Annotated in this window: 44 protein-coding genes and 1 tRNA gene (1 of these 45 cut by a window edge); 25 read left to right on the top strand and 20 right to left on the bottom strand. The window is 28.9% G+C overall.

Going from position 1 to position 41,701, the window contains the following annotated elements; all coding sequences use genetic code 11:
* Window positions 1–31: 31 nt before the first annotated feature.
* The 9 genes from L8W40_RS02040 to rpsU all read right to left on the bottom strand — a co-directional run bounded on the left by L8W40_RS02040 (window position 32) and on the right by rpsU (window position 6,867).
* Window positions 32–451, bottom strand: coding sequence for a PepSY-like domain-containing protein (locus L8W40_RS02040; protein ID WP_263664536.1), 420 nt, complete (start codon window positions 449–451; stop codon window positions 32–34).
* Window positions 452–511: 60 nt separating this feature from the next.
* A complete protein-coding gene (locus tag L8W40_RS02035; protein WP_220566935.1) occupies window positions 512–2,224 on the bottom strand; it encodes an ATP-binding protein in 1,713 nt (570 codons plus the stop codon).
* Between the two features lie 8 nt (window positions 2,225–2,232).
* Complete coding sequence (locus tag L8W40_RS02030; RefSeq protein WP_263664535.1) at window positions 2,233–2,712, bottom strand: hypothetical protein; 480 nt, start codon at window positions 2,710–2,712, stop codon at window positions 2,233–2,235.
* Entirely contained in the window at window positions 2,709–3,200 is a 492-nt protein-coding gene (locus tag L8W40_RS02025) for a YajQ family cyclic di-GMP-binding protein (protein WP_133319059.1), read from the bottom strand. Before L8W40_RS02025 ends, L8W40_RS02030 begins: the two co-directional genes overlap by 4 nt.
* The gene (locus L8W40_RS02020; protein ID WP_263664534.1) at window positions 3,190–4,122 is read right to left on the bottom strand and encodes a D-2-hydroxyacid dehydrogenase; all 933 of its coding nucleotides are present in this window, start codon (window positions 4,120–4,122) and stop codon (window positions 3,190–3,192) included. Before L8W40_RS02020 ends, L8W40_RS02025 begins: the two co-directional genes overlap by 11 nt.
* A 3-nt stretch (window positions 4,123–4,125) precedes the next feature.
* Window positions 4,126–5,298: a glutathionylspermidine synthase family protein gene (locus L8W40_RS02015; RefSeq protein ID WP_258107722.1), complete on the bottom strand. Its 1,173-nt coding sequence runs from the start codon at window positions 5,296–5,298 to the stop codon at window positions 4,126–4,128.
* 11 nt (window positions 5,299–5,309) lie between these two features.
* Window positions 5,310–5,930: a UPF0323 family lipoprotein gene (locus tag L8W40_RS02010; protein ID WP_133319062.1), complete on the bottom strand. Its 621-nt coding sequence runs from the start codon at window positions 5,928–5,930 to the stop codon at window positions 5,310–5,312.
* A 76-nt stretch (window positions 5,931–6,006) separates the two neighbouring features.
* Window positions 6,007–6,612, bottom strand: a complete 606-nt coding sequence (locus tag L8W40_RS02005) for a LysE family transporter (RefSeq protein ID WP_263659242.1) — start codon at window positions 6,610–6,612, stop codon at window positions 6,007–6,009.
* Between the two features lie 42 nt (window positions 6,613–6,654).
* The gene (gene rpsU / locus L8W40_RS02000) at window positions 6,655–6,867 is read right to left on the bottom strand and encodes a 30S ribosomal protein S21 (RefSeq protein WP_002780697.1); all 213 of its coding nucleotides are present in this window, start codon (window positions 6,865–6,867) and stop codon (window positions 6,655–6,657) included.
* 185 nt (window positions 6,868–7,052) lie between these two features.
* Here rpsU and ccoG point away from each other — a divergent pair, with 185 nt between their 5' ends.
* The 5 genes from ccoG (at window position 7,053) to L8W40_RS01975 (ending at window position 14,789) form a co-directional block, all read left to right on the top strand.
* The gene (gene ccoG, locus L8W40_RS01995; protein WP_263664533.1) at window positions 7,053–8,426 is read left to right on the top strand and encodes a cytochrome c oxidase accessory protein CcoG; all 1,374 of its coding nucleotides are present in this window, start codon (window positions 7,053–7,055) and stop codon (window positions 8,424–8,426) included.
* Between the two features lies 1 nt (window position 8,427).
* On the top strand, window positions 8,428–9,051 hold the full coding sequence (locus L8W40_RS01990; RefSeq protein ID WP_133319065.1) for a TetR/AcrR family transcriptional regulator: 624 nt from the start codon (window positions 8,428–8,430) through the stop codon (window positions 9,049–9,051).
* Between the two features lie 83 nt (window positions 9,052–9,134).
* On the top strand, window positions 9,135–10,232 hold the full coding sequence (locus L8W40_RS01985) for an efflux RND transporter periplasmic adaptor subunit (RefSeq protein ID WP_263664532.1): 1,098 nt from the start codon (window positions 9,135–9,137) through the stop codon (window positions 10,230–10,232).
* On the top strand, window positions 10,232–13,354 hold the full coding sequence (locus L8W40_RS01980) for an efflux RND transporter permease subunit (protein WP_220566942.1): 3,123 nt from the start codon (window positions 10,232–10,234) through the stop codon (window positions 13,352–13,354). Before L8W40_RS01985 ends, L8W40_RS01980 begins: the two co-directional genes overlap by 1 nt.
* Window positions 13,347–14,789: an efflux transporter outer membrane subunit gene (locus tag L8W40_RS01975; RefSeq protein ID WP_263664531.1), complete on the top strand. Its 1,443-nt coding sequence runs from the start codon at window positions 13,347–13,349 to the stop codon at window positions 14,787–14,789. Before L8W40_RS01980 ends, L8W40_RS01975 begins: the two co-directional genes overlap by 8 nt.
* A 17-nt stretch (window positions 14,790–14,806) precedes the next feature.
* Here L8W40_RS01975 and L8W40_RS01970 read toward each other — a convergent pair whose 3' ends face one another.
* Window positions 14,807–14,998: a mini-MOMP protein gene (locus L8W40_RS01970; protein WP_263659238.1), complete on the bottom strand. Its 192-nt coding sequence runs from the start codon at window positions 14,996–14,998 to the stop codon at window positions 14,807–14,809.
* 75 nt (window positions 14,999–15,073) lie between these two features.
* On the opposite strand from L8W40_RS01970, the gene L8W40_RS01965 reads away from it, so the two are divergent.
* Entirely contained in the window at window positions 15,074–16,411 is a 1,338-nt protein-coding gene (locus L8W40_RS01965) for a coproporphyrinogen III oxidase family protein (RefSeq protein WP_263664530.1), read from the top strand.
* 21 nt (window positions 16,412–16,432) lie between these two features.
* Here the strand turns inward: L8W40_RS01965 and hemJ are convergent, their stop codons facing one another.
* Genes hemJ through glmM form a run of 3 tightly spaced genes read right to left on the bottom strand, consistent with a single transcriptional unit; the run spans window position 16,433 to window position 18,661 of the window.
* Window positions 16,433–16,882, bottom strand: coding sequence for a protoporphyrinogen oxidase HemJ (gene hemJ, locus L8W40_RS01960; RefSeq protein WP_039629243.1), 450 nt, complete (start codon window positions 16,880–16,882; stop codon window positions 16,433–16,435).
* Window positions 16,876–17,331: a signal peptidase II gene (lspA, locus tag L8W40_RS01955; RefSeq protein WP_220555579.1), complete on the bottom strand. Its 456-nt coding sequence runs from the start codon at window positions 17,329–17,331 to the stop codon at window positions 16,876–16,878. The genes hemJ and lspA overlap by 7 nt, the downstream gene beginning before the upstream one ends.
* Window positions 17,324–18,661, bottom strand: a complete 1,338-nt coding sequence (glmM, locus tag L8W40_RS01950) for a phosphoglucosamine mutase (RefSeq protein WP_039629248.1) — start codon at window positions 18,659–18,661, stop codon at window positions 17,324–17,326. Before glmM ends, lspA begins: the two co-directional genes overlap by 8 nt.
* Window positions 18,662–18,793: 132 nt before the next feature.
* Here glmM and L8W40_RS01945 point away from each other — a divergent pair, with 132 nt between their 5' ends.
* The 3 genes from L8W40_RS01945 (at window position 18,794) to L8W40_RS01935 (ending at window position 21,279) form a co-directional block, all read left to right on the top strand.
* Window positions 18,794–19,969, top strand: coding sequence for a DUF945 family protein (locus L8W40_RS01945; protein ID WP_133319072.1), 1,176 nt, complete (start codon window positions 18,794–18,796; stop codon window positions 19,967–19,969).
* Complete coding sequence (locus tag L8W40_RS01940) at window positions 19,966–21,156, top strand: replication-associated recombination protein A (protein ID WP_263664529.1); 1,191 nt, start codon at window positions 19,966–19,968, stop codon at window positions 21,154–21,156. Before L8W40_RS01945 ends, L8W40_RS01940 begins: the two co-directional genes overlap by 4 nt.
* A gap of 47 nt (window positions 21,157–21,203) precedes the next feature.
* Window positions 21,204–21,279 (top strand) — tRNA-Val (locus tag L8W40_RS01935).
* A gap of 25 nt (window positions 21,280–21,304) precedes the next feature.
* Here L8W40_RS01935 and L8W40_RS01930 read toward each other — a convergent pair.
* Window positions 21,305–21,925 (bottom strand): DUF305 domain-containing protein, encoded by a 621-nt coding sequence (locus L8W40_RS01930; RefSeq protein ID WP_263664528.1) that lies wholly within the window; start codon window positions 21,923–21,925, stop codon window positions 21,305–21,307.
* A gap of 122 nt (window positions 21,926–22,047) precedes the next feature.
* Between L8W40_RS01930 and L8W40_RS01925 the strand changes: the two genes are divergently transcribed.
* A complete protein-coding gene (locus L8W40_RS01925; protein WP_133319079.1) occupies window positions 22,048–22,680 on the top strand; it encodes a hypothetical protein in 633 nt (210 codons plus the stop codon).
* Window positions 22,681–22,682: 2 nt separating this feature from the next.
* On the opposite strand, the gene ruvC is transcribed toward L8W40_RS01925, so the two are convergent.
* Window positions 22,683–23,159 (bottom strand): crossover junction endodeoxyribonuclease RuvC, encoded by a 477-nt coding sequence (gene ruvC / locus L8W40_RS01920; RefSeq protein ID WP_263660419.1) that lies wholly within the window; start codon window positions 23,157–23,159, stop codon window positions 22,683–22,685.
* Between the two features lie 122 nt (window positions 23,160–23,281).
* Here ruvC and dnaA point away from each other — a divergent pair, with 122 nt between their 5' ends.
* The 12 genes from dnaA (at window position 23,282) to L8W40_RS01860 (ending at window position 34,875) form a co-directional block, all read left to right on the top strand.
* Entirely contained in the window at window positions 23,282–24,610 is a 1,329-nt protein-coding gene (dnaA, locus tag L8W40_RS01915; protein ID WP_220566951.1) for a chromosomal replication initiator protein DnaA, read from the top strand.
* Window positions 24,611–24,742: 132 nt separating this feature from the next.
* The gene (gene dnaN, locus L8W40_RS01910) at window positions 24,743–25,810 is read left to right on the top strand and encodes a DNA polymerase III subunit beta (RefSeq protein ID WP_263664527.1); all 1,068 of its coding nucleotides are present in this window, start codon (window positions 24,743–24,745) and stop codon (window positions 25,808–25,810) included.
* Window positions 25,811–25,819: 9 nt separating this feature from the next.
* Window positions 25,820–28,138: a DNA topoisomerase (ATP-hydrolyzing) subunit B gene (gyrB, locus tag L8W40_RS01905; RefSeq protein ID WP_263664526.1), complete on the top strand. Its 2,319-nt coding sequence runs from the start codon at window positions 25,820–25,822 to the stop codon at window positions 28,136–28,138.
* Between the two features lie 520 nt (window positions 28,139–28,658).
* Window positions 28,659–29,330: an urease subunit beta gene (gene ureB, locus L8W40_RS01900; RefSeq protein WP_263662726.1), complete on the top strand. Its 672-nt coding sequence runs from the start codon at window positions 28,659–28,661 to the stop codon at window positions 29,328–29,330.
* Complete coding sequence (ureC, locus tag L8W40_RS01895; protein ID WP_263662725.1) at window positions 29,327–31,024, top strand: urease subunit alpha; 1,698 nt, start codon at window positions 29,327–29,329, stop codon at window positions 31,022–31,024. The genes ureB and ureC overlap by 4 nt, the downstream gene beginning before the upstream one ends.
* Window positions 31,024–31,491 (top strand): urease accessory protein UreE, encoded by a 468-nt coding sequence (locus tag L8W40_RS01890; protein WP_263662724.1) that lies wholly within the window; start codon window positions 31,024–31,026, stop codon window positions 31,489–31,491. Before ureC ends, L8W40_RS01890 begins: the two co-directional genes overlap by 1 nt.
* A gap of 2 nt (window positions 31,492–31,493) precedes the next feature.
* The gene (locus tag L8W40_RS01885; protein ID WP_263662723.1) at window positions 31,494–32,162 is read left to right on the top strand and encodes an urease accessory protein UreF; all 669 of its coding nucleotides are present in this window, start codon (window positions 31,494–31,496) and stop codon (window positions 32,160–32,162) included.
* A 10-nt stretch (window positions 32,163–32,172) separates the two neighbouring features.
* Window positions 32,173–32,772, top strand: coding sequence for an urease accessory protein UreG (ureG, locus tag L8W40_RS01880; protein WP_039617044.1), 600 nt, complete (start codon window positions 32,173–32,175; stop codon window positions 32,770–32,772).
* A 1-nt stretch (window position 32,773) separates the two neighbouring features.
* Complete coding sequence (locus L8W40_RS01875) at window positions 32,774–33,526, top strand: urease accessory protein UreD (protein ID WP_220566958.1); 753 nt, start codon at window positions 32,774–32,776, stop codon at window positions 33,524–33,526.
* Window positions 33,527–33,572: 46 nt separating this feature from the next.
* Window positions 33,573–33,959, top strand: coding sequence for a preQ(1) synthase (gene queF / locus L8W40_RS01870; protein ID WP_039617048.1), 387 nt, complete (start codon window positions 33,573–33,575; stop codon window positions 33,957–33,959).
* Window positions 33,960–34,011: 52 nt separating this feature from the next.
* Window positions 34,012–34,656 carry a porin family protein gene (locus L8W40_RS01865; protein ID WP_263661396.1) on the top strand — a complete coding sequence of 215 codons (645 nt, stop codon included), beginning with the start codon at window positions 34,012–34,014 and terminating at the stop codon, window positions 34,654–34,656.
* 9 nt (window positions 34,657–34,665) lie between these two features.
* Window positions 34,666–34,875, top strand: a complete 210-nt coding sequence (locus tag L8W40_RS01860) for an alkylphosphonate utilization protein (protein ID WP_039617052.1) — start codon at window positions 34,666–34,668, stop codon at window positions 34,873–34,875.
* A gap of 14 nt (window positions 34,876–34,889) precedes the next feature.
* Here L8W40_RS01860 and thyX read toward each other — a convergent pair whose 3' ends face one another.
* Window positions 34,890–35,522 carry an FAD-dependent thymidylate synthase gene (gene thyX, locus L8W40_RS01855; protein ID WP_039617054.1) on the bottom strand — a complete coding sequence of 211 codons (633 nt, stop codon included), beginning with the start codon at window positions 35,520–35,522 and terminating at the stop codon, window positions 34,890–34,892.
* Window positions 35,523–35,622: 100 nt separating this feature from the next.
* Between thyX and L8W40_RS01850 the strand changes: the two genes are divergently transcribed.
* The 3 genes from L8W40_RS01850 to L8W40_RS01840 all read left to right on the top strand — a co-directional run bounded on the left by L8W40_RS01850 (window position 35,623) and on the right by L8W40_RS01840 (window position 39,468).
* A complete protein-coding gene (locus L8W40_RS01850) occupies window positions 35,623–37,260 on the top strand; it encodes a CTP synthase (protein WP_263664525.1) in 1,638 nt (545 codons plus the stop codon).
* Entirely contained in the window at window positions 37,250–38,821 is a 1,572-nt protein-coding gene (gene recJ, locus L8W40_RS01845; RefSeq protein WP_263659219.1) for a single-stranded-DNA-specific exonuclease RecJ, read from the top strand. The genes L8W40_RS01850 and recJ overlap by 11 nt, the downstream gene beginning before the upstream one ends.
* A gap of 68 nt (window positions 38,822–38,889) precedes the next feature.
* Window positions 38,890–39,468 (top strand): lytic transglycosylase domain-containing protein, encoded by a 579-nt coding sequence (locus tag L8W40_RS01840; protein ID WP_220566962.1) that lies wholly within the window; start codon window positions 38,890–38,892, stop codon window positions 39,466–39,468.
* Between the two features lie 8 nt (window positions 39,469–39,476).
* On the opposite strand, the gene prfA is transcribed toward L8W40_RS01840, so the two are convergent.
* The 4 genes from prfA to L8W40_RS01820 form a co-directional block, all read right to left on the bottom strand.
* On the bottom strand, window positions 39,477–40,544 hold the full coding sequence (prfA, locus tag L8W40_RS01835) for a peptide chain release factor 1 (RefSeq protein WP_133319093.1): 1,068 nt from the start codon (window positions 40,542–40,544) through the stop codon (window positions 39,477–39,479).
* Between the two features lie 3 nt (window positions 40,545–40,547).
* On the bottom strand, window positions 40,548–40,811 hold the full coding sequence (gene rpsT, locus L8W40_RS01830) for a 30S ribosomal protein S20 (RefSeq protein WP_039617063.1): 264 nt from the start codon (window positions 40,809–40,811) through the stop codon (window positions 40,548–40,550).
* 89 nt (window positions 40,812–40,900) lie between these two features.
* Window positions 40,901–41,662, bottom strand: a complete 762-nt coding sequence (locus L8W40_RS01825; RefSeq protein WP_263659218.1) for a pseudouridine synthase — start codon at window positions 41,660–41,662, stop codon at window positions 40,901–40,903.
* 9 nt (window positions 41,663–41,671) lie between these two features.
* On the bottom strand, window positions 41,672–41,701 hold the end of the coding sequence (locus L8W40_RS01820; protein WP_412175451.1) for a ribonuclease J. It continues 1,929 nt past the right edge of the window; 30 of the gene's 1,959 nt are visible here — the last part of the coding sequence; its start codon lies off the right edge, out of view — the gene reads right to left on this strand; it ends in the stop codon at window positions 41,672–41,674.

The raw sequence follows: 41,701 nt of genomic DNA, 5'->3' as shown, positions 1-41,701 counted from the left end.
GTGTTAATTGCTAAGCTGGGGTTGGTGATTATTAATCGTCGAATTTTTGGCCTAAAATATTACCTTTAAAATCTGTATAAATTTCCATCATATTGTTTGTTCTAAATTTATAGCCATTTATTTTTTTATCTACTTCTACAATAGCTGCATTTGGTTGTACTGCTTGTACTTTTGCAATAATTTCTTTTGGGATAAATCCTGTTGGAATGCCTTTGTATTTACCATCAACTTCTTTCCAGTCTCCATTGATGATAAAATCAATTTCAGTCCCATCGACTAAATTTACTTCATAAGAATCTACATCTTGTTTTACATAACCTACATTTACACCTTTAAAATGAGTGTTTAAAAACTCTTGAGCTTTTTGAGGTAGAGCATTTGGACTTACAACCATATCTGCAAATATAGAACTTGCACAAACTAAACTAGCTAACATTAATTTTATTTTCATTTTTTCTCCTTTAAATAAAAGTAAAAAATGATATTAACTGCTTGTGAAATTTATGTGAATTTAATTTTTAAAACCAACTATTTTATTTTTATCAAATGAAGATTCTATTTCTTTTTCTATTGTATGTAAAAAATCACTCATTTTAAAAACACCGTCCTTAGAAATAGCTGCTTTCAAAGCTGTATTTTTAACTACCATAGCAATTTGAGCTCCACTTAACTCATACAAAGCAAGGTTTTTTAAATCAAAATTATCATCAAATTTAGCATTTTTAGGTAAAGCTTTTTGCCATATCATCAAGCGTTGTTCGTAATTTGGCTTTTTAAATTCTATTTTATACTCAAATCTTCTTGAAAAAGCCACATCTAAACTTTCTAAAAAATTAGTCGTAGCTATGATAACTCCGCTAAAACGCTCAATTTGTTCTAGAAAAATATTTTGCATTTGATTGTGCATTTTATCAGCACCGCCACTACTTTCTACCCTAGTACTTAAAAATTGATCAGCTTCATTTAAAAGCAAAATAGGACTTTGTTTGCTTGTTTGACAAAGCTCTTTATAAGTATCAAAAATTTTTCTTACATTTTGTTCACTCTCGCCTACATATTTGCTTAAAATTTTAGAACAATCAAAACTCAAAATAGATTTTTTCATAGCTTTTGCCATACTTAGCGCACTCATAGTCTTACCCGTGCCAGCAGGACCATAGAAAATTATCTTAGCTTCTATGTTTTTATTTGTTTTTATACCCCATTTATTTAATCTTTCCAAAACCTTTTTATCTTGTTGTTTTAATATACTTTCCAATAGATCTTTAGTGCTTTGGGGCATAATAACATCATCTATATTAATATTTGGCTCAATTAGCTCAAAAATATCTTGTTCTTTAACTAAATTTTGAAGTTTAATTTTTTTATTCTTCTTTGGTTCTTTAAAATTAATAATTCTTTGTAAAATATCATCACTTAAATAAAAAATCTTAGTTATATCACCCAAAGAATTAACAAATTCATCATATTCTAAAAGATTTGAACTAAGTAGCTTAGAATCTTCTTCTAGTAAGACTTTGTTTTCTTGTTTTTGAACATCATCTTCGCTAATTAAATGAAGTAAAAAATTAAAATCTCTACTATAAGAATTTTCAGTATTTAGCAAATACTCTTCTTTTAATAAACTAATAAATATCAAACATTCTTTATCGTTTAAAGCATACTCTTTAAAAATATCTGCCAAAACATTAGAAATTTTACTCTTTTTTAAACGCTCTTTAATATATGCTTCAAATATAGCTATATCTTTTTTAATATTCTTACTTTGAGAGCTTTTAGCAAAAAAACGCAATCTTTGATATAGCTCGATTTTAAAAAATTCATCTTTTAAATATGCAATATGATCTTCATAAATTTGATCTTGCATAAAATCTTGTATAGTTTTATTTTCTAAAATTTGTAAAAAAACCTCACTTAAACTTAACTCGCATTGTAACAAATTTAAAAATAAACTTGAGTTTTTACTCGATTTAAAATCAGAAAAAATTTGAATAATAAAACCTTTTTCTATAAGATTTTTAAGATCTTTTAAATGATCTAAATACTCATATTCATCATTTTTAAAAACTTCACTAAGAAGATTATAGGCATTAATGCTTACATTTGCTTGTAAATAATTTTTACACAAATGCTTTAAAATTAAAATTTCATCTTCACTGCATTGTAAGTTTTTATAAATATTGCTTTTAAAAGTATCATTAAGAAAAAGTTTTAAATCTTTCATATTTTCCTTTATATTGATTTTATGCTAAATTTAATTTTAGATTTTTTGTCACTAAAACTCATATTTTTATCACAAACCTCATAAAAAATATCATAATTTTTGCTTATAATATTTTGAGTAAAACCACAAGAAGTGATTTGCTTATTTTTCCCATAAAAAATAGGTTTTTTGTAAATTAAATCTTGCAAAAAATCATCATAATATTCATTATTAAAAAATCTTTTATTAAAAAAAGTTTTTGCATAACATACACCATTAATGCAAATTTTATCCATGATTTTTAACTCAAGTAAAGCCTTAGAGGCACTATAAAGTTCTAAACTTGTAAAATTTTTTCCCTCATATAAAAAGCCATAATCAGCAAATCTAAATTGAGGGGTTTTTAAAACAATATAAGCACTTTGTGATTGTGTTTTACTTTTTAAAGCACAAGAGCTTAAAAAAACACACACAAAACACAAAAAAACTATTTGAAGTAACTTTATCATTTAAGGTTTTTAAAACTAAGATTAAGTTCTAAATTGAGCTCTTTTACTATTTTCATCACGCTTTGTAAATCATCAATTTGCTTACCAACTACGCGAATTTCATTGCCTCTAATACTTGAAGTTACCTTTAGCTTACTATCTTTTATAGCTTTATTAATCTTCTTAGCACTATCAGCATCAATAGCATCATTAACTTTTAAATTCAATCTAAAATTTGCTCCACTCTCCCTGTTTAACTCTTTAATACCATTAGGGTTAATCCCTCTTTTGATAAGTTTTGAAATAACAATATCTTTTAGCACTTCAATTTTTGCTTCACTTGAACAAGTAAGCTTATAAATACTTTCTTTTTCATTTAGCTCTATTTCACTTTTAATGCCTTTTAAATCATATCTGCTATCAAGCTCTTTTTTAGCTTGCTCTAAAGCATTTTTTAGCTCTTGTTTGTCAATTTCCCCACTAATGTCAAAACTATGTTCATTTGCCATTTTCTATAAACTCCTTAAGACTATTAAATACGATTTGGACTAAATTTTGTATGGATTCTTCACTAGCCCATGCAACATGTGGAGTGATAATTAAATTTTCTTTATTTTTTATATTAAGCAAAGGATGATTTTCAACCATAGGTTCTACTTCAAGCACATCAAGCCCTACTCTAATATTTTTTTCATCCATAATTTGAGCTAAATCTACTTCATTAATAATCCCACCACGACCTACATTAATTAAAATGGCCTCATCTTTTAAAAGCATTAATTCTTTCTTGCTTAATAAATTTTTTGTTTTTTCATTTAAAGGTGCATGGATACTTATCACATCAGAAGTTTTTAAAAGCTCTTCAAGGCTTACTTTCTCATATGTATCATCATTATTAACCCCTGAGGTAGAATAATAACAAACATTTGCTCCAAATATTTGCGAAGCCTTAGCTACTTCTTTACCTATAACTCCAAGCCCTATAATACCATGTTTTTTTCCTGTTAGAGTATGTAAAGTTCTACTAAAATCAGTGAATATTGGGCTTTTTACCCAAAGCCCTTGTTTGGTCCATCCATCATAATATGGGATTTGATTTAAAAAAGCAAAAAGCAAAGCAAATGTATGACTTAAAACACTTTTGGTAGAATACCCAGCTGCATTTTTTACTATTATACCTTTAGAATTTGCATAAGCTACATCTATATTATTTACCCCTGTGCCAAGCTGCAAAATGAGCTTTAAATTAGTGTTATCTATAACTTCTTGATCAATGATGACTTTATTTATCATCACAACTTGTGCATCAGATATTCTTGAGATAACCTCATCTTTAGATGTAAGTTCATAACTTATAAATTCCCCAATACTTTCAAAAGCTGTTAAATCAGCTCCACCTAAAGTAGCAGCGTCTAAACATACTATTTTCATTTTTTATCCTTTAACAATGTGCCCTACAAATTTAGAATAATTATCAAGCACCAAACCACCTTTTCTAAAACCTAAACCACAACCCTCATAAGCAAAGAAAACTCCTGCTTGATAATAATCATTTTCATTTTGATTAAACTCAGCAAATTCTTGATACACAAAACGATTGTTTTGATAATCTCCACTTGTTTCAAAACTTATATCTCCATTAGCTTCTATAATAGAAACATTTGCTCCTTCTCTACCAAAAACAGGCTTTTTAACACATTTTTTACCCACTAAAGGTTCATCACTTGTTTCAAGCAATAAAGGATGATTTGGATAAAGCTCCCATAAAATTTTCATTATACCCTTGCTTTGAAAAAGTAAAGTATAAGCAGGATTTAAAATAATTGCTTTTTGATTTTGCATAATTTGAGTTAAGAGCATAGCAAGTTCACCCTCTTCTATAGCTATACTTTCCCAAGGAATGAGTTTGAAAAAATACTCAAAATTTACATCATTTTTAAAAATTCCTTCGGGTGAAAATTCTACCTCATCAATATAAGAAAATTCACTCTCAAAACCAGCTTCACTAGCAATATGTGCTAAAAGTTTTGTTGTGATCATATCCTCATCACTACCTGCAATTGAAGAAAACAATATTTTCCAACCTTCATAATATTTTTCAAATTCACTTACATCTTCTTCTAAGGTTATAAGTCTTTTAAAATTATCTCTTAAAGCTTCATATATATTATTAAATTGCGAGCTTTCATCTAGGTTGTTTTGCTTTAAAATAGCCCATTGCAAAATAGCACTTTCAAATAAAGATGTTGGAGTATCAGCATTAAATTCTATTAGTTTTATAGGCTTACCATCAAGCCCACCTGCTAAGTCAAACCTACCATATAAATGCCAATGCACATCATTTTCCCAACTCATCTTAATCGCATCAACCAAATTAAAAGGAATTCCAAGCTCGTCAAAACGATCATTATCAATCACTTCTTGCGCAGCAGCTACAAACATATCATAAAGCTCATTAACTGCTTCGTAGTATGCATTTGCTTCATCTTCCCTTACGCAAACTAAATTAGAATCTAAATAATCACTTCCATCATTATCCGTATGCCATGAAAAACCTATTTGCTCTAAATAAGATTTTTCTAAAGGATTTACTTTTAAAAAATTCATTTTTTCACCTTTTAAGAGCCAAAAGAATTTGTAGAGCTTGAAGTAGCTTTAGAGCCACCACCAAAAAAGCCTGATTTTTTTGCATTTGATCCTGAAGTAGCACTTGTACTTGCTTTATTAAAGCTATTTACACTTCTTTGATAAGCACTTTGATTTGAAAATGCTCCTCTTTGTTGATTTGCAAAATTTTGATTGTTAAAAAGCTTTGAACCTATCCAACTTCCCAAAATAGCTCCAGCTGCACTCGCAAGCAATGTCTCGCCTAAAGAAAGCCCCCCGCTACTCATTTGGGCATTGTTTGGATTTGTTAAATTTGAAGTACCATTGTCTATTTTAGCGGCTTCTTCTTGGATTAATTTATCCATTTCTTCTTTGCTTAAAACCCTTTCAGTTCCATCAAGTTGTTTTAAGACTACCCTAGTTTCATCACTTGGAAATTGATCTTTGATTTTGTATTGATTTGGAGCGGTTTCTTCAATAATAACAAAGGCCCCTTGAGTATTTGCCGCTTGACTTAAAGCGTTATTGCTAGAATCATTTGTATTATTACTACATGCACTTAAAGCACCTGCACTAATTGCAGCAATACCACTTATCATACTAAGTTTGAGTATAGTTTTAATGTGTTTCATAATCTTTCCTATAAAAATTTATAAATTTAACTTAATAAGATTTTAACAAAAAAAGTATTAATAAAAATTAATTGTTTTAGTTTATCATAGTCATTAAATTACTACTTAAAATAAACACAGCAAAAGCAAAAAATATAAAAGCACTTAGATAATCAATAAGTTTTAAATTCTTTTGATAAATTCTTACCATAAATGGTTTAGAAAATAATAAAGAAATCAAAGAAAAATAAATTATAGTTTCTAAAATCAAAACAAATATCAAGACTATCAGCATCCATCGCATTTGTGTAAAATCAAAACTTGCAAAAACACTGGCGAAATAAAAAATTGCTTTAGGATTAGATAAATTTGTAATCATTCCACTTAAAAATGCAGATATATAAGTTTTTTGAACTTTAATTTTATCATTTTTTGTATTCTTGTAAATCTTAAAAGATAAATACAAAAGATAAAATGCTCCAAAACTTGATAGTATAATTTGTAAAAATGGGAATTTATGAAAAACGACATTTAATCCGAGTATAGAAAGTATAATCCATATACTAACAGCTAAACTTACTCCCAAGCTTGCCTTTAAAGCACTTTTAACCCCTTCTCTTAATGCATATGAACTTACTAAGAAAAAATCAGGTCCTGGTAAAATAAGTCCGAAAAAATGAATAATTATAATCCAAAAAAACATAAATATTTTAACGAAGAAAGCCGATTTCTCGGCTTTTTGGTATTAGAGTCTTGACTCGTAGCGTCTAAGCATATAAAGTCTTTTAAGCATTTTTTTGCGTGCTGAAATTTTTTGTTTTTTGCGAATTTCAGTCATAGGCTCAAAAAATCTTCTAGCGCGAACTTCAGTAACAACTAGATTTCTATCTACTTGCTTTTTGAATTTTCTATACGCTTCATCAAAAGACTCATTAGGATGTACCTTGATTCCTGGCACGACCCTCACCACCTTTCTTTAAATAAATTTTAAAATAAAGATTATATCATAATTTTCTTGAAAATAAAACTTATTTTTGTAATAATTATATAAATAAAAATTAAATATAAATTATTAATTAAGACAAAGTTTGATTTAATTTTTCTAATACTACAATATAAAGAAATATTTCTAAGGAAAATAAAATGAATGCTCACATCACAAACTATACTAAAAAAAGATATATAGCTTATATCATTTCTATGATCATTTTTATAGCACTACCTTTTATAAAAATAAATGGAAATCATTTCTTTTTATTAAGCTTTGATCATAAAAAACTTAATTTATTTTTTATCGCTTTTGATACTCAAGAGCTGTATTTAATGCCTTTTGTTATCATGGGTATGTTTTTAACTATACTTTTTGTTACTACTTTAGCAGGAAGAATTTGGTGTGCTTGGAGCTGTCCTCAAACTATTGCTAGAGTTATTTATAGAGATCTTTTGCAAACAAAAATCTTTAAAATTCATAAAAGCACAGCAAATAAACAAAAGCAAGTCAGTGGATTTTTCGTCAAAAAAGCTTTAAGTATTGTGATTTTTTATCTTTTTTCATTGTTAATGATGAGTGCATTTTTATGGTATTTTGTACCACCTGAAGATTTTTTTACATACATTCAAAATCCTGCTGATCATTTATTGCTTTTAGGGATTTTATTTTGTGCTTCTTTGGCTTTTACTTTTGATATAGTATATTTGGGTGAAAAATTTTGTGTTTATGTATGTCCTTATGCAAGAATTCAATCTGTAATGTTTGATAATAACACCGTTCAAGTAGTATATGATGATAAAAGAGGAGGTATGATTTATGATGGACATACCAAACTTTATCAAAAGCCACCACAAGGTGAATGTATAGGATGTGAAGCCTGTGTAAAAATTTGTCCTACACATATAGATATACGCCAAGGAATGCAACTTGAGTGTATTAATTGTCTTGAATGTGCCGATGCTTGTTCAAAAGTTCAAGCCAAATTTAATCGTCCTAGCTTAATTAATTGGACTAGTGCAAAAGCTATTGAAACAAGGGAAAAAGTAAAATATTTTAGATTTAGAACTATTGGATATTTAGTTGTTTTGTGTGGTGTTTTTGTGGCTTTAGTTTTAATGGGAAGTAAAAAAGAAAATATGCTTTTAAATATCAACCGTTCTAGTGAGCTTTATCAAATCAGAAAAACCCATGATGGAGAATTAATTATTAGTAATGCTTATGTATTTTTATTTCAAAACACCGATAATAAAACTCATGAGTATTATTTTGATGTGAAATTACAAGGCATTGAAGATGGCTTAGAAATCATTAGACCTAAAAAATCTTTTAAACTAAAAGCTGGCGAAAAAGATAAACATATAGTTGTTTTAAAAGCTACTAAAAAACTAGCCGATAATGATAGAAAAGACACTGTAATACCATTAACCATCAAAGCCTATGCACTTGATGATAAAAATATTGTCATATTACGCGAGAGTAATTTTGTATATCCTAAAAATTCTATCATAGAGCATAAAAAATACTAAAATGAAAAAAAGAATTTCTTCAAAATCTCAAGCAAGGCTTGAAAAAATCAAACAAATCGCTGCGGAGTCATTTTTAAAAAATGGCTACGAAGCAACTAATCTTAAAGATATTATCAAACAAGCTGGTGGATCTTTTTCTTGCGTATATGAGCATTTTAAAAGTAAAGAAGGTTTATTTGAAGCGGTTTTAAATGATTTTGCAGAAAATCATTTTTTAGCTATTTTGAAAAAAAATATGCGACTTTCACCTGATGCTAATTTAGAAGAATTCTTATATCAATTTGCAAAAGCTTATTTAGGGATTTTTAACGACACCAAAACTATAGCTATAGTAAGACTTTTGTATTCTGAAATTTATAATGAAAAATTTGATTTTGGAAAATGGTTTAAAGGAAGCAATAGAAAAGAAGTAGAATATGTTCTTCGAAAAAGATTTGAAGAAGAAAATGAAATTTTAGCTCAAAATGCTGAATTTTTAAGTTATACTTTTTGCGCTATGCTTAGAGGGACATTTTTTATACAAAGCACTTTTGAAAATAAAGTTTCAATGAATAAAAAAGAACAACAAAGCCACGCAAAAAAAATCGTAAAGCTTTTTACTCAAGGTCTTGTTAATTTTAATTAACTAAAGATTGATAAAATAGTATTTATTAATTTTGTAATATAAATTACTTTTTATTTAGCTAAATAAATAACTTAAGGAAACAAATGAAAACAAAACTTTTAACTCTAGCTTGCGCTTCTCTTATCTTTATAGCATGTTCAGATGATAAGAATGCACAAGTTAAACAACTCCCTCCTCAACCTGTTAGTATTATGACTATGCAAAGTGCTAATTTACCTTTAGAATTTACTTATCCTGCGAGATTAAGTACTGAATTAGATGTAGTAGTCAAACCTAAAGTAAGCGGTGAAATCAAAGCAAAATACTTCAAAAGTGGTCAAGCTGTAAAAAAAGGCGATAAGCTTTTTCTTATAGAACCTGACAAATACCAAGCAAGTGTAAATATGGCTTATGGAGAAGCTTTGGTAGCAAGAGCTAATTTTGATGATGCTGAAAAAAATTTTAAAAGAGATAGTATTTTAATAGAAAAAAATGCTATTTCACAAAAAGAATTTGATGCAAGTTTAGCTAAATTTAACTCCACAAAAGCTAATCTAGAAAGCGCTAGAGCAAAACTTGCTAATGCAAGATTAGACTTAAAATACACCATAGTAAGTGCTCCTTTTGATGGAATTTTAGGTGATGCATTAATGGATGTGGGTGATTATGTAAATGCTTCATCTACTGAACTTGTACGCATTACAAACATTAACCCAATTTTTGCAGATTTTTATATTTCTGATGTAGATAAAATCAATATGAATAAAAATATTCAAAGCGGCAATTGGAAATTAGAAAATATCCAAGTACAAGCTAATGTTGGTGGAGAACTTTTCAATGGAAAATTATATTTCGTAGATAACGTTATAGATACTCATAGTGGTGGAGTAAAAGCAAAGGCTATTTTTGATAACAACAATTCAAACTTAATGCCTGGCTCTTTTGCAAATGTTCATGTTGGTGGTTTTGTTCAAAAAGATGGTTTTGAAATTCCTCAAGTTGCGCTTTTGCAAGATGATAGTGCTACTTATGTTTATACTCTTGTAGATGGAAAAGTAGTTAAAACTATTGTTAATGTTATTTATCAAACTTCTGATAAAGCAATTATTGACAAGGGCTTAAAAAATGGGGATAAAGTGATTTTAAATAACTTCAAAAAAATCCGTCCTGGTGCAAGTGTTAGCGTAATGGAGAATAAATAATGTTTTCTAAATTCTTTATAGAAAGACCTGTATTTGCTTCTGTTGTAGCTATTATTATTTCTTTAGCAGGTATTATAGGACTTTATTCTTTACCCGTGGAGCAATATCCTTCCTTAACTCCACCCGTTGTTAAGGTAAGTGCAACTTACTCAGGAGCTGATGCTCAAACGGTGGCTCAAACGGTGGCTATTCCTCTTGAAGATGCAATCAATGGGGTTGAAAATATGATTTATATGGATTCAACTTCAAGCTCTTCAGGAGATATGAGCTTAAGTGTATATTTTAATATAGGTACAGATCCTGACCAAGCAACAGTTGATGTTAATAATAGAATTTCAGCTGCTATGGCAAAACTACCTGAAGATGTTAAAAAAACTGGTGTTAGTGTAAGAAAAACCGGTTCAAGTATATTAGAAGTTGCTACTTTATATTCTCCTGATGGCTCTATGGATTCACTCGAAGTGTATAATTATGCTGCATTAAATATTTTAGATGATCTTGCTAGGGTTCCTGGTGTGGGTAATGCCGTAGCTATTGGTGCAAGAAATTATTCTATGAGAATTTGGCTTAATCCTGATTTGTTAAACAAATATCAAGTTACTGCGACTGATGTTATTGCTGCAGTTAGCGAGCAAAATGCTCAATATGCTACTGGTAAGATAGGTCAAGAACCTGTGGTGGAAAGATCTCCTTATGTGTATTCAGTAACTATGCAAGGAAGATTAAAAAATACTAAAGAATTTGAAGATATTATCATAAGAGCAAATAGTGATGGCTCTTTTTTAAGACTTAAAGATGTAGCCGAAGTTTCTTTAGGATCAAGAGAATATACTTTTAAAGGTAGATTAAACGGAAATGACGCTACTCCTATTTTGATTTTCTTACAAACCGGAGCAAATGCTGTAAATACAGCAGAATTAGTGCAGAAAAAATTTGAAGAACTTTCTAAAAATTTCCCTGAAGGATTAACTTATAAAGTGCCTTATGATACAACTATATTTATTAAAGCTTCCATTAAAGAAGTGGTAAAAACTTTCTTTGAAGCATTAATTTTAGTTGTAATTGTAATGTATTTGTTCTTAAAAAATTTCCGCTCAACTATTATACCAATGATTGCTGTTCCTGTTTCTATTTTGGGAACTTTTGCAGGATTATATGTCTTAGGTTTTAGTATCAATCTACTTACGCTTTTTGCCTTAGTATTGGCTATTGGTATTGTTGTTGATGATGCAATTATAGTAGTTGAAAATATAGATAGAATTATGCATGAAGATCCAAATATAAGCATAAAAGAAGCAGCTATTAAAGCTATGGATGAAGTTGCTGCACCTGTTGTTTCTATAGTTCTTGTACTTTGTGCGGTTTTCATACCCGTTTCATTTATATCAGGTTTTGTGGGAGAAATCCAAAAACAATTTGCCATAACCTTAGCAATATCTGTTACTATATCAGGCTTTGTAGCTTTAACACTAACTCCTTCTTTATGTGCAATTTTTTTAAGAAGAAATGAAGGTGAACCTTTTTACTTTGTGAAAAAATTTAATGATATTTTTGATTGGTCTACCGAAGTTTTTGGTGCTGGTGTGGCTTATATACTTAAAAGAACAGTGCGTTTTATGTTAATTTTTGTAATCTTTTTGGGTGGTTTATATGGACTTTTCAAACTTGTTCCAAATTCACTTGTTCCAAATGAAGATCAAGGAAACTTTTTAACTATTGTCAATCTACCCGCAGCATCTTCGCTTAATAGAACTACTCAATCAATGGATGCTATGGCAGAAGAAATCCGCAAAAATGAGAATGTAACTAATGTGGTAGGACTTATAGGCTATGATCTTTTTACAGGTTCTTTAAAAGAAAATTCTGGAGCAATGTTTGTTAATTTGAAAAATTGGGATGATAGAGATATTAGTAGTTTTGATTTAGTTGGATCTTATAACAAACAATACTTCTTAAATCCAAATTTTCAAACTTTCTTTGTTAATCCACCACCAATCCAAGGTTTAAGCTTAACTGGTGGTTTTGAGATGTATGCACAAAATCGTAGCGGAAAAAGTTATGATCAAATTCAAGTTGATGTAAATAAATTAGTTGAAGCAGCAAACAAGCGTCCCGAACTTCACAATGTAAGAACAACGCTTGATACTAATTTTCCGCAATTAAAACTAGAAATTGATCGCGATAAAGTAAAACTTTATGGTTTAAATTTAGCTGATGTATTTAGCACTCTAAATGCCACCATAGGAACTTATTATGTAAATGATTTTTCTATGCTTGGAAAAAATTATCGTGTAAATATAAGCGCAATTGGAGATTTTAGAAATACTCAAAATGCTTTAAAAAACATCTTTGTTAGATCAAAAGATGGTTCTATGATAGCTCTAGATAGCGTTTTAACATTACAAAGAAGTGTTGGTCCTGATGATGTAAAACGCTTTAATATGTTTCCATCGGCTTTAGTGCAAGGTGATCCTGCTCCTGGCTATACTTCAGGACAAGCCATTGATGCAATTGCACAAGTGGCAAAAGAAACTTTAGGAGAGGATTATTCTATTGCTTGGTCAGGTTCAGCTTATCAAGAAGTTACAAGTAGCGGTGCTGGACAAATAGCATTTATGCTAGGACTATTATTTGTATTTTTAATTCTAGCAGCACAATATGAAAGATGGCTCATGCCTTTAGCAGTAATTACGGCTGTGCCTTTTGCAGTATTTGGTTCTTTGCTTTTTGTATGGCTTAGAGGATTAGAAAATGATATATATTTTCAAACAGGACTTTTACTTTTAATAGGCCTTTCTGCTAAAAATGCCATTTTGATTGTTGAATTTGCTATGGAAGAGCATCTTAAAAAAGGAAAGAGTATTTTTGAAGCTTCTATTAGTGCAGCAAAATTGAGATTTAGACCTATTGTAATGACTTCATTGGCATTTATTTGTGGTATTTTACCGCTTTTCTTTGCATATGGAGCAGGAAGTGCAAGCCGCCATGCGATAGGTACAGGTATTATAGGTGGTATGATAGCAGCTTCTACTATAGCCATTTTCTTTGTACCTTTATTTTTCTATTTACTAGAAAGTTTTAATAAATGGCTTGATAAAAAAAGAGGTAAAATCAATGCGTAAGTTAATAATTTTTGCAAGTTGTTTTTTAATAACAGCTTGCAGTTTAAAACCAAATTTAGAAATTAAAAATGTAAATTACACTAAAAGCTTAGATCAAAACATTAGCATTAACAAACAATGGTGGAAAGCTTTTGATGATAATTATTTAAACACCTTAGTCGATCAAGCTTTAAAAAACAATAACGACTTGCAAATTGCATATATGAATTTACAAAAAGCTTATGAGGCTTTAGGTATAGCAAGAAGCGATCTGCTTCCTAAACTAGATGGAAGTGCTAGCGGAGCAAGAGCAAAAACTAGCATCAATGCTCCAAGCAACAAAAGTAATGAATTTATCTATGGCAATGATTTTAATATGGGTTTAAATTTAAGTTATGAAGTAGATTTATGGGGTAAATACAGAGATACTTATAATGCTTCAAAAGCAAAATTACAAGCTAGTGAGTTTGACTATGAAAGTGCAAGATTAAGCTTAATTTCTAATGTAGTAAAAACTTATTTTAATCTAGCAAGCTTAAGTGAGCAAGTAAAAATTTTAGAAGAAACAACCCAAAGTTACCAAAAAACTTATGAGTTAAAATTAGAGCATTTTAAACTTGGAGTAATTAGTGAGTATGAGCTTAACAAATTTAAAGCTGAACTTGAAAATTCAAGAGTTTTACTCACAAATGCTAAAATTCAAAAAGAAGCTAATACCAAAGCTTTAAAAATCTTAACTTCAAATGATATTGATGATATACTTTATAATAGCATAGAGTATAAAAAAATAGGACAATACGAGCTTAGCATACCTGAAGGTATTGGTAGTGAAATTTTACTTCAAAGACCTGATATACAAGCTAGTTTAAAAATTTTAGAAGAAAAAAACTATCTTGTTGGAGTAGCCAGAACTGCATTTTTACCAAACCTTTCTTTAACAGGACTTTTGGGTTTTCAAAGTAATGATTTAGATCTTTTAGTTAAACATGGAAGTAATACTTGGAATGTAGCTGGAAATTTTGCAATGCCGATTTTTCATTGGGGTGAGATTATGAATAATGTTAATATCGCAAAACTTACCAAAGATGAAGCGTTTTTACAATATGAAAACACCTTAAAAACAGCCTTTGGAGAAATAAGACTTGCTTTATTTAACCGCCAAAGCTATTATGAAAATGAGCAAAATTATAAAAATTTATTTCTAGCTCAAAGTAAAATTTATGAAATTTCTACCTTAAGATATGAAAATGGCGTGATTAATTTAGCTGATTTTTTACAAGATCAAAGAAATTATTTAAATGCTAAACTTTCTTATACTAACTCATCTTATGAGCTTGCAAATTCCATTGTAGATGTTATGAAAGCCTTTGGTGGTGGATTTAACGCTAAAGAAGAATCAAAAGAAAATATCAAAGCTATGGAAGAAAACTTAAAAGAAAACTTTTATAACAACTGAGCCTTAAGGCTTAGTTGTTAATGCATTTGAATTTGAATTCTTTGATTAAAATTATTATTTCCTCTATCTTTTGGGCTATTATGCTCAAAACGATAACGCATATTACCTGAAACATTAACATCTTGAAAAATTTCATCTAAAGGTGCAGAATTTGACACGCTTATAAGCCCTAATAAAAATACAAAAAATGCTATAAAAATATTTTTCATTATAAAGCCTTTGTAAAAATATGATACAATTATAGTCTTTTTAAATAACTACAAAATGAAATTTTTAGGAAAAATATGAATTTTTTACAAAACTTAGCTCTTTCTTACTCACATAAAGCCATGCAAAAATCTTTAGAGAATGGTTTTGATGTGAAACTTTTAAAAGAAGGACAAGAAAAAAAAGTTAATCCAAAAAAATCTTATATGCTCTATGCTCATATACCATTTTGCCATACTTTTTGTCCATATTGTAGTTTTCATAAGTATTATTATAGTGAAGATTTAGCAAAAAGATATTTTGAAAGCTTAAGAGAAGAAATCAAACAAATCAAAGACAAAGGATTTGATTTTACTTCTATGTATGTGGGTGGTGGTACTACTTTAATTAATGAAGAAGAACTTGCTAAAACTTTAGAACTTTGCAAAAAATTATTTAATATTAAAGAAATTTCTTGTGAGAGCGATCCTAATCATATCGAACCTAAAAAGCTAGAAATGTTTAAAGGGCTTATAGATCGTTTAAGTTGTGGTATACAAAGTTTTGATGATGATACTTTAAAAAAAGTAGCAAGATATCATAAATTTGGTTCAAGTAAAGAGCTTCAAGAAAAGCTTTCTAAAGCTATAGGCGTGCTTCCTATTATGAGTCTTGATTTGATTTTTAACTTTCCTTCTCAAACTAAAGAGCAATTACTCAATGATTTAGAAATAGCCAAAAATTTAAAACCTCAACAAATCACAACTTATCCTTTAATGAAATCAAACCTCACAAAAGATAATATCGCAAAAACTCTAGGAGTAAGTTTTAAAGATAATGAATTTGAGTTTTATAAAATCATTATAGATTTTTTCAAAGATTATGAAAGAAATAATGCATGGTCATTTTCTTTAGAAAAAAGTAGCTTTAATGATGAGTATGTAAGTAGCCATCATGAGTATTTGGGTGTAGGAAGTGGGGCTTTTAGCTTTTTAGATGGAGAGCTTTTAATCAATGCTTTTAATTTAAATGATTATTCTAAACTCATCAAAGAAAAGCAAAATGCAAATATTGCTAAAGCTAATTTTAGTAAAAAAGAAATCATCAAATATGTCTTTTTAACTGAAATGTTTGCAGGTAAAATCGAGATTGATAAATTTAACAAAACTTTAGATTGCAATTTAGAAAAAGATCTTTTCATAGAACTTTTAGGTCTTAAGCTAAGTAAAGCTATAAAAAAAGAAAATAATACTTTATACACAAGTGAATTTGGGCGTTATTTGTTTATGGTATTAATGAAAGATTTTTACACCGGTATGGATTTAGTGCGTGCTGTATTTAGAGATAATAAACGCTTACAAGATAAAGAACACATTAATATCATGCAAGAAAATGTTGATCCACTTGATTTTAAAAGTATGGAGTTTAAAGGATAAAAAGCCTTTAAAGGCTTTTTACTAAAATGGTCTTACCACCATCATAATAGCAATAATTATAAATAATATCGTTGGAATTTCATTATAAGCTCTAAAAAATTTCCCACTCTTTTTGCAAGTATCATTTTGAAGTTGTTTTAAATAATAATAATTTTGCAAATGATAAATAATCAAAAGCAAAGCACAGGTTAATTTAGCATGCATAAATCCTGATCCAACCATCAAAACTTTATTTACATGCAACATCAAACTTCCACTTATTAAAGTTACTATCATCGCAGGAGTTTGGATATAAAAATACAATTTTCTTTCTTGAATTTTTACCACTTCTACAAAGCCTTTATTATCTTTATGCTCTGTATGATAGACAAAAAGTCTTGGTAAATAAAACAATCCAGCCATCCAAGAAACAAAAGCTAAATAATGCACCATTTTAATCCACAAATACCAGTCAGTTAAAAAATCTAACATTTTTCTCCTTTTTTATTAAAAATTTCTTTTATTAAAATCAAAGCTACACTAATGTTTATCATCACATCAGCTAAATTAAACACAGCAAATTCAAACCACTTATGCCAAAATACAAAATCCACCACACCTATATGCACAAAGCGATCAAGTAAATTTGAACACCCAGCAGATAGCATAATAGCAAAAGCGATCAAATGTGTTTTAAAAAATTCTTTTTGATAAAGCAAATACACAAACAAAGCTAAAATAAAAACAAGTTGTATGTATTTTAAATACTCTCCTAAAAATGCAAACATTGAAAAGGCTACACCGGTATTATAGGTTAAAACTAAATCAAAAAATTCACCCCTATACTCAAGCCCTTGCAAAAACAAATACTTACTTACTTGATCTAGTATAAAAACTAAAGCAAAAACAAGCCAAAATTTTAAAGATAAAATTTTAAGCATTCAATGCTTTCATAAAAAAGCTTTCAACAGCTTTCATTTCTTTTTCTAAAAGCTTAATATCTTTTGCTTCAAGTAATAAGCGTATTAAATTTTCTGTACCTGAATACCTAAACAAACTAGCAATTCCTTTTTTTTCTAAATCTTTTTTCAACTCTTCTAAGCCTGCAAGCTTGCTTAAGTCTTTTTTCTCTGAAATTTTAAGATTATGCAAAAGCTGTGGGTAAGGTTTAACTTGATTTAAAATTTCACTTGCACTTTTTGCTTCACTTAGCATTAAAGCACTAAATTGTAAAGCAGCTACCAAACCATCTCCAGTTTTTGCATAGTCACTAAAGATAATATGCCCACTCTGCTCACCACCAAAATTTCCACCGCATTCTTTGAGTTTTTCAAGTACATATTTATCGCCTACATTGCAAGTTTCATGTGTGATTTTATGTTTAGTTAAAAACTCTTTTAAAGCACCATTGCTCATTATAGTGCTAACTACACTTGATTTTAACTTGCCTTGTTTTTTCAAAAATAAAGCTAAAACACCCAAAAGACTATCTCCATGAGCTACTTCGCCTTTTTCATCCACAACAACCAAACGATCCGCATCCCCATCAAAAGCAAAACCAACATCTGCTCTAAATTTCTTTACTTCTAAAGCTAAATTTAAAGGATGTAAAGCCCCACAATTTTCATTGATATTTAAACCATTTGGCTTATCATTGATCACAATCACATCTGCACCAAGTTCTTTAAAAACCGTAGGTGCTACCTTATAAGAAGCTCCATGAGCCACATCTAACACAACGCGTAAAGACTTTAAAGTCAGCTCTTTAGGAAAAGAATTTTTTATAGAAACAATATATCTTCCTATCACATCATCAATTCTTTTTGCTTGACCAATTTGTGATTTTGTTGTTCTTGCCTCTTCTATGAGTTTATCATTAAAATAAATTTCTTCTATTTTCGCTTCTGCTTGCTCATCAAGTTTATTTCCGTGTGCATCAAAAAATTTAATGCCATTATCATAGTAAGGATTGTGTGAAGCTGATATCATAATCCCTGCATCACAACGCATATCTTCAGTTAAAAACGCAATAGCAGGTGTTGGCATAGGACCTATTTCTATAACATTATAACCTATAGAAGTAAGTCCTGAAACGATAGCATTTTCTATCATATAACCACTTCTTCTTGTATCTTTTCCTACTAAGATATTGTTTGTAAGGGCTTTGTCTTTAAAATAAATTCCAGCAGCCATAGCCAAACGCATTGCTAAAAATGAATCCAAAAACTCCCCCGCTTTACCGCGTACTCCATCTGTTCCAAAAAGTTTCATTTTTTTTACCTTTGATTTTAAATAGTGCAATTATAAGTAAAAAAGTTAAGTAATGTATAAATGTGAGAATTTTATAAGCATTAGTTAGTAATAAAAATATATAATTTTTAAAATTTCACTTAAGGAAAATGAATGAAAAAAATCATCGCAGGGGTTGTAGTAGTAATTTTACTAGTTATAGGGTTTTTTACCTCAGCTTCTTATATTAACTCAATCAATGAAAAAATCTTTGCACAAATGAGTCAAGATACAGCATATTATAATGTTGAAGATACTAATTACACTAAAGGACTTTTAAATTCCAAAGGAAGTTTTATAGCTACACTTAATGATTTACCTTATAGTTTTAAAGTGAATGTGGATTTTTCCAATAATTTTTTTGCAAGTAATAATGCTATCGTTTCTATTTTAAATGAAAATGAAGACTTAAAAGGCATTTTTCCAAACGAAGAAATCTTTAAAATCTTAGTTAGCGTCAAAGGTGGTGACATTAACATCAATGCAAAAATAAATGATATTAATTTCACACGCAATGATACAAATTTAGTTTTAAATAATACATCATTTAAGATTATAGGTTCTGATGAATTTGTAAAAAATATGGAACTTAATCTAGGTTATGTTTTATTAGAACAGCTATCTCATAAAGAAAAATTAGAAGCAAAAAATATCAAAATTTCTGAATTTCCTATACAAAAATTAAGTTTTAATGATATCTTTAGTCCTAGTAGAAATAGTGAACAAAATATAAGCATTGATAGTGCTAGTTTTATAAGTTCTATTGCTTTTGACTTTGATAAATTAAAAATTTTTGCAAAAACAGCTCAAAATGTTCAAAACGATTATGATAGTGTTTTAAAACTAGATTTAGCTAAATTTAATCTTGCAAATGAAAACTTTATGTTAAATAATATTAATTTAGATATGAATTTTAATAATCTTTCTAAAAAAGCTTATGATAGCTTAATGCAAAATTCAAACACTGATATTTTTTCTATGATGCTTTTGGCAAGTCAATTTTTAAAAGCAAACCCACAAATCATCTTAAATAATCTAAGTTTTGAAAAAGAAGGTAAAAAATTTGACGCAAATGGGCAAACTATTTTCACTGAAAACAATATAAAATCACAATTTCATGCAAACACAGAAATTCTTCCTAGTCAAATTTGGCCTGATTTTGCAAATTTTGATACTTATTTTGTAGATAATAATGGCTCTTATATGCTTGATTTTATCTATGATGATTCTAATAAAAGTGATGTTACAACTATCATTAATGGTGAAAGACTTACCATAAATCCACAATGACAAATTTAAGCTTAACTTTTCGTCCTAAAACTTTAGATGAGGTTTTAGGACAAGAAAATTTAGTAGAAATTTTTAAAAAATTCATACAAGTTTCAAAACTCCCTCATAGTGTATTTTTTGGCCCAGCAGATTGCGGGAAGACTTCTTTTGCAAGAGCAATAGCGTATGAGTATAAATTAGACTTTTATGAGTTTGATGGAGGGAATTTTAAACTTGAAGAGCTTAGAAAAATACTAAGTAATTATGAAAATTCTTTATATAAACCTTTGATATTTATCGATGAGGTGCATAGGCTTTCAAAAACCCAACAAGAAATGCTTTTAATCCCTTTGGAAAATCAAAAATGCCTTTTCATAGGCGCAAGCACTGAAAACCCCTACTTTACTTTAACTTCAGGCATAAGAAGCAGAAGTATGCTTTTTGAATTTAAAGGTTTAGAGTATAAAGACTTAGAAAAACTTGCCACAAAAGTGCAAGAAAAACTCCAATGTAAAATCGATGATGATGCTAAAGACTTTTTAATCACTTCTAGTGCAAATGATGCAAGAAACTTTTTAAATTTATGTGAGTTTGCTTTGGCTTTAGATAGCACTCATATCACACTTGAAACTTTGAAAAAATTAAGAGCAAATGTTTTAAGCGATGGCACTTCAAGTAAAGATACACACTATAGACTAGCTAGCTCTATGATAAAAAGCTTAAGAGGAAGTGATGTGGATGCGAGTTTATATTATCTTGCGAGGTTGATCGATGGGGGTGAAAGTGCGGATTTCATCGCTAGAAGATTAGTGATATTTGCAAGTGAAGATATCTCAAATGCAAACCCACAAGCACTTAATCTAGCCACAAGCACACTCATAGCAGTAAAAAACATAGGCTATCCTGAAGCTAGGATCATCTTAGCTCAATGTGTAGTATTTTTAGCAAGTTCGCCTAAGTCAAACTCAAGCTATCTTGCTATAAATGAAGCGCTAAATTATGTGCAAAACAACCCTGCATTAAAAATACTTCCTTATCTTGATAATAACAACCCACAAAGAAAAAACTACCTTTACCCGCATGATTTTGGAGGATGGGTTAAGCAAAGATATCTAGAAAAAAATTTGAAATTTTATCATAGCAAAGGTATAGGTTTTGAAGCACAGCTAGATTTATGGTTAAATGATATGAAAAAAATTAAAAAGTGATTTTAAGCACAATGTAAAAATATTTTTATATAATTTTTGTTTTTTAAGGTTCCGTAGCTCAGTTGGTAGAGCACTACCTTGACATGGTGGTGGTCGTTGGTTCAAGTCCAATCGGAGCCACCATTTTTTATTTCTTTCGATCAATTCACTACATATACTTTAACAAATTCGTAAATTCTTGGATTTCTTTTTCTTGATCTAAGATGATTTTTTTAGCAATATCAGTGATAGTTTTGTCTTTAGAATAAAATAAAATTTGTTTTGAAGCATCTACTGCACCTTGATGATGTGCTATCATCGCTTCTAAAAAGTCTTTATTGATGTTTTTGCTTTCTTTAACCGAACTCATTAAAATCATCATTTTTTGCATTAACTCTTTTTCTTCTTGAACGAATTTTTTATAAGTTTCTTCATCAATTTGAGTTTTTGTATAAAGATTTTTATCTAGAATTTCTTGAAATTCTTGGATTTCTTTTTCTTGAGCTTTTATGATATTTTGAGCGATTTTTTTCATCTCTTCACTTTTTGTATGTTCTAATAAAAGCTTAGATGAGTCAATAGCACCTTGGTGATGTGGAATCATATTAGCTAAAAAATCTCTTTCTATGTCATTGCTTTGTACTAAAGGATTTTTCATCATAGGTTCATGCATACTCATCATGATTTGTGATGAAATACTTCCAGAAGCTCCATGATGAGCATGATGAGAATTTGCAGCAAATAAAGCACTTGCTAAAACTAAACTTGAAACTATAATTTTAATTTTCATTTTTTTCCTTTTTTTAAAATAACTTTGGAATGTTATAAAAATTATATAAACTAAAATTAACAAAGAAAAAAACATTTTTTTGTTATAATCTATAATACTAAAAAAAATAATAAGGATGTTATATGCTAAAAGAACTACTTGAAATAAAAAAAGAAATGGAACCTATAATTCATGATTGTTCAGTAAAAATTCAAGTAGCCGCAAGAGAAGTAATCGTAAGAAAAAGAGAATATGAAATCTATGGTCCTATGATAGATAGAGTATATCTTGATAATGCTATATATATAAAAGTTTTTGGTAGTGGGCGTGATACTAAAAGCACTAAAGTAGATATTAAAAATGGACTTTATATGGTTTATGTAGCACCTGATAAACCTACTAATCAAGAAATTATGAATAAACTAAAAATAGCATTTGAAAGTATAGATAATAAATTCATCTCAAGAATTTTAGAACTCAATAGAAGAATGAAAGAAGTGATTAACAAAACTCAAGCAACCCTAGCAAAAGCATCAAATATGAATGTTTTGATAGAAACAAATCTAGGCGAAGCTACCGCGGCACATAAATTTGTAATAACTATTAAATATTTAAAAGATAATCAAAAATTAGAATTAAAAAATTCAAAATCTGCAGGAAGTTTTAGAGATACCAAAAATCATATCAACCTAGTAGTAGAAAAAAATACTGATTCTGCTGTATGTGAAAAACTTCTACATGATGTTGAAATTTATTTTATAGGAAATGGAAAGTAAAATCACTTTTTTACTCTCAAATTTGCTAAATGCGTCAAAGCTACTGCGATAGCATCGGTAATATCAAGTGGCTTGATGTCTTTTGAAATTCCAAGTAATCTTTTTACCATAAAAGCTACTTGCTCTTTAGTAGCTTTTGCTTTACCTGTTACGGTTTTTTTCACTTGTAAAGGTGTGTATTCTGCAAATTCTCCATGAATTTGTAAGATTTTTAAACTCAAAGCTCCACGAAATTGTGCTAGTTTTAGAACCGTTTTTGGATTATAAGCAAAAAATATATCTTCTATAGCTACCTCATCAAACTGATGATTTTTAAAGATTAGATCAAGTCCTTCACATAATTCTGTGATTTGATACTGTAAATTATTGGGTTTGATTTTGATAAGCCCTGCTTCTATGAGTTGATTTTTATTATTTATTCTTTCTACAATAGCATATCCACAATATCTAGAACCAGGATCTATCCCTAAAACTTTCAAACTTTTCACCTTTTTATTCACATAGATGTGAAATTTAAATTTTTATGTGAATAATTTTAACCATTTTTTATAAAAAATAAGCTAGAATTTCAAGTTTTACATCATAATTTATAAGAATAATAATGAATATAAAAGATTTTTTATTTGAATTTAAAACTGAAATTAGCAATAACGAATACAATACTTACATTTCTCACTTACAATTTAGTGAAAAATTAAGTAAAAATAATATCTTAGTATTTATCGCACCAAATCATTTTTTAGCTAAATTTATACAAACAAAATACGCACAAAAACTAGCTTATTTTTATGAAGTAAAAACAGGGATTAACCCTCAAGTTAAAATCATTACAAATGATCAAAAGATAGAGAAAAAACATTTTTCTACAGATATTTCACAGATTAAATTTCAAAGTACTATTTTAAATCCTTCTTTTACTTTTGAAAGCTTTGTTGTAGGAGATTCTAATCAATTTGCCTATGCAACTTGCAAAGCTATTACCGATAAAAGCAAACTTGGAAAATTATACAACCCTATCTTTATCTATGGCCCTACAGGACTTGGAAAAACTCACTTGCTTCAAGCTGTCGGAAATGTGTGCTTAGATAATGGATATAAGGTTATTTATGCTACAAGTGATAATTTTATCAATGATTTTACCATGCATTTAAATAACAAAACTATGAGTAAATTTCATGAAAAATACAAAAATTGCGATGTTTTACTCATCGATGATGTGCAGTTTTTAGGTAAAACAGATAAAATTCAAGAAGAATTTTTCTTTACTTTTAATGAAATCAAAGAAAAATTTGGACAAATCATCATGACAAGTGATAATCCTCCAAATATGTTAAAAGGCATAACAGAACGCTTAAAAAGCCGTTTTGCAAATGGGATCATCGCAGATATCACTCCACCTCAGCTTGATACAAAAATCGCAATTATCAAGAAAAAATGCGAATTTAATGCTATTTATCTCAAACCTGAAGTCATAAGCTACATCGCTACTTCAATGGGAGATAACATCCGAGAAATTGAAGGCATGATTACAAATCTAAATGCCCAAGCAAGACTTTTTAATCAAGAAATCACTTTAGAAATCGTTAAAAGCTTTATGAAAGATCACATTAAAGAAACAAAAGAAAATATTAGTGTTGAAGACATACTTGCTGATGTTTCAAAAAGTTATAATCTTAAATCAAATGATATAAAATCAAATAAAAAAACACAAAATATCGTTATGGCAAGAAGGGTTGTGATATATTTAGCAAGAGAGCTTACAACTATGTCTATGCCTCAACTTGCTAGATTTTTTAATATGAAAGATCACACTGCCATTTCACATAATATTAAAAAAATTCAAGAGTTAATGAGCGAAAATGAAAACCTAAAAGCCATAGTAGAAGAATTAAGAAATAAAATTTTAACAAAAATAAAAAGCACCCTGTGAATAAAAGTGAAAAATAAAAAATTTTATTCTATGAGTAAAATTTCTATAAAAAAAGGCTTTTAAAAAGCATTTCACATTTTCACATTGCTTATTATTATGATAAAATAAATTTAAAAAACAAAGGAAGTAAAAATGAAAATTAGCATTAATAAAAACACTTTAGAATCTGCCATAGTTTTAACTAACTCTTATGTAGATAAAAAAGACTCAAGCAACATCGCTTCTCACTTACTTTTTGAAGTAGTTGAAGATAAATTAATCATAAGGGCAAGTGATTATGAAATAGGTATTAACTATAAAATCAAAAAAATTAAAGTTGAAAGTGCAGGTTTTGCAACTGCTAATGCTAAAAGTATTTTAGATATCATTAAAAGTTTAAATAATGAAGATGTGGTCTTAGAAACTATAGAAAATTTCCTTTTTATTAGACAAAAAGGAACTAAATATAAACTTCCTATGTTTAATTATGAAGATTTTCCAAATTTCCCAAGCACTGAAGGAAAAGATAAATTTGATATTGATTCAAGTGATTTAAGTAGATCTTTGAAAAAAATCCTACCTGCAGTTGATACAAATAATCCAAAGTATTCTTTAAATGGTGCTTTACTTGATATAAAAACAACCCACATTAACTTTGTAGGAACAGATACTAAACGCTTAGCGGTTTTTACACTAAATAAAACAAACGAAAAAGAATTTAATCTTTGTATCCCTAAAAAAGCTATTTTAGAAATGCAAAAAATCTTTTTTGAAAAAATTGAAATTTATTATGATGAAAATATATTGATTGCAAAAAATGATAATTTTGAGTTTTTTACAAAACTTATTAATGATAAATTCCCTGATTATGAAAGAGTAATTCCAAAAAATATCACAAAAGAATTTATTTTTAAAACAGAAGAATTTATGGATGCATTGAAAAAAATCAATGTAATCACTGAAAAAATGAAATTAAATTTTCATAAAGATAAACTTGTATTTGAAGGTATTAGTTTAGATAATATGGAAGCAAAAACTGAACTTGAAATGGAACTTAATATAGATGAAGAATTTAATCTTTGCATTAAAAATAAATTCATCACTGACTTTTTAAATTCTATTGAAAGTGAAACATTCAAACTTAGCATAAATGAACCTCATATGGCATTCTTAGTTTCAAGTGAAGAATTACAAACTGTAATTATGCCAGTTATTTTATAAGGAAAATAAATGCAAGAAAATCAAAATTATGGCGCAGGAAATATTAAAGTTTTAAAAGGCTTAGAAGCTGTTAGAAAACGCCCTGGTATGTACATAGGTGATACTAACATAGGCGGTCTTCATCATATGATTTATGAAGTAGTGGATAATTCTATTGATGAAGCTATGGCAGGTTTTTGTGATACGATTAATGTAGAAATTACTACAGAAGGCTCTTGTATAGTAAGTGATAATGGTAGAGGAATTCCTGTGGGAATTCACCCTACTGAAAATATCCCTACTTTAACTGTAGTTTTAACCGTGCTTCATGCAGGTGGAAAATTTGATAAAGATACTTATAAAGTTTCAGGTGGTTTACACGGGGTTGGTGTAAGCGTTGTAAATGCTTTATCAAGAAAATTAGTTGCTACAGTGCATAGAGATGGAGAAATTTATCGCCAAGAATTTTCAGAAGGTAAAGTTACAAGTAATTTTGAAACCATAGGTAAAAGTAAAAAAACAGGAACAATCATAGAATTTTGGCCAGATGATCAAATTTTTGAAGTGACTGATTTTGATTATGAAATTTTAGCTAAAAGATTTCGTGAACTTGCATATTTAAATCCAAAAATTACTATAAATTTTAAAGATAATCGTGTAGGAAAAGCAGAAAGCTTTCATTTTGAAGGTGGTATAAGTCAATTTGTTACAGATTTAAATAAAAAACAAGCTCTAACTAAGGCAATATTTTTCAATGTAGATGAAGAAGATGTAAATGTTGAAGTAGCATTGCTTTATAATGATAGTTATAGTGAAAATTTACTTTCTTTTGTTAATAATATAAAAACTCCAGATGGTGGAACGCACGAAGCAGGTTTTAGAATGGGCTTAACTCGTGTTATTAGCAATTACATTGAAGCAAATGCTAGTGCTAGAGAGAAAGACTCTAAAATCACAGGTGATGATGTAAGAGAAGGTTTAATAGCAGTTGTAAGTGTTAAAGTACCTGAGCCACAATTTGAAGGACAAACTAAAGGAAAATTAGGTTCAAGCTATGTTAGACCTATAGTTTCTAAGGCTTCTTTTGAGTATTTGACAAAATACTTTGAAGAAAATCCTATCGAAGCAAAAGCTATCATGAATAAAGCTTTAATGGCAGCTCGTGGTAGAGAAGCAGCTAAAAAAGCTAGAGAATTAACCCGTAAAAAAGAAAGTTCAAGTGTAGGGACTTTACCAGGAAAATTAGCTGATTGTCAAAGTAAAGATCCGAGTGAAAGCGAAATTTATTTAGTTGAGGGTGATAGTGCGGGAGGTTCTGCAAAACAAGGTAGAGAAAGAACTTTCCAAGCGATTTTACCTTTAAGAGGTAAAATACTCAATGTTGAAAAAGCAAGACTAGATAAAATTTTAAAAAGTGAACAAATTCAAAATATGATCACAGCTTTTGGTTGTGGGATCGGTGATGAGTTTGATATAGAAAAACTAAGATATCATAAAATCATCATTATGACAGATGCTGATGTAGATGGTTCTCACATACAAACTTTACTTTTAACATTTTTCTTCCGCTTTATGAATGATCTTGTAGCAAATGGACATATTTATTTAGCTCAACCACCTTTATATCGCTATAAAAAAGGTCAAAAAAAAGAAATTTATCTAAAAGATGAAAAAGCTTTAAATGATTATTTGATCGAAACAGGTATAGAAAGTTCTACTTATGAGGGTATAGGATTAAACGATTTAAAAGATTTTCTAAAAATCGTTGCAGCTTATAGAAGTGTTTTAAAAGAATTAGAAAAAAGATTTAATGTAATTTCAGTGATTAGGTATTTGATAGAAAATCCTGATTTGATAAAAGCTTCTAATGAAGAATTATTTAAAGTCATAAAAGAATTTTTAGAAAAACAAAATCACAATATCTTAAATTCATATATCAATGAAAATGAAATTCGTGTTTATGTACAAACTGAAAATGGTTTAGAAGAACTTATCATCAATGATGATTTATTTGTTAATCCTTTATATGAAGAGGCAAATTATATTTATCAAAAAATTAAAGATAGAGATTTAAAATTTGATAAAGATATTTTAGAAATTTTAGATGAAGTTGAAAAAAATGCTAAAAAAGGTGCTTATATACAACGCTATAAAGGTCTTGGTGAGATGAATCCTGAACAACTTTGGGAAACAACTATGGATCCAAGTAATCGTCGTTTGTTAAAAATCACCATAGAAGATGCTCAAAGAGCAAATGATACTTTCAACCTTTTCATGGGTGATGATGTAGAACCACGCCGTGAGTATATACAAGCTCATGCTAAAGATGTTAAACATTTGGATGTTTAATTTTTAAATGATTTTTTTAATTGGAGGGCAAGGTCATAGTGGAAAGACCTTGCTTGCTCAAAGACTTCTTGAAAAATTGTCCTTTTAGAGTAGATGAGGATGAAAAAATAACTGATTTTTATTTCCTATTGTAGATGGTATGATTTAAATTTGTATAGAAAATAAACAAAATTTAATCATTGAAGGATTTTATCTTACTCCAAAAAAGTTACAAAAATTTCAAAATCATTCTGATATTAAAATACTTTTTATTCTTTTTTCAAAAAAATATATTTTGCAAAATTATGAATTAATCTATTAAAATGAAAATGTCATAGAAAAGCGTTTATTTAGTGAAAAAGAAGAAATAAACACTCTTATTTTAAATCATCAAAAATTTAAAGCTCAATGTGAAAATTTAAATCTTCCTTTTATAGAAATTCAAAAAGACTATAAAATAGAATTAAAAAATGTAATAGAATTTTTTGCTTAAAAGCAAGCAAATAGTTATATAATATCTAAAAAATTTATAAGGATTAAAATGCATTTTACTCAGCAGCAATTGCAACGATTAATGCTTCATTATGCAGGGAAAATCGCTAAAGATAGAAAAGAGCAAAAAATAAAATTAAATTATAATGAAGCTTTAGCTTATATATGTTATGAATTAATGGAACTTGCAAGAAAAAATTTAAGTGTGAGTGAATTGATGAGCATAGGGAAAACTTTACTTACAAGTGAAGATGTGATTGATGGTGTTGCAAGTATGCTTGAAGAAATTCAAATAGAACTTCCTTTTGAAGATGGCACAAAATTAGTTACTATACATGAGCCTATAGCAAATGATGATAAAATAAAAGCTGGAGAGATATTTTTATCATCAGAATTTATTGTGCTTAATGAAAATAAAACTTCTATAGAAATTAAAGTAAGCAATAAAGGTGATCGTCCTATACAAGTTGGTTCGCATTTTCATTTCTTTGAAGTTAATTGCTTTTTGTCTTTTGATAGAGAAAAGGCTTATGGTAAAAGGTTAAATATCGCTTCAGGAACAAGTGTGAGATTTGAACCAGGTGAAGAAAAAACAGTAAGTTTGATAGAATTTGGTGGTTTAAAAAAGGTTTTAGGTTTTAATAATCTTTGTGATGATTTTATCAATGATGAAAATAAAACTAAAGCTTTATCAAAAGCAAAAGAGAAAGGATTTCTTTGATTAAGATTAGCAAAAAAGACTATGTGAATATGTATGGTCCAACAACTAATGATAGAGTAAGATTAGCAGATACAGATTTGATTTTAAGAGTAGAAAAAGATTATACTTTATATGGCGAAGAAGTTAAATTTGGTGGTGGTAAAAATATTAGAGATGGTATGGCTCAAAGTGTAAGTGAGGGAGAATTTCCGGATTTAGTTTTAACTAATGCTTTGATTGTTGATTATACCGGTATTTATAAAGCAGATATTGGGATAAAAAATGGCTATATAGTAGGTATAGGAAAAGCAGGCAATCCTGATATACAAGATGGAGTTGATCCTAGCTTAGTTATAGGCACAAGTACAGATATTATCGGTGCAGAAGGTTTAATAGTAACTGCAGGTGGTATTGATACTCATATACATTTTATCTCCCCAACTCAAATTGAATGTGCCTTATATAGTGGTGTTACTACTATGATAGGAGGTGGCATAGGACCAAGTGAGGGAACAAATGCTACAACTTGCACAAGTGGGGCTTATCATATACATTCTATGTTAAAAGCTACGCAAAATTACCCTATGAATTTTGGCTTTTTAGGTAAAGGAAATTCAAGTAATAAAAATGCTTTAAAAGAGCAAATCATAGCTGGTGCATGCGGCTTAAAAATTCATGAAGATTGGGGTGCTACTTCTAGTGTGATTGATACTAGTTTAAATATAGCTGATGAAATGGATATACAAATAGCTATCCATACAGATACTTTAAATGAAGCAGGTTTTGTAGAAGATACGATTAAAGCTATTAATGGTAGAGTTATCCATACTTTTCACACTGAAGGTGCAGGTGGTGGCCATGCTCCTGATATTATTAAAATGGCAGGTTTTGAAAATGTTTTACCTGCAAGTACTAATCCTACTATGCCTTTTACTAAAAATACCATTGATGAGCATTTAGATATGCTTATGGTTTGTCATCATTTAGATAATAAAATCAAAGAAGATGTTGAATTTGCAGATAGTAGAATTCGTCCTGAAACTATAGCAGCAGAAGATAAACTTCATGATATGGGTGTTTTTAGCATTATGAGTAGTGATTCTCAAGCTATGGGACGCGTAGGTGAGGTAATTTTAAGAACATGGCAAAGTGCTGATAAATGTAAAAAAGAATTTGGTGCCTTGAAGGAAGATAATGATTTAGATGATAATTTCCGTATTAAACGCTATATAGCAAAATACACTATAAATCCTGCTATTGCACATGGGATTGATAGTTATGTTGGTTCTATTGAAGTAGGAAAATTTGCTGATTTAGTGCTTTGGCAACCTAAATTTTTTGGAGTAAAACCAAAGCTTATTTTAAAAGGTGGCTTGATAGTAGGTGCAAAAATAGGCGATGCTAATGCTTCTATCCCAACACCTGAGCCTATTATCTATGAAAAAATGTTTGGAGCAAATTTAAATGAAAATGCTTTACATTTTGTTTCTAAAGCTTCTTTAGAAGCTAATATGCCTGAAAAATTAAGCTTAAAAAGAAAATGTGTTGCAGTAAAAAATTGTAGAAATATTACTAAAAAAGACTTGAAATTTAATGATAAAGTTCAAGATATAGAAGTAAATCCACAAACTTATGAAGTAAAAATAAATGGTGAGCTTATTAGCTCTAAGAGTGTTGATTCTTTAGCTTTAGCTAGAAAATATTTTATGATTTAATGATTTTACTTCAAAATAAAATAACGCATTATGATTTAAACAAAGAATGCGATTTTTTAGAGCTTAGTTGGTTTGATACTTTTAAAAAGATATTAAGAACAACGACTTTAAAAGGACTAGATGTCGCTATAAAAATGCCTGGTAATAAAGGTTTAAATCATAATGATTGTTTATATGATGAGGATTTTTTGATTTTAGTGAAGATTAAACCTGAAAAGGTTTTAAAAATTCACATAGAAAATGAATACAACCTTGCTTTAATAAGTTATCAAGTGGGCAATATGCATTTAAATTTATTTTATAAAGATCATAAACTCATTACTTTAGAGCAAAATTCTATCATAAGGTTTTTAGAAAAATTTAATATAAAATACGAAAAATGTGAAGAAATTTTAGAGCCAAAATATATGCTTGATATGCCAAGTTTTATCCAAGTTGATCCAAATTTTAAACTTATTAAAGAATAAAGATGAATAAATTAAATTTTTTACTTTTACAAATTAGTGATTCTTCTTTTCCTATAGGAGCTTTTTCACATTCTTTTGGTTTAGAATCTTATGTGAATTTTGCTTATATAAAAAATATAGAAGATGCAAAAAAAGTTTTAAAAACTCAGCTTTATTCTAATATTTTATATTTTGAGCTTTTAGCTTTGAAAATAGCTTATGAAAATGCAAATGATGTAAAAAATTTACTAATTTATCAAAGAAAGTTTTTATCAAGTATAGTTGCAAAAGAACAAAGTCAAGCTTATGTTTTTCTAGCTAAACGCTTTGTAAAAAATGTAAGTCTTTATGGATTATCAAATCCTTTATTAAATCAATACATTAAAGAAAATCAAACTCCTATTTATCCTTTTGTGTATGCTTTATTTTGTAAAGATAATGAACTTGATTTTATGTATGAAAGTTTTTTATTTGCTTTAATGAGTAATTTTATTAATATTCTTGTGAAAATCGTGCCTTTATCACAAAATGAAGGGCAGATTTTACTTTTTCAATTACAGCAAGATTTTCAAAAGGTTCTTTCTAAATTACAAAATTTAACTTTAAAAGATTGGTGTGAAAATCATAATGTCTTAAATGATTATTTGGGTATAAAACACCAAAATTTAGCATTTAAAATTTATATTTCTTAAAAGGGTTATAATGGTTAAAATAGGCATAGGTGGTCCTGTAGGTAGTGGTAAAACAGCTTTAGTATTAAATTTATGTCAAGCTTTAAAAGATGAGCTTTCTTTGGCTGTAATTACAAATGATATTTATACAAATGAAGATGCAAATTTTTTAATCAAACAAGGCGTTCTTGAAAAAGAAAGAATCATTGGAGTGCAAACTGGAGGTTGTCCTCATACAGCCATTAGAGAAGATGCTTCTTGTAATCTTGAAGCTGTTGAACTTTTACAAGAGCGTTTTAGTGATTTAGATCTTATTTTTATAGAAAGTGGTGGAGATAATTTATCAATGACTTTTTCACCTGAACTTGTGGATTTTTTTATCTTTGTTATAGATGTTGCTCAAGGAGAAAAAATTCCACGCAAAGGTGGTCCTGCTATTTGTAGGTCTGATTTAATGATTATCAATAAAATAGACTTAGCTCCTTATGTAAATGCTTCTTTAAAAATCATGCAAGAAGATACTTTAAAAATGCGTGGAGATAGACCTTTTATCATGAGTAATCTTCAAACTAAAGAAGGTTTAGAAGAAATCATTACTTGGATTAAAAAATACACACTTTTAAAGGATTGATTTGTTTGCTCAAAAGAGTGTTTTTAAACTTACATTAGATACTATCAATGAAAAAACTATCATAAAAAATTCTTTTTTTACTCCTCCTTTTAAACTTATGAGGAATTTTTATGATAAAAAATTAACTAGTATATATGTTTTAAATTCTAGTGCCGGAATTTTTAAAGAGGATCATTTAAGTTTTGAAATCATATGTAAGAAAAGTACAAACACCGCTATACTCACACAAAGTTATGAAAAGGTATATGATACTAAAGATTCTTTTGCGAGTAAAAATATTGATTTTACTCTTGAAGAAAATGCAAGCTTTTTTTATATGCCAAAGCCACTTTTGCTTCAAGAAAATGCAAATTTTATACAAAACACAAAGATTAATCTAGCTTCTTTTTCAAGATTAGTTTATGTTGATTTTGTCATTTTTGGTAGAGTGGCTATGGATGAAAAATTTGCTTTTAAAAATTATGAGAGTTTAACTCAAATTTATAGAAATGATACTTTAATTTTAAATGATAAAATTAAAATCAATCCTTCTTATATGAAAGAAAATGATTTAAATTTTTTTGCAAATCATACGCATTATTTGAGTATTTATCTTTTTGGATATGATGAGTTTTATGAAGAATTAAAAGCTTCATTTGACGATATAAATCAACTTTTTTATGAGGGTTTGTGTATAAAAATTCTTAGTAATGAAAGTGAAAAATTACTTTCACTTCAAGATAAGCTTTTTAAATTTTGTCAAAATAAAATATAAAATATTGTGGTATTATAAAGTTTTAAAAACAAACTAAGGATTATAAATGCGATATGGTGAAAAAGAAATCAAAGAATTTAGTGTAGAAAATATGGAAGTTTGGCCAAATGATGCCAAAAATGATTATGTGATTAAAATCACTTTACCTGAATTTATGTGTTGTTGTCCGCGTAGTGGGTATCCTGATTTTGCTACAATTTACTTAGAATACATTCCAAATAAATTAGTAGTAGAACTTAAAGCAATCAAACTTTATATTAATACCTTTATGTATAGAAATGTTTCACATGAAGCAAGTATTAATGAAATTTATAATACTTTAAAAGAAAAACTTGATCCAAAATGGATAAAAGTAGTAGGTGATTTTAACCCTCGTGGTAATGTTCATACCGTGATTGAGTGTAGATCTGATTTAGTGGTACCACAAAATTAAATTTTTATTAAAAATAAAAGGATATATTATATCTTATTTAAAGGAGGAAAATATGAAATTAAAATTATTTAGTTTAGTTGCAAGTGTTGCTTTGGTTTCAAATTTAGCTTTAGCTGATGAAAATTCAGGAATATTATTAGGTATTGATGCTGGTTGGTTTCATACTAAGGTAAAATCTGATCTTGATCATACTAAAAATAATAAAAAATTTAATGGTGATTTAGAAGGAAATGTTCCTGTTTTTGGTTTAAGAGTTGGTTATCGTTTTAGTGAAAATCATAGAATTTATGGTGCTTATAATTATTCAAGCGAATTTAGTGATGTAATCAATACCACAAGATTAAAAATTGATGGAGAATTTACTACACATAAGTTTTTGCTTGGTTATGATTTTACTCCAAAAATCTTTGAAAAAACAAGAGCTGTTTTAGGTGTATATGGTGGCTATGCAAGAACGGATATTACTTTAAAAACAAGCTTTTTATCATTATCTCAAGATTTTGATGGTTATACTTATGGAGCAAAAATCGGTGCTTTATATGAGTTAAATCAAGCAAATGAAATTGAGTTTGGTTTTAAAGCCGAGCAAACTCATTATAATACAAGAAATTTCTACCAAAGCAAGGTAGGTTCAAACTTTTACGATCCTAAACAAACAAATTATGGTTTATATCTAGGATATACTTATAAATTCTAAGGAGAATATATGCCAAAAGATGCAAATGGAACTGAGCTTAATGCAGGTGATAGTGTAAGTGTTGTGAAAGATTTGAAAGTAAAAGGTGCAAGCACTACTTTAAAGCGTGGCACGACTATAAAAAATATTAAGCTTACAAACAAAGACACTGAAATTGAAGCTAAGGTAGATAAATTTGGTGTGATTGTTTTAAAAACTGAATTTCTTAAAAAAATATAAGTAAAAATTCCCAATTAATCTTGGGAATTTTCTTCTTGATAAACACAATGTTTAAAAATAAATTGATGTTCCTCAGGCAAGTTTTCAAATAAGGCATTTGCGAGTTGTCTTATCTCCCAAAGGGCTGATTTTGAGCTTCTTAGAGTGATAAAATTTTGCAAACTTCTTGCATTAATTGTTAAAGTTAATTCTGTTTTATAGCTTTCTGGTAAGCAGTATTTTGCTATGTCTAAACTAATGCTATTTTGCAAAATCAAACGCAGATTTTCTAAAGCTTTGATGCTTGCATTATCCACTACTTCATTTCCGGTTAATACTAAGTATCTTTTAGCATTTTCAAAGTCATTTTCTTTAAATTCGCTTTCATTTCTTAGTTCTTTTAAAGTATATCTTGTGCTTTTTACACTAGGACTAGTGTGGCGGTGTCTTGCAACTTCTTGTAAGCATGCTCTTGAAATACCTTGTATATAAAAAGTATAGTTTAAATGCTCTAAGGTTGAAGCATGTTTGAATTTATTTCCCACTCGATCGATTAATTCTTTGTCTTTCTCACCACCACAATCACCTTTGTCAAAACTTTGCCAACATGTTCTTGTTGCATGAGAGCATACAGAAAGTGGAGTATGATTTAATAATGTGATTTTCATCGAAAATTTCCTTCAAAAATAATTGAATTTTACACAAATGTTTATAAAAATAAAATTTTTTATTCGTTATAATTTCAAAAAAAGAAATTAAGGTTATTTTATGAAATTAAAACAAACTAAGTATATTTTTGTAACCGGTGGTGTTTTAAGCTCATTAGGAAAAGGTATAGCAGCAGCTTCTATAGCTACGATTTTAAAAAATTCAGGTTTAAAAGTAAGTATTTTAAAAGCAGATCCTTATATTAATGTAGATCCTGGCACGATGAGTCCTTTGGAGCATGGGGAAGTTTTTGTAACTGAAGATGGAGCTGAGACAGATTTAGACTTAGGACATTATGAGAGATTTTTAAATGAGAATTTAACTCAGGATAATAACTTTACCACAGGAAGAGTTTATCAAAGTGTTATAGAAAAAGAAAGAAGAGGAGATTACTTAGGAAAAACTATACAAGTAATCCCTCATATAGTTGATGAGATAAAAGATCGTATTAAAAAGGCTGGAGTTGATAAAGATATTTTAATTGTTGAAATAGGTGGCACGGTAGGAGATATAGAAGGCTTACCATTTTTAGAAGCTATTAGAGCTTTAAAACTTGAAGTGGGTAAATACAATGCTATTAATATTCACTTGACTTTAGTGCCATTTATCAAAGCAGCAGGAGAACTTAAAACAAAACCAACTCAACATAGTGTGGGAGAATTACGCCGTATAGGTATAAGCCCTGATATGATCATTTGCAGAAGTGAAAAATCTTTAGATAGAGAGTTAAAAGACAAAATCGCAATTTCATGCGGAGTTGAAAAAAACTGCGTTATAGAAAGTGTGGATGCAGCTAGTATTTATCAAATTCCACTAAATTTTTTAAAACAAGATATTTTAAATTCTATTGCAAGTTTATTAGATCTTCAAAATTTAAAGCCAAGTATGAACGAATGGGATTCTTTAGTAAAAAGAGTCATCGCTCCAAGTAATGAACTTAGTATTGCTTTTGTAGGAAAATATGTAGATTTAAAAGAAAGCTATAAAAGCTTAACAGAAGCCATTATCCATGCAGGCGCAGCACTTGATGCAAGAGTAAATTTAAAATGGATCGATAGTGAAAAATTAGAAAATGTAAATGTCGAAGAAAGCTTTAAAGATGTAAATGGGATTTTAGTAGCAGGTGGTTTTGGTTACCGTGGAGTAGAAGGAAAAATCAAAGCCATACAATATGCAAGAGAAAATAAAATTCCATTTTTAGGAATTTGTTTGGGTATGCAGCTTTCTTTAGTGGAATTTGCACGCAATGTTTTAAAACTAGAAGATGCAAATTCTCATGAATTCAATCCAAATTGTAAAAATCCTATCATCTTTTTGATTGATGAATTTATTGACGCAAGTGGAGAAAAGCAAATTAGAACAAGTAAAACTCCACTTGGTGGAACTATGCGTCTTGGAGCTTATGAGTGTCATATCAAGCCAAATACACTTTTAAGTAAGGTTTATGATAATCAAAAAAGCGTAAAAGAACGTCACCGCCACCGCTATGAAGCTAATCCAAAATATAAAGAAATGTTTGAAAAAAATGGGCTTATTATAAGTGGGGAAAATGAAGGTTTAGTTGAGGCTGTAGAGCTTAAAGATCATCCATTTTTCTTAGCAGTGCAGTTTCACCCTGAATTTACTTCACGCTTAGTTAGGGTTAATCCGGCTATTTTTTCTTTTATCAAGGCATCTTTAACAAATCATGCTAAATAAAGCCAAAATAAAAGAAATTTTACACCAGCGTTTTATCAATGATACACATGTAAAGCTTTGTGATTTACCTATGCCATCTTGTTTAAAAGATGTCTATAAGGGTGCTTTACGTATTAAAGAAGCGATTGAAAAAAATCAAAAGCTTGCTATTGTTGGAGATTATGATGTAGATGGGGTGATTTCTTGTGTGATTTTATCTGAATTTTTTGATGATATCGGATATGACTATGTGGTAAAAATTCCAAATCGTTTTAAAGATGGATATGGTCTAAATGAAGAAATCATCAATGAACTTAATGGGGTAGATTTAATCATCACTGTAGATAATGGTATAGCAGCTTTTGATGCAGCAGAGCTTTGTTTGCAAAAAGGAATTGATTTAATTATTACCGATCATCATATGCCTCCAGCTACTTTACCAAAAGCTTATGCGATCATTAATCCTAAACAACAAGATTGTGAATTTCCTGATATTGAAATTTGTGGTGCTCAAGTGGCTTGGTATTTAGTTGCTGCTATAAAAGAAGTATGTAAGATTAATTATAATATGTGTAAATTTATAGAGCTTTTATCTATCGCAATTATCGCAGATATGATGGAGCTTAGAGATTTAAATAGAGCCTTAGTTAGAAAAGGCATAGAGTGTATTAATGATTCAAAACGAGTTGCATTTAAAGCTATCAAACAGTATTTTGGTAAGGATAAATTTGAACTTGATAATATTAGTTTTTTAATTGCACCTTTGATTAATAGTGCAGGTAGAATGGATGATGCGATTATTTCTTATAAATTTTTGCATTCTAAAAATATTAATGAGGTTATGGGTTATTTAGAACAAATCATTACTTATAATAATAGCCGTAAAGATGAAGAGCGCGAGCTTTTTAAACAATGTTTAGAACAAGTTGATGAAAATGATCCTGTGATTATTGTCAATGGCCAAAATTGGCATGAGGGTGTTTTGGGTATAGTTGCAAGTCGTTTAGCAAAGCATTTTAACAAGCCTGCCTTTGTTTTTTCAGAATGTGAGCAAAAGGCTAAAGCTAGCGTTAGAAGCGTGGGTAGGATAGATATTTTAAATGTTATAGAACAAGCTAAAGAATTTGTTTTAAGCTATGGTGGACATAAAGGTGCAGCTGGAGTTTTAGTCGAGCTTGAAAAATTTGGTATTTTTAAAAATAAGCTTTATGAAATTTGTCAAAATATCCCTAAAGATGATTTTTACAATACTGATGAGGTTTTAGGTAGTATTGATCCAAATGAAGTTGATTTTGAACTTTTAGAGATATTGGAATTTTTTGAACCTTTTGGGCATAAAAACCCAAGACCATATTTTAAATTTGATAAGCTTTTTGTAAAAAACAAAAAAAGACTTGGTAAAGATGAAAATCATATAAAACTTATTTTAACACAAGGAAATAAGACTTTAGAAGCTTTATTTTTTAACTTTGATTATGAGCCAGAAATTGGTGAAAATATTGATTTTATAGCTAGTATTTCTAAAAATAATTTTAGAGGATTAATCACCCCTCAACTTACTATAAAAGAAATTCTTAGATAATTTATTAACTTATTTGCATAATTTTTATTTATAAATTTGCTATAGCATAAGTACTATAAAGGAGTAAAATGTTAAAAAGGATTTTATTATTAGCAATATTTTTTAATTTTACTTTTGCTTTTGATACAAAAATTTTTATAGGTGATACTTATATACCTGAAAATTTTTATAAATATGATAAAGATTTTAAAATCGCAGCTAGAAAGTATAACATACCCATGGCATTACTTAAAGCCATAGCTTTGACAGAGAATGCAGCTTATGAACATAATATCATTGGTAGAAATAAAAATCAAACAAGAGATTATGGTTTAATGCAAATTAATAGCATTCATTTAAAGCGTTATGGTGTTAGCGAAAAGGAGATTGTAAAAGTTAGTGCAAATATAGACATAGCAGCAAGATTACTTTATGAAATTATACAACGATATGGGTTTAATTGGAATGCTATTGGAAGATATCATTCAGCAAATGATAAATATAAAAATATTTGGCTTGATAAAGTAATGAAAAATTTAGTTGCTATAGTTTTAAAAGATAGTAAAGATCTTTTTGTAATGGAAAAATTTAGAGCTTTTAAATTAGTTTCGCTTTTGATAAATGTTGATAAAGAACAATATAGAATTTTATTAGCAAGCAATAATTAAAACAAGAATTATAAATTTTCTTGTTTTAAAGCCTCTGCTTGATAATAAGCGATTAATGGCTCAATGATTTCATCAAAAAGTCCACCTTCTAAAATCGCATCAAGTCTATATAAAGTAAGATTTATTCTATGATCACTAATTCTATTTTGAGGGAAATTATAAGTGCGTATGCGTTCGCTTCTATCGCCACTTCCAACTTGTGATTTTCTTGCTTGACTTTCTTTAGCTAAGCGTTCTTGTTCTTGCATTTCAAAAAGTCTTGCCTTTAAGACTTTCATGGCACTTTCTTTGTTTTTATGTTGGCTTTTACCATCTTGATTTACTACAACTATACCTGTTGGAATGTGAGTGATTCTTACAGCACTATCTGTGGTATTTACGCTTTGACCACCATGACCGCTACTACGCATTACATCGATTTTTAAATCATTTGGATTGATTTGAATTTCAACATCATCAACTTCAGGCATAATAGCCACTGTAATAGCTGAAGTATGAACTCTACCTTGAGATTCTGTTTCAGGTACTCTTTGAACCCTATGTGTGCCACCTTCGTATTTTAGCCTTGAATAAGCTCCATTTCCTTTGATAAGAATGATGATTTCTTTAAATCCACCTACGCTACCTTCACTTGAGCTGACTATTTCGTATTTATAATCACGATTTTCAGCATAGCGTATATAAGCTTTTACTAAATCCCCAACAAATAAAGAAGCTTCATCGCCACCTGTGCCTGCACGAATTTCTAAAAAGATATTCTTATCATCGTTTGGATCTTTAGGTAATAAAAGAATTTTTAATTTTTCTTCAAGTTGTGGCTTTAAAACTTCGAGATTTTTAAGTTCTTCTTTTGCAAGTTCACCTAGTTCAGGATCAGATAAAAGAAGTTTATTTTCTTCTATATCATCTAAGGTTTTGAGATATTCTTTTGCTTTTTCTACTATGGGTTCTAAATTTTTTTGCTCTTTAGATAGAGCTGTCATTTTAGAAATATCATTAGAGATATTAACATCACTAAGAAGAGTATTTAACTCATCAAAGCGTGCTAAAAAAGGTTTGAGTTTATCAGCTAACATTAATTATGCTAATTTGTTTACCAATAATGCTAATCTGCTAACACGGCGTGATGCAGTTTGTTTTTTCAAAAATCCGCGACTTACCATAGCGTGAATGCTTTTATTAGCTACTTTTAATGCATTTTGTGCAGCTTCTTTATCGTTATTTGCCGCTGCTTCACGAACCGCTTTTGTAATGTTTTTTAATCTTGTTCTATAAAATCTATTTCTTTCAGTTCTTTTGATAGTTTGTCTTGCTCTTTTTTCAGCAGATTTATGGTTTGCCATAATTTTCCTTTTTTATATAAATTAAATTGCTAATTATACAAAATTAAAATTAAATTTTAATTAATTTAAGTATTTTTAAAGTATTAATTTTAATACCTAATATCATTTATTTTTAAAAAATCGCGCAGTTTTTCATACTCGCCATTTTCCAAATAACGATATTTACCAGCTTTTAACATACCAAGATCTAATGCTCCAAATGCCACTCTTTTAAGATCCATCACTTCTAAATCAAAATGTCCAAAAAAGCGTCTTAGCTCCCTATTTTTACCTTCATTAATGATTACTTTTAGTTTCGTATAGCCTCCGCTTGAACCAAAAATTTCAAAGCCTAAAAATGGAGCAAAACTCATTGAGGTTATTTTAGTTTTGGCGTGAGCCCCTTTTTTTTCATTTTGAATTTCTAAGCCATTTTGCATAGCTTCGATGACATTTTTATCTATATTACCTTTTACTTTTAAGTAATATTCTCTTTCTAAATCACTATGCATAAGTGCATCTGCTATTACAGGTGAATCAGTTAGTAAAAGTAATCCCTCGCTTGCAAAGTCAAGTCTTCCTACGCTAAGCCAAGTGCTAAATTGTTTTGGTAAAGTATGATAGATGGTTTTTCTGCCTCTATCATCTTTTTTACTAACTATTTCGCCTTTTTGTTTGTGATAAATGATGACTGAAAATTGTGTTTTTTTATGGAGTTTTTTACCATTGATAAAAACTTTATCCTCAGCATTTACACTATCATTTAGCAAGGCTGTTTTTTTATTGATTTTTACTAAGCCTTGCTTGATTAGCTCATCAGCCTCACGGCGAGAATATTTGCTATTGTGTGAGATGAATTTATTAATTCTCATAATTTTACTTTACATCACAAAAATAGTTGGTACTATGGT

It is taken from the genome of Campylobacter sp. IFREMER_LSEM_CL1846, assembly GCF_025772105.1.
GTDB lineage: Bacteria > Campylobacterota > Campylobacteria > Campylobacterales > Campylobacteraceae > Campylobacter_D > Campylobacter_D lari_D.
This window is presented reverse-complemented; position numbering and strand designations above follow the sequence as displayed.

Excerpts from the sequence above, each read along its gene's own strand:
- L8W40_RS01860 (WP_039617052.1), top strand. The coding sequence starts at position 34,666 with ATGCCAAAAGATGCAAATGGAACTGAGCTTAATGCAGGTGATAGTGTA.
- ccoG (WP_263664533.1), top strand. The coding sequence starts at position 7,053 with ATGAATGCTCACATCACAAACTATACTAAAAAAAGATATATAGCTTAT.
- thyX (WP_039617054.1), bottom strand. The coding sequence starts at position 35,522 with ATGAAAATCACATTATTAAATCATACTCCACTTTCTGTATGCTCTCAT.
- L8W40_RS01825 (WP_263659218.1), bottom strand. The coding sequence starts at position 41,662 with ATGAGAATTAATAAATTCATCTCACACAATAGCAAATATTCTCGCCGT.
- L8W40_RS02015 (WP_258107722.1), bottom strand. The coding sequence starts at position 5,298 with ATGAATTTTTTAAAAGTAAATCCTTTAGAAAAATCTTATTTAGAGCAA.
- L8W40_RS01930 (WP_263664528.1), bottom strand. The coding sequence starts at position 21,925 with ATGAAAATTAAAATTATAGTTTCAAGTTTAGTTTTAGCAAGTGCTTTA.
- ureG (WP_039617044.1), top strand. The coding sequence starts at position 32,173 with ATGGTTAAAATAGGCATAGGTGGTCCTGTAGGTAGTGGTAAAACAGCT.
- glmM (WP_039629248.1), bottom strand. The coding sequence starts at position 18,661 with ATGAAACTTTTTGGAACAGATGGAGTACGCGGTAAAGCGGGGGAGTTT.
- L8W40_RS01865 (WP_263661396.1), top strand. The coding sequence starts at position 34,012 with ATGAAATTAAAATTATTTAGTTTAGTTGCAAGTGTTGCTTTGGTTTCA.
- recJ (WP_263659219.1), top strand. The coding sequence starts at position 37,250 with ATGCTAAATAAAGCCAAAATAAAAGAAATTTTACACCAGCGTTTTATC.
- L8W40_RS01975 (WP_263664531.1), top strand. The coding sequence starts at position 13,347 with ATGCGTAAGTTAATAATTTTTGCAAGTTGTTTTTTAATAACAGCTTGC.
- L8W40_RS01970 (WP_263659238.1), bottom strand. The coding sequence starts at position 14,998 with ATGAAAAATATTTTTATAGCATTTTTTGTATTTTTATTAGGGCTTATA.
- ureB (WP_263662726.1), top strand. The coding sequence starts at position 28,659 with ATGCATTTTACTCAGCAGCAATTGCAACGATTAATGCTTCATTATGCA.
- L8W40_RS02010 (WP_133319062.1), bottom strand. The coding sequence starts at position 5,930 with ATGAAACACATTAAAACTATACTCAAACTTAGTATGATAAGTGGTATT.
- rpsT (WP_039617063.1), bottom strand. The coding sequence starts at position 40,811 with ATGGCAAACCATAAATCTGCTGAAAAAAGAGCAAGACAAACTATCAAA.
- L8W40_RS02035 (WP_220566935.1), bottom strand. The coding sequence starts at position 2,224 with ATGAAAGATTTAAAACTTTTTCTTAATGATACTTTTAAAAGCAATATT.
- L8W40_RS01890 (WP_263662724.1), top strand. The coding sequence starts at position 31,024 with ATGATTTTACTTCAAAATAAAATAACGCATTATGATTTAAACAAAGAA.
- lspA (WP_220555579.1), bottom strand. The coding sequence starts at position 17,331 with ATGCTTAAAATTTTATCTTTAAAATTTTGGCTTGTTTTTGCTTTAGTT.
- L8W40_RS01980 (WP_220566942.1), top strand. The coding sequence starts at position 10,232 with ATGTTTTCTAAATTCTTTATAGAAAGACCTGTATTTGCTTCTGTTGTA.
- L8W40_RS02005 (WP_263659242.1), bottom strand. The coding sequence starts at position 6,612 with ATGTTTTTTTGGATTATAATTATTCATTTTTTCGGACTTATTTTACCA.
- L8W40_RS01965 (WP_263664530.1), top strand. The coding sequence starts at position 15,074 with ATGAATTTTTTACAAAACTTAGCTCTTTCTTACTCACATAAAGCCATG.
- dnaA (WP_220566951.1), top strand. The coding sequence starts at position 23,282 with ATGAATATAAAAGATTTTTTATTTGAATTTAAAACTGAAATTAGCAAT.
- hemJ (WP_039629243.1), bottom strand. The coding sequence starts at position 16,882 with ATGTTAGATTTTTTAACTGACTGGTATTTGTGGATTAAAATGGTGCAT.
- L8W40_RS02020 (WP_263664534.1), bottom strand. The coding sequence starts at position 4,122 with ATGAAAATAGTATGTTTAGACGCTGCTACTTTAGGTGGAGCTGATTTA.
- L8W40_RS01985 (WP_263664532.1), top strand. The coding sequence starts at position 9,135 with ATGAAAACAAAACTTTTAACTCTAGCTTGCGCTTCTCTTATCTTTATA.
- L8W40_RS01850 (WP_263664525.1), top strand. The coding sequence starts at position 35,623 with ATGAAATTAAAACAAACTAAGTATATTTTTGTAACCGGTGGTGTTTTA.
- L8W40_RS01945 (WP_133319072.1), top strand. The coding sequence starts at position 18,794 with ATGAAAAAAATCATCGCAGGGGTTGTAGTAGTAATTTTACTAGTTATA.
- L8W40_RS01885 (WP_263662723.1), top strand. The coding sequence starts at position 31,494 with ATGAATAAATTAAATTTTTTACTTTTACAAATTAGTGATTCTTCTTTT.
- L8W40_RS01840 (WP_220566962.1), top strand. The coding sequence starts at position 38,890 with ATGTTAAAAAGGATTTTATTATTAGCAATATTTTTTAATTTTACTTTT.
- L8W40_RS02030 (WP_263664535.1), bottom strand. The coding sequence starts at position 2,712 with ATGATAAAGTTACTTCAAATAGTTTTTTTGTGTTTTGTGTGTGTTTTT.
- dnaN (WP_263664527.1), top strand. The coding sequence starts at position 24,743 with ATGAAAATTAGCATTAATAAAAACACTTTAGAATCTGCCATAGTTTTA.
- L8W40_RS02025 (WP_133319059.1), bottom strand. The coding sequence starts at position 3,200 with ATGGCAAATGAACATAGTTTTGACATTAGTGGGGAAATTGACAAACAA.
- prfA (WP_133319093.1), bottom strand. The coding sequence starts at position 40,544 with ATGTTAGCTGATAAACTCAAACCTTTTTTAGCACGCTTTGATGAGTTA.
- queF (WP_039617048.1), top strand. The coding sequence starts at position 33,573 with ATGCGATATGGTGAAAAAGAAATCAAAGAATTTAGTGTAGAAAATATG.
- L8W40_RS01990 (WP_133319065.1), top strand. The coding sequence starts at position 8,428 with ATGAAAAAAAGAATTTCTTCAAAATCTCAAGCAAGGCTTGAAAAAATC.
- gyrB (WP_263664526.1), top strand. The coding sequence starts at position 25,820 with ATGCAAGAAAATCAAAATTATGGCGCAGGAAATATTAAAGTTTTAAAA.
- L8W40_RS02040 (WP_263664536.1), bottom strand. The coding sequence starts at position 451 with ATGAAAATAAAATTAATGTTAGCTAGTTTAGTTTGTGCAAGTTCTATA.
- L8W40_RS01925 (WP_133319079.1), top strand. The coding sequence starts at position 22,048 with ATGCTAAAAGAACTACTTGAAATAAAAAAAGAAATGGAACCTATAATT.
- L8W40_RS01940 (WP_263664529.1), top strand. The coding sequence starts at position 19,966 with ATGACAAATTTAAGCTTAACTTTTCGTCCTAAAACTTTAGATGAGGTT.